Below are 57,671 nucleotides of genomic sequence, written 5' to 3'. Positions count from 1 at the left end.
TCACCACCGTGCGTTGCGGCAACGCGATCGGCAGCGCGAACCCCAGGTTGTAGTCGGTGTGCTCCCCGATCAGGTTGATCCGCCCGGGCGCGGAGTACCGCACGGTCACGCGAGCTCCCGCAGGCGCTGAGCCACGCTCTCGGGCGTCACATCGCTGATGAACGCCTCCATCGCCGACTCGGAGCCCGCGAGGTACTTGAGCTTGTTGGCGCCGCGCCGTACCGACATCAACTCGACGTGGAAGTAGCCGTCGGCCTGGGCGTCGGTATCGGCGTACTGGTGCAACGCCGAAATGTAGGGCAGCGGCGAGGAATACATCCGGTCGAATCGCCGCAGCACATCGAGGTAGACCCGGGCGAACCCGTCCAGTTCGTCCTCGTCCAGCTCGATGATGTTGCGCACGAACCTGTTCGGGTAGATGTGCACCTCGACCGGCCAGCGCGCGGCGAACGGCACGAACGCGGTAAACAGGTCGTCGCGCGCGACGATTCGGCTGCCGTCCGCGACCTCTCCGGCCAGTAGGTCGGCGAAGAGATTGGTGCCGTGGCGCATTCGATGCCGGCCGGCCCGATCCAGCATGGCGGCGGTTCGCGGCGTCAGATAGGGATAGCCGTAGATCTGACCGTGCGGGTGCGTCAACGTCACCCCGATCTCCTCGCCGCGGTTCTCGAAGCAGAACACCTGCTCGATGCCGGGGGTGGCCATCAGGTCGCCGGTGCGTTGTCGCCACGCGTCGATGACCAGCCGGGCGTGCGCGGGTTCGAGCCCGGCGAAGGAGCCGGTGTGGTTGCTGGAAAAGCAGATCACCTCGCAGCGGCCATGCCCCGGGGCGGACACGAAGCCGTCACCGGCGGGCGCGAGCGCCGGTCCGGTGCCGGATAGGCTCGGGAACCGGTTTTCGAAGACGACGACGTCGTAGTCCGGGGCGGGCACCTCGCTGGTCAGCCCGGTCGGACCGGGGCACAGCGGGCACTGGTCGGGGGGCGGCTTGTAGGTGCGGTCTTGGCGCAGCGCCGCGACGATCACCCATTGCCCCGTCGTCTGGTCGAACCGCAGCTCGGTGTGCTGCCCGTCGCGCGCCGGCAGCGGCCTACGGTCTTCGACCGGCGCCGGGCGGTGCCCGGGCAGCGCGAAGAACAGCAGGTCACGGCCGTCGGCCAGCTTCGCCCGCGTCGGCGCTGTCACGATGTCGAAGACTAGCTTGTGCCGAAGTTCGGGTAACCATGATGCGTTCAACATCAGAGAAGGGGGCGCGGCGATCACCGTTCTCTACGAACAAGCCGGCAACTGGTTGATCGGCTCCGATCCCGGTTTGCTTCGGCTGCGGATGGCGACGCGGACGACGGCCGCGCTCGGCTGTTCGCTGCTGGCCCTATACGTCCTGACCCGGGCGACGGGACAGCCGCTGACCGTCGCATTGCTGGGCGTTGTCATCACGATGGTCGCGTCGCGGTCCGTCAACGAGCCGGATCCGCACCAGCAGCGGATCACCATGGCGCTGCTGCCCCTGCCGGCCGCGGCCTCCATCACGGCCGCCGCGGTGCTCGCTTCCCACCCGGTGGTCAGCGACGCGGTGTTCGTGATCGTCGTGTTCACCGCCGCGTACATTCGCCGCTTCGGGGCGCGGGGCCGGGCGCTGGGCATGGTCGCGTTCATGTCGTACTTCTTCACGTTGTATCTGCGAGCGCGTATCTCCGAGCTGCCGTGGATGATCGGGGCGGTCGCCGTGGGCACGGTCTGCACGTTCGTGATGACCACTTACGTCATGCCCGATCGGCCGGAGCGCGTGCTGCGGGCGACCGTCCGGGCGCTGCGCGCCCGGATGGCGATCGTCGTCGACACCACGGCCGAAGCGGTGCGTACCGGCCGCCTCGACGAACGCCGCCGGCGTCGCATGCGGGCGCGCACCCTCCGGCTCAACGAGACCGCCCTGCTGGTGCAGAGCCAGATCGAGGACAAGGCCGACCCCGCCGCGCTGTGGCCGGGTGTCACCGCCGAACAGCTGGCCCCGTGGCTACTGGACGCCGAGCTGGCCATCGAATGGGTGGCCACGGCCGGGCGCGGTGCCGCGGCGCTGGCCGCGGAGAACCCGGACGCCATCCCCGTCCAGACTCGGGCCGCGCTCGTCGACACGCTCTCGCTGCTGGCGCGGGCCATCCGCCTACCCGAGCCCAACGGCCTTCGGCAAGCCGCCGCCCGAGCGCAACGCCTGCTCGACGAGCACTGCGCTCCCGCGGACGATGATGAGGGCAGCGCCGCCGTGCGCCGCCTCGCCCTGGCGGTTATCAACGCCGCGACAGCGACTTCCGACGTCCGGGCCATCGTCGACCGCGCCGCCACCGGGGGTGGCGGCGCCGTGGAAACCGGGGACAGCGAGCGGCCGCCGGCGTCCGACGGCGCGCCCCCGGACGCTCCCACCGAGGCGGGCGAAGAGGAACACACCACGGGCCTACGGCCGACCACCCGGCAGGCCATCCAGGTCGCCGTCGCCGCGTCGCTGGCGATCGTCGCCGGCGAACTGGTGTCGCCGGCGCGGTGGTATTGGGCGGTGATCGCCGCGTTCGTCATCTTCGCCGGCACCAACTCGTGGGGCGAAACGTTGACCAAAGGCTGGCAACGCCTGCTCGGCACCCTGCTCGGCGTGCCCTGCGGCGTGTTGGTAGCCACGCTGCTCGCCGGCGACAGGACGGCCGCGCTGGTCGGCATCTTCGTGTGCCTGTTCTGCGCCTTCTATTTCATGACGGTCACCTACAGCTTGATGACCTTCTGGATCACCACGATGCTGGCGTTGCTGTACGGCTTGCTCGGCCAATTCTCTTTCGGCGTACTGATGTTGCGGATCGAAGAGACCGCGCTCGGCGCTCTCATCGGAGTCGCGGTGGCCATCGTGGTGTTGCCGACGCACACCAGAGGCGCGATCCGCGACGAAGCGCGGACGTTTCTGGCCAGCCTGGCGGCTCTGATCGAGGTCTCGACCGCGACGATGTTCGGCGAGGACGAGAGCGTCAGCCCGTCCGAGCAGGCCCGCCAGCTGGACCGCGACCTGCAGCAGTTCCGGGTCACCGCCAAGCCACTGCTGGCGGGGGTCGCCGGCCTCGCGGGCCGGCGCAGCATTCGCCGGGCGCTGCGCATCTTCGCGGCCTGCGACCGGTACGGCCGCAGCCTGGCGCGCAGCAGCGAGCAGTACCAGGACCCGGTGGGTTCGCAGCCGCTTGCCGACACGTTCTCGGCGGCCGCGACGCAGACCCGGCGCAACATCGACGCGCTGGCCGCCGCGATCGGCAGTGGCAGCGCGCCGACCATCGTCTCGGCCGCCGACGACCTCGACGCCGCCGAATCTTTGGTGCGGCAGCACGACGGCGGCGCGGGATCGCCGGGCCAACCGGGGCCCGATACCCGGCGCTTCCTCACCGCGGTGCACGCGCTCCGTCAGATCGAGCGGGCCATCGTGACCGCGGCCACCAACCTCGGCGGGCGCGAAACCGTGAAGGCGCCCAGCCCAATTCGGGGCTGACGGCCGCTCAGAGGCCGGGCAGGCAGGCGGGGAAATAGCAGGGCTGGTTGGGCCCCTGGGCCTTTCGCACGAGGTCGAATAAGGCAAACGTGGTTTGCAGCAGCCGTAGTTCCACCCCGGGCCGCTGCGCCGGGGGGAGGTTTTGCACCTCGTTGGACACCGTCGTGGACTGCTGCTGCAGCTGCGTCAGCCGCTGCTGTCGTTGCGGCGGGGTGAGGTTGTCCCAGTTGTCGTGCAGGTCGTTCACCTGCCGCTGCAACTCTTCGACATCGGCTTCGGGATCGGACTGCACGCCCGGTGCCAACGCGTAGAAGTGGCTCGGGATGGGCGCCGCGGGAATCTCGGCCTGCGCGCACCCGGCGGCCGCCACCGCCCCTGCGGCGAGGCCGGCCGCGACGATCGCGATGATTTTCATGAAGGCTTCTCTTCTTCAGGGCTCGGCTTTATGGTGCTGGCAGTAAGACACGTCCGGTTTGCTACCGATCCCAATAGCGCATCGTCTCAGGAGAAATGCGATGGCCGCACCGAACCTCCCGCCGGGCTTCGATTTCACCGATCCCGATATCTATGCCCACCGGCTGCCGGTGCGGGAGTTCGCCGAACTGCGCGCGACGGAACCGATCTGGTGGAACGCGCAGTCGCCCGACGCCGGCGGCTTCGGCGACGGGGGCTACTGGGTGGTGACCAAGCACCGCGACATCCGCGATGTCTCGCTGCGCAGCGACGTCTTCTCGTCCGCGACCAAGTCGATCGTCCCGCGTTACCGGGGCGACTTGGCGGCCGGACAGATTGAGGCGGGCCGGGCGTCGATGATCATGATGGACGACCCCGAGCACAGCCGGTTGCGCAAGATCGTCTCGCGGGCCTTCACGCCCCGCGCGGTCGAGCGGCTGCGCGCCGGACTATCGGAGCGGGCGCGGCGCATCGTGACCGAAGCCGCGGCGGCCGGCTCGGGCGACTTCGTCCGTCAGGTTGCCTGCGAGTTGCCGCTGCAGGCCATTGCCGGGCTACTCGGGGTCCCGCAGGAGGACTACGACAAGCTGTTCGACTGGACCAACAACATGATCGGCAGCGACGACCCGGAGTTCGCTGGTAACGACGCGCTGACCTCGGCGGCCGAATTGATGTGGTATGCAATGCAATTGGCCGCACGCAAGCGCGAAAATCCCGGGGACGACATTGTCACCACGCTGATACGGGCCGATGCCGAGGGCCAGCACCTGTCCGAGGCGGAATTCGGCATGTTCGTGGTCACCCTTGCCGTCGCCGGAAACGAGACCACCCGCAACTCCATCACGCAGGGAATGATGGCCTTCGCCGACCACCCGGACCAGTGGGAGTTGTTCAAGGCGCAGCGGCCCAAGACCGCCGCCGACGAGATAATCCGATGGGCCACACCGATCACGGCCTTCCAGCGCACCGCGCGCCAGGACACCGAGCTCGGCGGCGTCCGGGTCGGCAAGGGCCAGCGCGTGGTGCTGTTTTACCGGTCGGCCAACTTCGACGAAGAGGTCTTCGATAACCCCTACGCCTTCAACGTCTTGCGCAGCCCAAACCCGCACGTCGGATTCGGCGGCACCGGAGCTCACTACTGCATCGGCGCCAACCTGGCCCGCATGACGATCGACCTGATGTTCAACGCGCTCGCCGATCACCTGCCCGGCCTGACTCCGCTGGCGGATCCCGAGCGGCTGCGGTCGTCGTTCATCAACGGCATCAAGCACTGGCAGGTCGATTACCGGGGCGCCCCTACCCCGGCCTCCCACTAGGCCGGCGTCTGCGTGGTTGCGGACGCTGCAACCGGGACGTCCCTGAGCGCCCGCAATCGAATACGCGCGCCGCGATGCGGTACCAGGACAACGAATTTCAGCTTCTGCCGTTCGCCGGCCGCGGTGGTGGTGCGCAACTCGGCCCGGCGCAGAATCTCGCGCAACACCACGCGCATCTCGACCATGGCGAAGCCGGCGCCCAGACAGCGGCGGTTGCCGCCACCGAAGGGGAACCACGTCGTCGGTGTCAGGGTGGCGCCCAGCATGCGATCCGGATCGAATCGGTCCGGGTCGGGGTACACCGTGGCGCTGGTATGCACCAGCCCGATTCCCGGCGCCACCATGACCCCGGGCGGCAGCCGGTAGCCGGCGACTTCGGCCGGTCGGGTGAGCACCCGCCCCACGTCGAACACCACCGGACGGATCCGCAACGTCTCCTTCACCAGCGCGTCGAGATACTCGTCGCCGGCCGGATCGCCCGCGGCGCCGGCCTCGGCAGCTCTCACTGCCTTGGCCAATACGGCCGGGTGGCGGGTCAACCGCTCGAGCGCCCAGGACAACCCGTTTGCGGTGGTGTCGTGCCCGGCCACCAGCAACGTCATCAGCTGGTCCCGCAGCTCGCGGTCGGACATCGTGCGCCCGCCGTCGTCGGCGCGGACCAGCATGGCGAGCACGTCGGTGCGCCCGGCCAGGTCGGGGTCGGCGCGGCGCTCGGCGATCTCCGCGTAGAGCAGGCAGTCGGCTTCGGCCATGCGCCGACGCAGTCCCCGCCACGGGAGGTAGCGCTGGAGCTCGGGCTTCGCCAATGCCAGCGTCGCCCACGGACCCACGGTGAGCAGCTGCGGCATGATTTCACGCAGCGCGGTGAGTCGAGCCGGGTCCGTTGCGCCGATGACCGTCCGCAGGATCACTTCAAGGGTGATCTCCGACATCTTGGGCGAGACCGGGAAGCTCTCCCCCACCGGCCACGCCGCAATGTTCGCCGCGGCGATCTCGGCCATCAGCCCTGCTTGGCGTGCGACGGCGTCGCGATGGAACGGCGGCAGCATCAGACGGCGGCGATCCCGGTGGACGTCCTCGTCAATGACAAGGAGGGAGGTATCGCCGAGCAACCCGCTCAGAATCGAATTCGCTTCGCCGGCGTGGAAGACGTGCGGGTCACCGGCGAACACCGTCTTGATGTCTGCCGGGTCGGCCAGATACACCAGCGTGCCCATGCCGGCGACGCGCAGCGTGAACACGCTCCCGTAACGACGGCGGCAGGCGGCGACGAAGTGCGAACCGCGGTGCAGCATCAACGCAGCCTGCACCGCCCGGGGCAGCCGGGGCCCCGGCGGAAGCGCGGTACGCGGGCCGGTGCGCATCACCGCAATTTTACGACCGGACTGCGCGGCGAAGCGACTTAGATCACAAGCGCGGCTGTGTGCTCTCCGCTTGCTGGCGATCGCCGGTCGCGATGAAGTCCTCGATCAGCTCCACCACCTGGGTCGGCGCCTCGACCTGCGCGAAGTGGCCGACGTCGGGCAGGATTTCGAGCCTGGCGTCGGTGCGGGCCTCGTGCGCGGCGTACGCGTGATCGACGGGAATGATGGCGTCCCGCTCCCCCCAGATCGCCATGACCGGCAAGTCCTCGCGCAGCCGCAGCCTGCTCAGGGCGCTGACCGCCTGGCCCCGGTAGTCGACCACCGATCGCAGCGTCCGCAGGAAGGACTGCCGCGTCTCACCATCGGACAGCGACGAGTAGGCGCTCCACATCTCTGCCCCACGGGGTGAGTGGATGCCGGCGCTTCTCAACCACGACCTGAGCTTGTTGCCCACGGTCAGGACGGGCTTCGGCGCAATGACCGGCAACACCAGCTCCGCGCCGGGCGCCGAGAGCAGCCGCAGCACCCACCCGACGTCGGGGCCCAGACCGCCGCTGCTGATCAGGATCAACCGCTTGGCGTAGTCGGGGTGTTGATAGACGAACTGCATCGCGACCCCGCCGCCGAGCGACTGACCGACCAGGGTGGCTTGGCTGACGCCGAGCTCGTCGAGCAGGTCACGGAGCCAGACCGCGAAGGCGCCCAGCGAATAGTCCGTGCGGGGCTTCGCCGACTCCCCGTGACCGAGCAGGTCGGGGGCGATGACCCGGAACTTCTTCGACAACGGCGGGATCACCGCCCGCCAGGTCTCCGAGCTGCCGGCCATGCCGTGGATGAGCAGGAGCACCTCACCGTCACCCTCGTCGCGGTATGCGACGCGATCGCCGTGCAGCTCCAAATACTTCAACTCGTTCATTGCCCGGGGATACCCGCTCTCGGCCCGATTAGGGCCCCGAGCGGACGAATCGTGACGGAAAACGCTTCCGGGCCCCACAGTGCCGGAGGCCTCAGCGATGATTTAGACCATGACCGAACCGGTTGCGGCCCGCGTGGCCGTCTACCTCGACTTCGACAACATCGTGATCTCCCGATACGACCAGGTCCACGGCCGTAACTCGTTCCAGCGTGACAAAGCCAAGGGGCTCGAGCAGTATTCCGAGCGGCTGGACCGGGCCACCGTCGATGTCGGCGCGATCCTCGACTTCGCGTCGTCGTTCGGGACGCTGGTGCTCACCCGCGCCTACGCGGACTGGTCGGCGGATATCAACGCCGGGTACCGCGGGCAGCTGGTGGCCCGCGCGATCGACCTGGTCCAGTTGTTCCCCGCCGCGGCCTACGGCAAGAACGGCGCCGATATCCGGCTGGCCGTGGACGCCGTCGAGGACATGTTCCGCCTGCCCGACCTCACCCACGTGGTGGTCGTGGCCGGCGACTCCGACTACATCCCGTTGGCCCAGCGCTGCAAGAGGCTCGGCCGCTACGTGGTGGGTATCGGGGTCGCCGGCGCCTCGAGCCGGGCGCTGGCGGCGGCCTGCGACGAGTTCGTCATTTACGACTCGCTGCCGGGGGTGCCGGCGCTCGAACCGCAGCCCGCGGGCGCCGAGTCCGAGGCGAAGCCGTCCAAGCAACGGGCCGGGCGCGCGAAGCCGCCGCAGGCCGACGAGCCGGAGCCACCCGATCCGCAGGCCGCCGCCACCGCGCTGCTGACGCGCGCGCTGCAGATCGGCCTGGAAAAGGACGACGTCGACTGGCTGCACAACTCGGCGGTGAAGGCACAGATGAAGCGGATGGACCCGTCGTTCAGCGAAAGATCTTTGGGATTCCGGTCTTTCAGCGATTTCCTGCGTTCTCGGTCGGACGTCGTCGAGTTGGACGAGACATCGACGACACGGATGGTGCGGCTTCGTGCCCCAGAGTGAAACCGACTCGAGGCCACGCTGGCTCACCCGCAACGTGCGGGTGCTCTCCGGGGTCTCGTTCCTGCAGGACACCGCCAGTGAGCTGTTGTATCCGCTGTTGCCGATCTACCTGACGGCGGTACTGGGTGCGCCGCCGTCGGTGGTGGGGGCCGTCGAGGGCGCGGCCGAGGGCGCCGCCTCGCTGACAAAACTCGCGTCGGGCCCGCTCGGCGACAGGTTCGCGCGGCGCCCGTTGATTGCCACCGGGTACGGGATGGCGGCGCTGGGCAAGGTGATCATCGCCATCGCCGCGGCGTGGCCGGGCGTGCTCGCGGGTCGCGTTGTCGACCGGCTCGGTAAGGGCGTGCGCGGCGCGCCGCGGGACGCGCTACTGGTCGACGATGTCGACGACGCTTTGCGCGGCCGGGTTTTCGGCTTCCACCGCGCAATGGACACCTTCGGTGCCGTCTTCGGTCCGCTGCTCGGGCTGGTGGGTTACGAGCTGCTCGACCACCGAATCGCACCGTTGCTGTATGTCGCCATCGTGCCCGCCGTCCTGTCCGTGGCGCTCGTCTTCGGTGTACGCGAGCGCGGCCGTCGCGCCCCGCGAACGCAGCGGCAATCGATGTGGGCCGGCGTGCGCTCATTGCCGCGGCCGTATTGGCGGGTGACCGCACTGCTCGTGTTGTTCAGCGTGGCGAATTTTCCCGACGCCCTGCTGTTGTTGCGGCTCAACGAGATTGGCTTCTCGGTGGTCGGGGTGATCCTGGCATACGTCGGCTACAACGCGGTGTACGCCCTGGCCAGCTATCCCGCCGGAGCGCTCGCCGACCGCATCGGCAGGCCGGCGTTGTTCGGCCTGGGTCTGGCGTTCTTCGCGGTCGGCTACATCGGGCTGGGGCTGACCACCGACATCGTGACGGCGTGGTTGCTGCTCGGCGCCTACGGACTGTTCACGGGGTGCACCGACGGCGTGGGCAAGGCCTGGATTTCGGGGCTCGTCGACCCGGGGCACCAGGCCAGCGCGCAGGGCGTGTTCCAGGGCCTGATCGGACTGGCCGTCCTGGCGGCGGGACTATGGGCCGGCCTCCTGTGGGGCGCGAACGGTCAACTGCCGCTGCTCATTTCGGGAGTCATCGGGGGGGTGTTCGCGGTCGTGCTGATTGGCGGCCAACTGGTCCGCGGGATGAGACCCGGTTAGGTCCCGAACCGCACGGCCACACATGCCCCCCAACTTGTATGGCCCGCTGGGCCGAGAAGCTGCAATATCGTTGACACTCAACCGGCGCGGCCATACATTGTGTGAAAGTTGTCGCGAGCGGACGGCTCGCGCGGCCTCGAGGAGACCGTCATGACCGTCGGTACCGCTCCCACAAGCGTTTTCGATGCCGATCTGCCGACGCTGGCCTACGACGCCGAAGAAACCCCCGCCGACGTCTATCCCCGCCTGCAGGCGGCGCAACGGCGGGCTCCCGTCGCCATGGGGCCGCACGGACCCGAAGTCCTCTCCTACCAACTCGTCCGCTCCGTTCTTCGCGACGCCCGATTCCACATCCCGCCGGGGATCAACCTGCTCGCCCAGGGCGTCACGTCGGGACCCTTGTGGGACAAGGTGGTCAACAGCCTGCTGTGCCTGGAAGGCGACGCGCACCACCGGCTGCGCAGCCTGACGTCCAAGGCGTTCACTCCCCGCGCGACCCTGCGGCTGCACGACACCATGGTCGCGGTGATGAACGAGCTGGTGGATGCGGTCATCGACGCGGGCCGCTGCGACGTCGTCACCGACCTCGCGCGCCCCTACCCCGTCCCGATCATCTGCGCATTGCTCGGCGCTCCGCGCGAGGACTGGCAGCAGTTCTCGGCGTGGGCGGACGACGTCTTCAAGGCCTTCAGCTTCAGCGTCGACCTGCGAGCCGTCGAGCCCGTCGTCATGAGCGCGTGGCACCAGCTGGACGCCTTCGTCGACGACATGGTCGCGCGGCGACGGCACAGCCTGACCGATGACCTGCTCTCCGACCTGATTCGCGCCGAGGACCCGACTTATTCGGGCGACCGGCTGAACACGGCCGAACTGCGGATGCTCGCGGGCGGTCTCCTGCTGGCGGGGACCGACACCACCCGCAACCAGGTGGCCGCCTCGGTGCACGTCCTCTGCGAGCACCCGGAGCAGTGGGCCCTGCTCAAGGATCACCCCGAACTGGCGATGCGCGCGGTCGAGGAGACCATGCGCCACTCGCCGATCGCGTGCGGGACCCTTCGCCTGGTGGTCGAGGACGCCGAGCTGGACGGCTACCTCTTTCCCGCCGGCACGATGGTCCTGGTGAACACCGCCGCGGCCAACCGCGACCCGGCGGTGTACGACGAGCCCGACCGGGTCGACATCACGCGCGAGGGGGCGCCGCCCATATTGACCTTCGGCGGCGGCGTGCACTACTGCCTGGGGGCCAATCTGGCCCGCCGGGAGATCGCCGAGGCGCTCAACGTCATCGCGGGCCGCCTGCTCAACCCCCGCACCGCGGGGCCGGTGCCATGGAAACCGATGGTGAGCCTCAGCGGGCCGAAAAGCCTGCCCATCGAGTTCGACCGGTAGCCGGTCCCTCGCCTGGTGTGACGAAGACGTTCTGACATAAGTCGCGGTGAGTCCCGGCCCGCCTTACGCTCGTTGGTTACACGAACTTAACGGGGGTTTTCCGATGCGGGCGTTCACTGGGCAAACTGTGCCCAAAGTTGGGCTTGCCCTCGTCGCGGCGGTCACCTGTTTGGCCGTCGCGTCCTGTTCGGAGACCGCGTCCCCGCCCGCGGCGACCCCGACCACCTCGACTTCTTCTTCGAAAACCGCCACCAGCGCCGCCCCCTCGCCGGCCGCGATAACCGGTCCGCTGGAGAAGGATTGGAAGAGCTACGGCGGTACGGCGTACTTCGGTTGCCCGGACAAACTTTCGACGGGCAAAACCGCGCTCGAGGACATCCGCCCGAAAATCTTCGATCCGAAAACCGGTCAATACATCGCGCCGGCCGTTCCGGCGGTCGCCGCGGGCGAGAACCTCACCGGCGCCATCTGCGCGCTGACGGGCACGGCGGACGACATGAGGGTCGTCTACATCGTCACGACCGCCAAACCCGCCCAGGCGCAACAACCCGCGGTCAGCAAGGCGACCGCGTACGCCTACGACTTCAAGGCGGGTCAACCGTTGGCGACAAAAGAGCTGCAGCCGCCCACCCCGGATCTCAAGTTCACCGCGGCGAAGGACTGGGGGCTCGCCTCGACGGCGACGGGAGTGGCGTGGACCAACGCCTTCACCGACGGGCATGGCGCCACGTCACCGCCCCGCACCGTGCTGCTCTCGGGCGCCGACCTGTCGACGCCGTGGAGCGACCCACAATCCGGGCGTGCGTGGCAGGACGTCCTCGCCTTTCAACGCAATACCGACCCGGCCAAGACGTCGGGCGCCGAGCTGCGCCGGCCCAGCGGAGAGGCGATCTATCAGGACAACGACATCCGCAGTGTGGACGCCGAATTGACGGATGGCCCAAACAAACTGGTGCAGATCACGCATTGGGACTCCTACAATCCCCCGGCGCTGTCGACGATGTTCTATGACCTGAACGCCAAGGCCGTCATCAAGGTCGGCGACTCCGACCGCATTCCCGGTGGCGGACTGTCCGCGACGCTGTCCGACGGGAAATTGTTTGTCGACGGCCATGATTCGGACAGTTCCGCATTCGGCTTCGGGGTGTGGAACCTACGCGGCCAGCAGTGGGATTACCTGAAGACGCGGGACGACGCGAAGAAGATGTCGATTGCCAAGGTGGCGTTCTTCGAAGACCACCTCTACATCACCAACACCGGCAACACGTTCGCCGTTCTCGCCCTGCCCGCCACCGATCCGATTGCGACCACGTGGTCCGTTCGGCCCTTCACGCGAATATCGGGCTGGACGCTGGTATGCCGCGGTGAGAATGCCGCGGCCCTCAACGGGGACTGCAAAGACATCGTGATGGTGCAAGACCAGGACGGCCACTTCCCGGGCCCCTGGTCCTGAACTCGTCAGGGACCCAAGTGGCGGCGCAGAAACTCCGTCTGCACCGAGCTGATCGCCTCGAAGAGCGCGTCCGTGTAGACGTCGAAGTGACCCACCGGATAGCGGTGCAGTTCAACGTTATTCATTCGCGACGCGATGCGCACCGCGAACCTGGGTGACGCTTGCAGGTCGTGGTCACCCACGCACATCAGGACGGGCATGCGCAGCTTCTCCGCGGTCCCTTTTCGGTAACGCGGCAACGCGAACAACATGCGGGGCGCCAGCGCATTGCGCCAGCCCACGGCTTCGCCGCCGAGCGCCTCGAACGCTGCCTTCGCCTCGGGTTCGGTGAACACCGCGGTCTGGCCGGGATCGGCGACCACCGGAACCAGATACGGTCCCCGGCCCCACTTCGCGCCAACCACATCGCGCACCGCTGCGACGGTGAATTGCAGCGTCCGCCACGTGACGTCCCAACTGAGACGCTCGCGCAGCCCGCGGCCGCGGTGCCAGCCGTCGATCAGCGGAACCTGCGTCACCACGGCGGCGATGTCGGGATCGGTGGCGGCGACCGCCAGGACATGGCCGCCGCTGAGCGACGTTCCCCACAAGGCAATTCGACGCGGATCGATGTCGTCACGGCCGCGTGCGTACCGCACCGCCGCCCGGTAGTCGTCCTGTTGTTCGGCGACGTTGATGACTTGCCGGGGCTCGCCGCCGCTGGCTCCGAAATGCCGATAGTCGAACGCCAGCACCGCCAGGCCCGCCGCGGTGAACTTCTCCGCGTACGCGGGCAGACCCAGTCGCTTGGTGGCGCTGCCGCCGTGTCCCATCACCACACATGCGAGCCTGCCGGCCGCCTTCGCGGGCCGGTAGAGATCGGCCGCGCAGCGCACCCCACCGGACTCGAAGAGCACTTCCTGGAGCATCGGCACACTGGTTCCACTCTGCATCGGTACAACCTGGTCCCAATCTGCCCCGCGGCGCGCCGCCCCACCAGAACCAAGAGGACCACCCTTCGGTGACCTTGGCCCCTACTGAACGGTCAAGCGGATGTCGATGCTCTCGGTATGCGTGGCAGGCAACCGCAGCTGTTGCTCGACCGACTGCACGACGAACGCGGCCGGCGGGTTGTGCTGGTCTCGCACTGCCTGCTGAACGAGAACACGCGTTACGCCGGCGGCGCCACCCGGCCCGGTGCCGTGTCGGAGGTGGTCGAGGAGCTGATGAAGGCGGGTTACGGGATTCATCAACTGCCGTGCCCGGAGCGGCTGGCCTGGGGCGGGGTATTGAAGCCCCACAGCCTGCACCTGTACCACTCCAAGGGCGGATGGCTGTATCCGCTGCGCGGCCCATTGCTGCGCGTATTCGTGCTGTGGACCCGCCTCGTCTATCGCCGCTTGGCGCGGCAGGTCGCCCGCGACGTTGCCGACTACCAGGGTTCCGGGATCACGGTGGCCGGGATCGTCGGGATCGGCGCGTCTCCGTCGTGCGGGGTGACCACGACCCTGGACATGCGCGCCTCGCTGGAGGTGGTGGCGGCCTGCCCGGCCGCCGCCTTGACCCGCGATGTGATGAACGAGCGGGCCGTTCTCGGGTGCCGCCGCAAGGGCAAGGGCTTGTTCGTCGCCGCGCTGGATCGACAGTTGCGCCGTCGGGGGTTAAGAGTTCCGGCGTTCGAATACGACCTCGCGGCGGAGCTTCGCGGTTCGCGGCAGGCACCGCTCGCCGTGGGCGCGGTGCGGACCCTGGGGAACGAGAGCGACATCGCAAGCCACTGACCTGCTTTCGATCTGAGAGTTGTGCACCTGCAACGACGAGGCACGGACGTTCGCGTTGACGCGATTACCCTACGGGGGTATGGTTGCGGCATGAACGCGGCGCCGCCTTGCTGCTGCGAACCGACTGAGTCCACCCGCGGTCGCGGCGCTAGTTGCATACCTGGCGACAGGCCGTAAGTGACCTATTCCCAGGTGATTACGAGACTCCTCGGCAGTATTGCAATCGCCCTCGGCGCCGGTGTTTGGCTAGCTCCACCCGCCAGCACCGATCCGAATGTGTTCGGTAGCCTGAGCTGTCGTTGCCAGCCGCCAGCGGGAACCAGTTCCGACGTGTCCGCTCAGATTGCCCGGGGACTCCACGACGGCCTCTTTAGGACCCGCGAATTCGGACAGAGATGAGTTGCGCCCGAACCCGTTCGGGCGATGACGCGCCGGGCCGTTAGAAGAGGTGCGGGGTGCTTCGGTGATGCCGGTGGTCGTAGTGCACGACCGCCGCGACCACGCCGGCCCCGAGACCTACGCAGGACAGCAACGCGGCGGCCGCCACCATCGCCCAGCCCGGATGGCCGGAGCCGGCCGCGAAGAGGGCCATCGGCAGGGCAGCGAATGCGAGCAGTGCGGACATCAGCCCGGTCCAGGCGGCGAATCTATTGAGCATCATGATTGAGCCTCCTTAGCCGTCAATCACGATCATCGTCCTCGTCGTGACTTTCCGGCAAGGTTGCCGATTACCCGGAAGTTCGCGGAGGCCAGTAGGTTGCCCTATTATCTGCGTATGCATGCAGGTAAGCGGGCAGCGTGGCGATGACTGCGGAGAGCGGCCATCACCACCACCATGGGCATGGGCACGACCACGCCCATGGACTCCGCGGCCTCGTGGCCCAGTTTTTCGTCCCGCATAGCCACGACGCCGCCGACAGCGTCGACACCGCCCTGGAATCCAGTGCCGTCGGCATCCGGGCGGTCAAGATCGGCCTCATCGGCCTGGCCGCGACCGCCGCCATGCAGGTGGTCATCGCCGTCGTGTCGGGGTCGATCGCCCTGGCCGCCGACACCATTCACAACTTCTCGGACGCTCTGACCGCGATCCCGCTCTGGATCGCATTTTCGCTGGGCCGTCGCGCGGCAACCCGCCGATATACCTACGGCTACGGGCGCGCCGAGGACATCGCGGGCTTGTTCGTCATCGGCATGATCGCCCTGTCGGCGATCATCGCCGGCTACGAGGCCGTCCTGCGGCTCATCCACCCCGTCGCCGTCGAGCACGTGAGCTGGGTCGCGGCGGCCGGCGTCGTGGGCTTCCTCGGTAACGAGGGCGTCGCGAGCTACCGGATCCGGGTCGGCCGCCGGATCGGCTCGGCCGCCCTGGTCGCCGACGGCCTACACGCGCGAACCGACGGATTCACCTCGCTGGCAGTGCTTTTCGGAGCGGTCGGTGTCGCTCTGGGCTACCCGGTTGCCGACCCGGTCGTCGGCATGATCATCACGGTGGCGATCGCGGCAGTGTTGTACCGGGCCGTGCGCGACATCTTCCGCCGGCTCATGGATGCGGTAGACCCCAGGCTCGTCGACACCGCCGAGGCATGCCTCGCCGCTCGGCCGGGTGTCCGCAGCGTGCGCAGCATCCGGATGCGCTGGATAGGTCACCAGCTGCACGCCGATGCGGAACTCGACATCGATCCCAACACCAGCCTCGAGGACGCCCACCGCATCGCTCATGACGCCGAACACGAGCTGACTCACGCGGTGCCGAAGCTCAACAGCGCCCTCGTGCACGCCTACCCGGCGCACCGCGACGAGTAGACGGCTCAGATCAAGCCGAGCGCCTGCGGAACCATGTACAGCCCGAAGCCCATGACGACGAGGCACAGAAACCAGGTGATGTATTTGTGCGGTCCGCGCATGCGCCACTGCTCGGGCAGTGCCTTGGCCTCCAGTGCCAGCAGCAATCCCAGCACGATCGGTAGCAGCAGGGCGTTCATCACTTCGACGTCGACGGCCAGGTTGACCAGGTCGACGCTGGCCAGAACGAGCACCGCGCCGACGATGTGGGCGAGCGCGTAGGTGATGTAGAACTTGGCCGTCTCGCGGTTGGGCCGCTCGTTGAGCGTGTGCCGCCACCCGAACACCTCCGCAAGCCCCCACGCCCCGGCGAGTGAGGCGACGATCGCGGCAACCAGCGCCGCGCCGAGCATGCCCAGCCCGAAGAGGACCGTCCCGCCGGTGCGGCCCAGGTACGGGGTGAGCGAATTGGCGACCTCGCCGACGGTGTTCAGCGACCCCCCGCCGTCGTGCGCCCCTACGGTCGAGGCCATGGTGACGACCACCGCGATCATGATCAGCTGGGTGAGCACCGCGCCGGTGGCCGTGTCGTAGCGGGCCTGCCGAATCGTGTTCTCCGACAGATGCTTATCCACCACCGCGCCCTGCTGGTAGAAGACCATCCACGGCATGATGACCGCGCCGACGTTGGCCGCGACCAGCAGCAGATACGACGAGTTGCCCAGGGGCATCGAGGACATGCCGTCCAGCAGCGCATCGAGCCGCGGCCGCGCCAGCACCATGGCGACCAGGAACGCCAGCTCGGCCGCGCCGACGATCAGGCCGATGCGTTCGACGCGCCGGTAGCTGCCGGTGAACGCCAACGCCAGCAGCGCGGCCGTCGCGACCGGGATGCTGACCGACCGCGAGATGCCGAATAGTTCCCCCACCCCGGCGACGCCGGCGAACTCCGTGAGCAACGCCCCGATCGCCGAGGCGAACAGCGTGAAGGCCGACAGCCACGCCCAGCCGCGGCCGAATCGCTCCCGGATCAGCGCACCATGCCCGCGCTTGGTGACGATGCCGAGCCGCACCGTCATCTCCTGGACGCAGTAGAGGATCGGCATCAATATCAGCTGCGGCAGCACCATCCGGTAGCCCCACTGGGCGCCGGACTGCGACGCGGTGATCAACGACCCCGCATCGGTGTCCGCCAACATCACCACCAGGCCGGGGCCCCAGACCGCAAGCAGACCCCACCGCAGCCATCGGCCGCGGGCTCGTAGCGACACCGACGGCTGACCGTCGAATTCTTCCGCCACTGGTGTGGTGGTATCGGTCACCCTTGCCCCATTCCTTCACTGCGTTGACGCGGCCCGACTGCCGATGATAACTAAGGCTCACCTAACCGCTGCAGTTTTGCTGCAGAGAGCCATTCAGATTTGAGATTTGCCCTCTCCGACTGCGGGGGATCAGGCGTCGATCACGAGGCGATCGCCCTTGGCCCGGGAGACGCAGACCAGCATGTCCCCGTCGCCCTCCACGGTGCGGCCGCGGCGATCGACCTGCCCCGCGAGCACCTTCACCTTGCAGGTGCCGCAGAAGCCTTGCTGGCACGAGTAGGCGGTGCTCGGGTCGTCGTCGAGCATGACGTCGAGCGCCGACCGGTTTGCGGGGACCGCGAGCACGCGCCGCGAGCGGGCGAGTTCCAGCTCGAACGGGACACCGTCGACGACGGGCGGCGGGCCGAAACGTTCGTAGTGCAGGGGCGCGTTCGCGTGCTGGTCGCGCTCCGTGCGCACCGCTTCGAGCATGGCGGTCGGGCCGCACACGTACACGGCCGTCGTCGGCCCGGTGCCGGCGAGTAAATCCCCGGCGGTCGGGATGCGGCCGCGCTCGTCGTCGGCCCACACGGTGACCCGGTCGGGCGCGATCGCCACGAGCTCGTCGAGCAGCGGCATGTACGCACGGCTGCGCCCGGCATACACCGCGCGCCAGTCGATTCCGCGCTGTTGGGCGAGCCGGATCATGGGGAGGATGGGTGTCACGCCGATGCCGCCGATCACGAACAACGCCTCGCGCTCATCGGTGACGAGATAGAACGCGTTGCGGGGGCCCTCGAACTCGAGCGTGTCGCCCACGTCGAATGCGTCGTGCATCTCGATCGAGCCGCCGCCGCCGTCGGCGATCCGGCGCACCGCGATGCGGTAGTCGGTGCGCCGACCGGGCGGACCGCACAGTGAGTACTGGCGGCGGCGGCCCGAAGCCAGCCGGACATCGATGTGCGCGCCGGGAGTCCAGGACGGCAGCAGTCCGCCTTGCGCGTCGGCGAGCGTCAACGCAACCACGTCGGGCGTGAGAACTTCGCGCTTGGTGACCACCGCGGTGTTGGTACGCGGCACCGGTATCACCCGCGACGGGTCCCACCGCGACGCGGATGCCAACCCGCCGAAGAGGGTGCCGACTCCCCACAACGCCGTGTAGAGCCGATCGCGCTTGCGGCGACCGTACAGGTCGGCCGGTCTGCTACGCCAAATAGTCTGTGCCACAGCGGTTATCCTAGGTCTGCCCAATGGCGTTCTGATCGACCCACTCGCTCGTGAGCCGCGCGATGACCTCGGGGTGGGAGGACACCACCCAGTGCCCGCCCGCGATCTCGACGACCCTGCCGAGGGGCGGTATCGAGCCGGTGAACCGCTGCAGGGGCGGCGAGACGAAGTAATCCCTGCGCGCCACCAGCACCTGCACGGGGACCTTGGTCTGTGGCAGCTGCTTTCCCGGCGCCAGGAACGGCCCAGGCATGTTGGCGCGGTACAGGTTGAGCCCGTTGACGTAGTCGCGGATGGACCGGGTGGGCGCAGCGCGCTGCCGGCCGGTGCCGCGTGGACGGCCGATCAGTTCGACCGCCGCGAAGACCGCCACGGTCGCCCGGGACCAGATCGCCAGCTCGGGCACCCCCGGACACAGAAAAAACCAGATGTACGTCGACGCCAGCGCCTGCTTGAGCACATCGAAGACGCCGCGGGGGGTGCGCGCGGACCGCAGGAACTTGCCCGCGTAGTTCAGGTGCGGGCCGGAAATCGACGTGAATGAGGCGACTTTGCGCATCACCGCATCATCGGTGACCGCCGACCACGCCTGGATGGAACCCCAGTCGTGGGCCACCAGGTGCACCCGCTCGACGCCGAGGCTGTCGATCACCGCGCCGATATCGGAAACCAGTTGGGGCAGGCGGTATCCCGAGCGCCTGGCCGGCCTGGACGATGCACCGACGCCGCGCACGTCGAAGGCCACGAAGTTGTAGCGCCCGCCGAGCTGTTCAGCGACTCCGTCCCACACGTGGTGGTTATCCGGGTAGCCGTGAATCGCCAGGATGGTCGGGCGCCCGCGGTCGATCTCCGAGTGGGCGTGGACCGCAAGGGACACGCCGTCGGAGGCGATTACGTTGCTGCACTGGGTCATTCGCGCTAACCCCGGAGCTCAGTGGGCCGCGCGGGCGGCTGGTGACCGGGCCAGGTAGTCCACCGCGCGCCCGACTCCGCCGAGTTTGGAGGGGTGGAAACTCGGCGTGTAATAGGCGCCGATGACCCGCAGGAACTGGAAGGGGCCGGGCACCAGGCCACGCCGTGCCGCGCTGAAGTAGTCGCGCCAGCGCGGTTTGGTGCCCGGCGGCAGGTACGGGTCGACCGAGTACATGAACCGCACGCCGCGAATGAACAACCACAGCAGCGCGGGTGTCACCAGTAGCTGGGTGCGCACCTGCCGCCAGTAGCCGGCGCGCAGGTGCTTCATCGTGTCGAACGCCACCGCCTTGTGCTCGACCTCCTCCGCTCCGTGCCAGCGCAGCAGGTCCAGCATCACCGGGTCGGTGCCGAGGGCGTCGTGTTGCGGGGTGTCGAGGATCCATTCGCCCAGGATGGCGGTGTAGTGCTCGAGGGCCGCCACCATCGACACCCGCTCGAGCAGCCAGCTCTGGCGCCGCCGCCGGCCCCATCCGGGCCGGTCCCCGATGAGTTGGGAGAACAGCCAGCGCATCTGGTCGGTGAACGGCGTGACGTCGACGCCGTTGGCCGCGAAATGGTCCAGCACCCCCGAATGCGCCTGGGAATGCATGGCCTCCTGGCTGATGAAACCCTGCACGTCCAGCCGCAGCTGGTCGTCTTTGATCATCGGCAACGTGTTCTTGAACGCGTCGACGATGAACTCCTCGCCCGCGGGCAGCAGCAGGTGCAGCACGTTGCAGAAGTGCGTGGTGAAGGGCTCGTTGGGCACGTAGTAGAACGGCAGCTTCGCCCAGTCGAAGTCGACGTCGCGCGCCTGCAGGACGATCCGCTCATGGTCGAGCGACGCGTCATGCGGACCCGTCGCCTGATCGTCGACGGTGAACATAGAAGACCCCCTTACGGCTAAGCGCTGCGTTGCGCCTCGGCCTCAGCCTCGGTGATCAGGCGCTCACTGCGCAAGAACCGGACGAGATTCTCGACCGTGTCCGCCAGCGCCGGCTCACGCAGGCGGACCGCGGCCAGCGCGCGCGCACTCTGGTATTGGCTGTTGCCGTAGCGCTTGTCCCGCATCGCCGCGATCTTGTCCGCCGAGCGGGTGAGGAAATCGACCAGCGGGTAGATGGGATCCCGCGGCGTGCAGCGCCGATTCATCTCGGCGACGAACGACGGGATGTCGTGGTAGTCGAAGCGGTAGCCGTAGCGCTCGGTAAGGACCCGGGTGATGTCGGTCATGTTGTAGTAATCGTCCGCGGTCATATTAAAAACGTTGCCGCACACCGAGCCGGCCTCGGCCGGAAGCTCCATGAGCGCGACGATGTGGTCGGCGATCAGGTCCGCCGGCAGCAGGCTGAGCTGGTTGAGCGCGTTGGCGGCGACGCCGTGCTCGATCATGAACGCCATGGTGCGCACCAGGATGTCGTCCTGGCTGCCGAAACCCGCACTGGTCGGTGAGATCAACGAAGGCCGGAAGATGCGCACGTCGAGCCCCTGCCGCTGGGCGGCGAAGGCCAGCTGCTCGGCGACCCACTTGGTCTGCGAGTAGCCGAAGTCCAGGGCGTTCATCTCCAGGTTCGCGTCGGACTCCCCGACCACCGGCTTGACGCTCCACCCGTAGATGAAGGTGCTGGAGACCAGGTGGAAGGTTTTGCGGTGCGCCGTCATGGCCAGCCGCAACAGCTCGTGCGTCCCGATCACGTTGGCGGGCCGCAGGGCGTCGTAGGTCCTGACGTAGTTGACCAGGGCGCCGTTGTGGACGATGGCGTCGATGCTCTCGGCCAGCCTCTGGAACCCAGGCTCACCGATGCCCAGCTGCGGCGCGGCGAGGTCACCGCAGACCACGCGCACCCGCTTGCGGACCTCGACCTCCAGGGCCGGCGTCCACAGCCGCGCCTTACGCAGCGACGCGACGATCCGGTCCAGGCCGTGTGCCTCGTCGGTCGCGCGAACCAGCGCGTGGACGGTGAACGACGTCCGGCCGAGCAGGCTGCTGACCAGGAACGGCCCCAGGAACCCGGTCGCGCCCGTCAGCAGGATGTCGCTGGGCGCGCCCGAGCGCGCCGGCGGCAGCGCCGGCAGCGGAAGCTGTGCGTCGGCACGCATCCGCGACATCTCGTAGGCCTCGTACTCGGCCGAAATCTGTTCCAGTGCCTGTCGCAGCGCGTCCAGCGGCTGCCCGGATCCCTCACCGAACTGCCGCATGAGGCGGAAGAACTCGGCCACCGTCAGTCGCTGCAGCAGGCGCGTGTTGACCTCCTCGGCCAGCTCCCCCGCGCCGTGCTCTTCCAGCAGGGCCTGCAGGTCGGCGCGCAGTTCGGCGAGCGCCAGCGAGTCGATGCCGAGGTCCGCGAAGGAGCAGTCCTCGTCACCGGTCAGGTCGTAGCTCTCGATCAGGTTGCGGAACCGGTCCAGCGGCCCGGGGTTCACCTCGGCCCGGTCATGGGGCTGGTGCGTGTAGGTCGACAGGACGGGCAGCTTGCCGTCCAGCCAGAGCTGGCGCGTCGACGAGCGCCTGATCTTGCCCGACGTGGTCTTCGGGATGCTGTGCGGCGGCACGAACGCAATGGTGTGCGGGTCGATGTGGCCGTGCCGCCGGACGGCCCGCGCCAGGGCCTTGCCGTCGGGGAGCGCGTGCTCTCCGCGGACCTCGGCCACCACGGTCAGCACTTCCTGCTCGTCGTGCTCCACCGAGAAGGCGGCGACGCAGCCGCCGCGGACCTCCGGGGCCGACCGCTCCACGATGCCCTCGATGTCGGAGGGGTAGCAGTTGACGCCGCGCACGATGATCAGGTCCTTGCTTCGGCCGCAGACGAACAGCTCGCCCTCGTAGAGGAAGCCGAGATCGCCGGTCCGCAGGTAGGTGTGCTCGGTGTCGCCGGGGATGCGGGCCGCGAAGGCCTCCGCGCTCAGCTCCGGGCGGTTCCAGTAGCCGCCGCCTTTGGACGGCCCGTCCAGCCAGACCTCGCCGACCCGGCCCTCGCCGAGGGCCTGCCCGGATTCCGGATCGACGATGCGGACGACGTTGCCGTCGATGGGCTTGCCGCAGCTCACCACCGGAGCCTGGTTGCTGTTCTCTGGCTGGGCCTTTTCGACGCGCGCGAGGTTGTTCTCCAGCGCGCGCTTGTTCAGCGCCAGCGTCTGGCGCCCGCGAAGCGAGACGATCAGGGTGTTCTCGGCCATGCCGTACGCACCCGTGAGCGCGTTGGGCTCCAGGCCGTAGGGGGCGAAACGCTGCCGGAATCGGGTAAAGGTGCTGGCGCGCAGCGGTTCCGCGCCGACGACGATGCTCTCCAGGCTGCTCAGGTCGATCCCGGCGAGCTCAGACGTGGGCAGCTTGTCCTCGCGCAGGCACAACTCGAGGGCGAAGTTGGGCACCGGCGTGTGGGTGGCGCGCACGTCACTGATGAGCCGCAGCCAGGCCGACGGCCGCTTCAGGAAGTCAAGTGGGGACATCGCGTGTGTCGTCCCGCCGACCAGCAGGATGAACAGGTACGCGGAGATCAGGCCCATGTCGTGGTGTTGCGGGAGCCAGCTGACCAGCACCTCGCCGCCCGTAAAGGCCGAGGCGTTGGCGATGACGTTGGCGTGGCTGACCACCACACCCTTGGGGTCGCTGGTGGAGCCGGACGTGTACTGCAGGAAGAGCACCGGTCCAGGCGTGTCGGGCACGGGCGTGCCGCCGAAGTCCTGCGTGCCGTCGGTTCCGTACCAGGGCAGTTCCGGGGGCCGCTGGGCGTCCGGCCAGGGTGACCCCTCGTCGAGGTGGTTGAGGAGCAGGCGGTAGTCGTACTCGAACTGCTTGGTCGACAGCACCGCCTTGGCCTGGCAGTCGCGGGCGATGAAGCTCAGTTTGGCCAGCCCCGACTCGAACGACATCGGCAGCGGGGGGCTGACCGGCACGGCGACCACCCCGAGGCGGGCGCACGCATAGAACGCCGCGACCATCTCCAGACCGGGCGGGTAGACCAGCAGCGCGCGATCTCCGGGGCGCAGCCCGGCCTCCGCCGACAGGTACGCGGCCAACTCACGCGTCCGCTCGGCGAAACTCTGATAGGTGTAGTGCTCCTGCTCGCGACCTTCGTCGTCGACGAACCGGAAGAGGGTCTTGTCCGGAGTCAGCGCTTCCCGCATGTGCAGGTGATCAATGAGCGTCTCCATCGCAGGAGCCACCCCCTTCCGGGTCACTATGGGCGATAAGAACTTTGGGATCAATCGATAAAGCCCAATGTAGCGCCGCTAATGGATGCCAGGCAAAGCGGGCGGAGGCTTTTTCAGCGCTGCACATTACTTTCACAGGAAAGGCTTATCTCGGATCGCGCATTGCGCGGAAGCCAGGTCCGCAACTACGGACTTCAGTATGTCAGTTGCCAGCCTAACCAGTGGGTTTGGTTACTCTAGCGCTCAGCATGCGCGCGAATACTGAGATACGGATTTGCGTTAGTCCTGAATTCTCGCCTTCGAATGTGTGCGCAATTCCGCCGACATTTCGTATCGCCATCGCAAAGGGGACATCCGCACCCAAAGGATTTGAAATCCTCGGCTTCCGGATGGCGCAGGCAAGTGATTTCCGCCACGGTCCGGGGTCAGCGGTGCGGATCTACTGAGATGCGGAGTCAGCCGGTCTGGGCGACGCGGATGAGCGGACCGGCGCGGGCCACCAGCCGAGTGATACCGACGAACCGTTCGCCGTCGATAATCGGGGAGAGCGGCTCCCCGTCGGCCTCGATGACCATTTCGCGGCCATTGACGTCGCGCACCCCGCGACCCCTGAGCGTGCCGTTGGTGAGCGCAGCGGGTAGCTGCACAACGATTCGCGAGGGCCGGACCTCGCCGGCCTGGAAGTGCAACGCGCCGGGCTTCTCGGCCTTCGGGAAGAGTCGGAACGGCCCGCCGATGCGCAGGTCGATGGCGCCCGCGTGCAGCACGCGGTGCATTCGCGTCGGAACCTCCTCGCCGTCGATGACGACCCGGGCGCGCGTCGGGGCGAACAGCACGGACGCGTAATTGGAGTTCTGCGAACGGCCGACTTTGGTACCGAGGTAGTCGCGGAACGAGCGACCGATCACCCGGACGACTTCCCCGCGACCATGGTCGGGCTTGCCGTAATACATGTCGTAGAACCGGTTCCCGACGCCCCCGGCGGCCAGCCCGAAGCACAGACGATGGAACGCGGCGCCGTCGGCGGTCTCACCGTCGAGCCGCAGGGTGTCAAGGCGCATCTCGGGCGGGGGCCGATCCGCCTCGGCGGCGGCCGCCAGCGATCGGATGATGGCATCGGGCCGGCCGCGGACGCGCGCCTTGCGGGCGACGGCGTTGACACTGCCGCCGTTGGTGGGGACGAAGGTCGGCCAGCGCTCGGGGTCGCTCTCGCAACGCTCGATCTCGTTGATCAACCAGTGCAGCGCGCCGTCGCCGCCGTCGCCGATGAGGTGAGTCACCCGGGGATGCAGCCGGTCCAGGGTCTTGCCGAGATCCTCAATCGAGGCGGTTTCGTGCACCTCGCCCCACGAGCCGACGATGCGGCGTAACTCGGCGACGCGGTCACCCCGCCCGCGACGATTCCTGCGCGCGAGCGGATTGACGATGACCCCTAGATACATCCGGGACGTCCAGGTGAGGTTCCGCTGGCCATCCCACGCACGATACCTGCGGCCGGACGGCGATCGAGATCACGTAGTTAGGGTGGGCTGCATGCCTGGTTGGACCGCAGCAGACCTGCCTTCGTTCGCCGGACGCACCGTCGTGATCACGGGGGCCAACGCCGGCCTGGGCGAGGTCACGGCGCGCGAATTGGCGCGGGCCGGGGCCCGCGTCATCCTGGCCGTGCGCAACACGGAGAAGGGCAAGTCCGCCGCCGAGCGGATGGCCGGCGACGTCGAGGTGCGCCAGCTCGACCTGCAGGACCTGGGCTCGGTGCGGCGCTTCGCAGACGAAATGGCCACGCTGGACGTGCTGGTCAACAACGCCGGCATCATGGCCACCAACTATGCGGTGACCGCCGACGGTTTCGAAGGCCAGATCGGCACCAACCACCTCGGCCACTTCGCGTTGACCAACCTGCTGCTGCCCAAGCTGACCGACCGGGTGGTGACGGTGTCCTCGCTGATGCACCACTTCGGTTACATCAGCCTCAAAGACCTGAACTGGAAGTCCCGCCCGTATTCGGCGTGGCTGGCGTACAGCCAGTCCAAGCTCGCCAATCTGCTGTTCACCAGCGAACTGCAGCGGCGTCTGGACACCGCCGGTTCTTCGCTGCGCGCGCTGGCCGCCCACCCCGGCTGGTCGCATACGAACCTGCAAGGCAACTCCGGCCGAAAGCTGGGCGACGCGGCGGTGTTGGCCGTCGACCGGATTGTGTCCACCGACGCCGACTTCGGCGCCCGCCAGACGCTGTACGCGGTGTCGCAGGACCTGCCGGGCGACACCTTCGTCGGCCCGCGTTTCGGTCTGTACGGCCGCACCCAGCCGACTTGGCGTAACTGGCCGGCCAAACGGGCCGGCACCGCGCTGGCGCTGTGGGACCTGTCCGAAGAGCTCACCGGTACCGCGTTCCCGCTCTGAACCGCGCTCGGCGGGCGGTTTGCGGGGGCCCGACTAGATTAGTGGCATGTCGAGGGCTGATATGGCGGCGATTCTCGCCCTGTGCGCCGCGCTGGCGTCCGCGATCGGCAACGTGGTGCGTCAGCGATCCGCCCAGGAGGTCACCGACAAACCCGTTGGCCACCTGGCGCTCTTCGGCATGTTGTTGCGCGACACGCGGTGGTGGATGGGCGGTCTCGGCGACATCGCCAGCTACATCTTGCTGGCTGCGGCCCTGGACAAGGGCTCGGTGCTGTTGGTGATGTCGTTGCAGGTGACAGCGCTGCTGTTCGCCCTGCCGATTTACGCGCGGATGAGCCGCCACCCCGTCACCCGCGCGGAGTGGGTGTGGGCGGTGCTACTGACCGCGGCGTTGGTGGTCGTGATCGCGGTCGGCGATCCGACCGGCGGCCAGCAGCGCGCGGCGCCACACGTGTGGCTGATCGTCGCCATCGCGATGGGTCCGCCGCTGCTCCTGGGGTTGCTGGGCGCCCGGATCTGGTCGGACCGTCCGGTGGCCGCGCTGTTGCTGGCCGCGGTCGCCGGTTCGTTGCTGGCGGTGTTCGCGGTGCTGATGAAGGGCGTGGTCGACATCCTCGAACACAACCCCGAGCAATTGTGGACCCGACCCGAGGCGTACGGCTGGGTGTTCTGCGGGGCGGCCGGGATGATCTTCCATCAATCGGCTTACCGCGCAGGGGCTTTGACGGCGTCGTTGCCGACGATCATCGCGGCGAAACCCATTGTCGGCGCGGTCCTTGGGATCACCGTGCTGGGCGAGACGTTGGACGCCCAGGGCTTCGATTGGGTCGTGCTGGCGGTGGCGGCGGTGTTGGTGATCGTCGCGACGGTGGGGCTGGCTCGCGGCGAGGCCGCGACGGTGTCGGCCGGCGCCGGCCGCGACGTCAGGACCCTAGACGAGCCGAGACCGCCGTCGCCGCAACGCTTGGGTGGGTGAACCCTCGAGTCTGTTTGCGCGATACTCGACTGCCCTCATCACGAAGTGCGACACTGGGTTATGGCCTAAATCGGTCATCGGGTCAGGAGAGGAAGAACTGATGAGGAGGGCAAAGGGGGCGTCCGTGGCGGCGCTGACAGCACTGGCAGCCCTCTGCATTGCACCAGCACAAGCGCGCGCCGACGACCCCTGTGCCGGCATCACCGATCCCACCGCCTACCAGGCTTGCATCAACAGACCTTCGCCCGATGGCCCCATGGAAGGCCCCCGAATGGGCAATTGTCAGGCCAGCCCCGACTACGGACAACTGGGCCAAATTTGTCGCGACGCCTGGGTTCGAAAGCCCGCGCCCCCCTGGTGAGTTGGCAACCCTCTAACGCGCAAGTGCACTGACGGCCAGCCGCGTTCAGCACTCAGGGCTTGTGTGCGACGGGTTTTCGACTAATTGCGGCCGCGGCCCGCACGGGCATCTACGTGCTGAAATTGGCGCCGCGAGCTGACCAGCCGAATCTCACGATTCCCGAAGTGAGTGGCCGCGCGGGCGCATAGGCTGTAAATCGGCGGATCGGGCCATGTACCAGACAGGAACGCCACCGAAAGGGACAACACGTGGGACGCGAAAATCGGTTCCGTGGCGGACGACAGGCCGCGCAGGCCTGTACGCGCGGCATCAGGATTATCGACTCCAAGCTTTGACGGGGGGTCGGGATGGACTTCTGGGCTCCTCCCGAGATCACATCGGCGCTAATTCATTCAGGGCCCGGGCCCGGATCGTGGCTCACCGCTGCCGAGGCCTGGCGCCAGCTGGCGATCGAGCTCGGACAAACCGCCGCCGGCTACGCCTCCATCGTGACAAGCATTCCCTGGCAGGGGCCGTCAGCGACGGCGATGACCGCATCCACGCTCCCCTATGTCGCCTGGCTACAGACCACCTCGCTACAGGCCGCTCATATGTCGATGGCGGCGACCACGATGGCCAGCTCCTTCGCCGCCACCCAGGCAGCCATGGTGCATCCCAGCGTGGTGACCGCCAACCGCGCGCTGCTGGCTCATCTGATCGCGACAAACGTGTTCGGCATCAACTTCCCCGCGATCGCCGCCACCGAGCTCCAGTACCTGCAGATGTGGGCGGATAACACGACCGCCATGCTGGGCTATCACGCCAGCAGCCTGCAGACCATGGCGATGCCGACGTTCAACGCCCCGTCCCCGATGACCACTCCGGCCGCCGCTACGGTTCAAACGGCCGCAGTGGGCAGGGCGGTTACGGCCGCACCGCTACTCGGCGCCCCGGCCGCAGCCGCACCCGACCCCACGCAATTCTTCGCCAACCCGTTTGTTCAGACCGTCAACGGTTATCTGCAAAACCTGGTCAGCAGCGGCGTCTTCAACCCGCAGGCCTTCATAGGTTTGGTCACGGGCGGCCACGATTTCTACCCCGGTCAGTTCCCGGATGTCCTGGCCCCCACGCCTCGCAACCTGGCCATTGCCTACAACCTCACCGGTCCCGAGGCCGTCGGAGGGGCTCCCAATTTCTTCGCCCCACCTGCCAGCACGGCCAGCGCGATCGAGAGTTCCGCCACGGCCTCTCTGGGTAAGGGCATGTACGTCGGCAACCTCGTGGTCCCGCCGTCGGCGGTTACCGCCCCGATCCAGCTGTCCGCCGCTCAGGGCCCATTGATGGCAACGACAGCCGAGGGCGCGCCGCTCACCCCGATGTTCATCCCGCCGATGCCACCGGGGGCACGCAAGGCCCAGCGGGATAAGCCCGACGAAAAGGGCTATGGACCGCCGATCTTCGGCAGCATCATGCGGCGACCTCCGTCAGGCGGATGAGACGCGGGCTTGCCCGTGCGCATTTGTCGTCCCTTCTCGCCCAACTACGTTGTGCTGCAAGCGTTTACCCTGGGTCATGAAGATCCGGAGACAGCGGCGCCGCTCGGGTGCCTGATTGACGATTGATCTGACTAGTTTGCTGGTCGGATTTTCGGCGGCTGCCTCATGCGCGCCAAGTCGCCGTCCATCCCGATCTACCCCATAATCAGTGGCCATCGGGCGGTGCGGAAAGGACTGACCAATGAAGACGGCACGAATCAGCGCGTCGGCGGCGCTAGTCCTGGCACTCCTCTGCACTCCGACGGCACAAGCACACGCCGATCCCTGTAGCAGCAGCACCACCGATCCCGCGGCCCATCAGGCATGCATCGACCAATTCCGGCCCGATAACGGCATGCGCAGACGCCTGCTGGGCGATTGCGAGGGCGCAAGCCCCATCGACGGACAGTTGGGCCAGGTTTGTGGGTAACGCTGTGCCCGCGGCACGGGTTTTAGCGTTCACACGTAGCCCTGCACCCGTTGGGGCGCCCAGCGCACGCAACCTGCACTGAGTCCGGCCGCGGCGGCACAACCTGGTCCCTCACGAACGTTGGTGGCAGGTACAGGATTCGAACCTGTGAAGCTTTCGCGACGGATTTACAGTCCGCTCCCATTGGCCGCTCGGGCAACCTGCCGCCAGACAGGTTACAACGAGGGGGTAGACAAAGCACAAACGGCCATCACGGGATGAAGGGACGGATCGAATGGCGGACTCATCGTTCGACATTGTCAGCAAAGTCGAGCGCCAAGAGGTCGACAACGCACTCAACCAGGCCGCCAAGGAGCTGGCCACCCGCTTCGACTTCCGCGGCACCGACACCACGATCGCGTGGAAGGGCGACGAGGCTATCGAGCTGACGTCGTCCACCGAGGAACGCGTCAAGGCGGCCGTCGACGTCTTCAAGGAGAAGCTGATCCGCCGCGACATCTCGATGAAGGCCTTCGACGCCGGCGAACCGCAGGCGTCGGGAAAGACCTACAAGGTCAGCGGCACCCTCAAGCAGGGCATCGACAGCGAGCACGCCAAAAAGATCACCAAGCTGATCCGCGACGACGGGCCCAAGGGCGTCAAGACCCAGATTCAGGGGGACGAGATCCGCGTCAGCAGCAAAAAGCGCGACGACCTGCAGGCCGTCATCTCGATGCTCAAGCAGGCCGACCTCGACGTCGCGCTGCAGTTCGTCAATTACCGGTAGCTGCCAGCGTTCGGTTCGTGCAGTAGAATGAACTGCACGAACCGAACGTTGGAGCGATCGCCATGACCACCGTCGCCGAACTGGCCACCGCGCACGAGCGCCTGCGCGAAAGCGCCCATGCGGTGGGCATCGCGCTGTCGTCGGTCGCCGTCTACACCGAGCCCGCCGTCGCGCGGGCGGTGCAGGCCGAGCAGAATCTGTATGCCCGCATCGAGGCCGAGTTCGGGATGCTGAGCAGCACCGACGCCGGTAAGCGGATGGGCTCACGGTCCAGCGCACCGCGCAACCTGGCCACCACCGCCCACCGCAACAAGACGCTGGTCGCCGTGCGGCGCGGCAACTACCTCGCCTATCCCGGGTTCCAGTTCGGCCCGGACGGCAAGCCGCTGGCGGTCATCGCCCGGCTGCGCGAGGTCGCGGAAGACAACGGCTGGTCGGAGGCCGGGCTGGTGCAGTGGCTGTGCTCGCCCACCACCTACCTGGACGGGGAGCGGCCCGTGGACCGCCTCGCCACCGATCCGGACCGCGTCGTCGCGGTTGCTGCGGAGGCCCTGGCCGTCTCGTGGTGAGGCGACCCCCGGACCCTTTCGACCCGGCCACCACCACCCTGCCGGCGGGACACCCGCTCTACCGCGTGCTGTCGGCGACACGCACCGCCACCGACTTCAACCCCGGCATCGGCGCGCGCACTCGCTTCGGTTTCTTCGGCGACCCGGTCGTGCCGATCATGTACGCGGCCGACACCGAGGACGCGGCCATCGCCGAGACGCTGCTGCACGACATCCCCGTCGAGGGCGGCCTGCTCCCCTACGACCAATACGCGGACAAAGTGCTCGTCCGGCTGGAAGTGACCCGGCCCGTGCGCCTGGGCGTCCTGCACGGCACCGGGCTGCGACGCCTCAAAGTCACCGCCGCCGAGCTCACGGCGAGCCCGGCGTCGAGCTACGACACCACGGTGTGGTGGGCCGAGGCCGCGCACCGCGCCGGGCTGGACGGGCTGGTGTGGATGTCGCGGCAATGCAACGACACCAAGGCCTACGTCTTCTTCGGTGACAGGTGCCGGAATGCCTTCGCGCAGGACCCGTCTCACGCGCGCATCTTCGCCAGCCCCGCCGACCAGATCTGGCTGATCGACCGGTGCGCGCCGCTGCACGTCGACGTGCTGATGGAGCCGTTGTGACGATCCCTGGCCCGGCCAACCGGTGGATGCCTAATGTAGTGACCAGTCCCACGATGTGAGCGAGGTTCACGATGACCGTGACTCCCCAGGAAGCCGGCCAGACACCGACCGAGGCCGACTACTCCGACGTCATCATCGTCGGCGCCGGCATCTCCGGCATCGACGCGGCCTACCGGATCGGCGAGAGCAATCCCCGGCTGACCTACACGATCCTGGAGCGGCGCGCGCAGATCGGCGGCACGTGGGACCTGTTTCGCTACCCCGGGGTTCGCTCGGACAGCAGCATCTTCACGCTGTCCTTCCCGTTCGAGCCGTGGACGCGAAAGGAAGGCGTGGCCGACGGCGTCCACATCCGCGAGTACCTGGCCGCCACCGCGCGCAAGTACGGCATCGATCGCCACATCCGCTTCAACAGCTACGTCCGCTCGGCCGATTGGGATTCGTCCACCGACACCTGGACGGTCACCGTCGAGCAGGACGGCGCGCGGAAGCTCTACCGCGGCCGATTCCTGTTCTTCGGCAGCGGCTACTACAACTACGACGAGGGCTACACCCCCGAGTTCCCCGGCATCGAAACCTTCGGTGGCGTCGTCGTGCATCCGCAGCACTGGCCGGAAGACCTGGACTACAGCGGCAAGAAGGTCGTGGTGATCGGCAGCGGGGCCACCGCGGTGACCCTGCTCCCCTCGCTGTCGGATCGGGCCGCGAAGGTGACCATGCTGCAGCGCTCGCCCACATATCTGATCTCGGCGTCGAAGTACGGCAAGGTCGCCGCCGTCGCGCGGAAAGTATTGCCGCGCAAGCCCGCCCACCTGATCGTCCGGATGTACAGCGCGCTGACCGAGGCGGTGTTCTTCGCGTTGTCCCGCAAGGCGCCCGGGCTGGTGCGATGGCTGCTGCGGCGCAAGGCGATCAGCAGCCTGCCCGCCGGCTATGACGTCGACACCCACTTCAAACCGCGCTACAACCCGTGGGACCAGCGGATGTGCCTGATCCCCGACGCGGACCTGTACAACGCCATCGCCGCCGGCCGCGCCGACGTGGTCACCGACCACATCGACCATTTCGACGCGACCGGTATCGCGCTGAAATCCGGCGGCCACCTCGACGCCGACATCATCGTCACCGCCACCGGCCTGCAGCTGCAGGCCCTGGGCGGGACCGCGATCAGCCTGGACGGCAACGAGATCAAGCCCAACGACCGCTTCGTCTACAAGGCCCACATGCTCGAGGACGTGCCGAACCTGTTCTGGTGCGTCGGCTATACCAACGCATCGTGGACGCTGCGCGCCGACATCACCGCCCGGGCCACGGCAAAGCTGTTGGCGCACATGACCTCTCACGGCTACACCCACGCCTACCCGCATCGGGGCAACGAGCCGATGACCGAGAAGCCGTCGTGGGACATCAACGCCGGCTACGTGCTGCGCTCGGTGCATGCGCTGCCGAAATCGGGAACCAAGCGGCCCTGGAACGTGCGGCAGAACTACCTCGCCGACGCCATCGACTATCGCTTCGACCGGATCGAGGAGGCGATGGTGTTCGGCCGGGCATCCGACCGGGCACCCCTGGCGGGATGAGGATGGTCGTGCGGATCCGAAGTTTGTGAACCGCTACTAAATGAGAGGTGTCGGCAATACGCTGATCGCCATGGCAGCTCAGATGCGCGAACCCAACGTCGTTGTCCTTGGTGGCGGTTCCTGGGGAACCACGGTGGCGTCCATCTGTGCGCGCCGCGGGCCGACGCTGCAATGGGTCCGCTCGGAGGAGACCGCAAGCGACATCAACGAGAAGCACCGCAACAGCCGCTATCTCGGCAATGACGTCGTGTTGAGCGACACCCTGCGGGCCACGACCGACTTCGCCGAGGCGGCGAACTCCGCAGACGTCGTGGTGATGGGCGTGCCCTCCCACGGCTTCCGGGGCGTGCTGGCCGAGCTGGCCAAGGAACTGCGGCCGTGGGTGCCGGTGGTGTCACTGGTCAAAGGGCTCGAGCAGGGCACCAACATGCGGATGTCGCAGATCATCGAGGAGGTCCTGCCCGGCCATCCCGCGGGCATCCTGGCGGGGCCGAACATCGCGCGCGAGGTCGGTGAGGGCTACGCCGCCGCGGCGGTGCTGGCCATGCCCGACCAGCATCTGGCGACCCGGCTGTCCGGGCTGTTCCGCACCCGGCGTTTCCGGGTGTACACCACCGACGACGTGATCGGCGTCGAGATGGCCGGGGCGCTGAAGAACGTCTACGCCATCTCGGTCGGCATGGGCTACTCGCTGGGCATCGGGGAAAACACCCGTGCGCTGGTGATCGCCCGCGCGCTGCGCGAGATGACCAAGCTCGGCGTGGCCCTGGGCGGCAATCCCGAGACGTTCCCCGGCCTGGCCGGGCTGGGCGACCTCATCGTGACCTGCACCAGCCAGCGCAGCCGCAACCGCCACGTCGGTGAACAACTGGGCGCCGGCAAGCCGATCGACGAGATCATCTCCTCGATGAACCAGGTCGCCGAGGGCGTCAAGGCCGCCAGCGTGATCATGGAGTTCGCCAACGAGTTCGGGCTGAACATGCCGATCGCCCGCGAAGTCGACGCGGTGATCAACCATGGGTCGACCGTCGAAGAGGCCTACCGGGGCCTCATCGCCGAGGTCCCGGGCCACGAAGTGCACGGTTCCGGCTTCTGAAATGTCCGTCAGATGGCGCGGAATTTAAATCTTTGCGTTCCATATGGGCTGGGCCCGTTCCCTTGACCGCGGGTTTGCCAGCAAAATACCGTCACTAACGCAGCCAGGGGTTCCCGGCCATGATCCTGCGCATCCGGCCGGGTTGTAACCGTTTGTGCGACAAGGTGTTACGCCGACGTAATACAACGCAATATGGGGCGGATATCGGAAGTTCCCCCGCTAACTCCTAACGAGGGACGAGACCGGTGCAAAACATCGAACAGCTCGGCAATCAACCTCCCGACCAGGCCAAGGACTCAAGCAAAGATCGCGTGCGATCGCTCATCCGCCACGACCTTCCTTCCTCACTCGTAGTTTTTCTGGTCGCACTTCCCTTGTCCTTGGGGATCGCGATCGCTTCCAACGCCCCGGTGCTCGCCGGCCTCATCGCCGCGATCGTCGGCGGCATCGTGGTCGGCGCGATCGGCGGGTCGCCGCTGCAAGTCAGCGGCCCCGCCGCCGGTTTGACCGTCGTCGTCGCCGACTTGGTATCCGACTTCGGTTGGGGCATAACGTGTTTGATCACTGTCGCGGCGGGTGCCGTGCAGGTGCTGCTGGGACTCAGCCGCGTCGCACGGGCCGCCCTGGCGATCTCGCCGGTGGTCGTGCACGCGATGCTGGCCGGCATCGGCATCACGATCGCGCTGCAGCAGGCGCACGTGTTGCTCGGCGGAAAGTCCAAGAGCACCGCCTGGCACAATCTCATCGGCCTGCCGGGCCAGATCATCGGCGCGCATCGGCCCGGGGTCATCCTGGGCGTAATGGTGATCGCCATCCTGGTGGCCTGGCGGTGGGTTCCGGCCAAGGTGCGCCGCGTTCCCGGGCCTTTGGTCGCCATCGTGGCGGTGACCGTCGTGTCGGTCGTCTTTCCGTTCCATGTGCGCCGGATCGACCTCGACGGGTCGCCGCTGGACGCGTTGCAACTGCCCGACATCCCGCACGGCAACTGGGGCGCGGTTGCGATCGGGGTGATCACCGTCGCGCTGATCGCCAGCGTCGAGAGCCTGCTGTCGGCGGTGTCGGTAGACCGCATGCACAACGGGCCGCGCACCGACTTCAACCGTGAGCTGGTCGGGCAGGGTGCCGCCAACATCGTGTCGGGGACCATCGGTGGGCTGCCGGTCACCGGTGTCATCGTGCGTAGCTCCACCAATGTCAACGCGGGCGCCAAATCGCGCGCCTCGGCCTTCACGCACGGCGTCTGGATCCTGTTGTTCACCGTCCCCTTCGCGGAGTTGGTCGAAGAGATCCCCACCGCCGCACTCGCCGGGCTGCTGATTGTGATCGGCGTTCAGTTGCTCAAGCCGGCCCACATCGAAACTGCAATGAAACACGGCGATCTCGCCGTGTACATCGTGACCGCGGTCAGCGTCGTCTTCCTCAATCTGCTGCACGGCGTGCTGATCGGGCTCGCGTTGGCCATCGCGCTGACCGGTTGGCGGGTGATCCGGGCCAGGGTCGATGCCAAGGCCGTCGACGACGAATGGCGGGTGCTGATCGAGGGTGCGGCCTGCACGTTCCTGGCGCTTCCGCGGCTGACCCGGGTGCTCGCGTCCATACCCGCCGGATCCGTTGCCACCGTTGAGGTTTCGGTGCACTACTTGGATCACGCCGCGCATCAGGCGATCAGCGACTGGCAGCACCAGCATGAGGCCAACGGCGGCACGGTCCGCATCCGGGGAAGGCTCGAGACGGGCCATTCCGCTCGCAGGGATGCAAGGGAGGCCATCGAACCCGAAAAGCCCGAGGCGGCTGCATGATTTCGGGCCGGCCGGCTTAGTCCCACCCGGAGAGCCCGAAGGTCCTGCTTGGCGTCCGCCCGCTCAGTTTCTGGACGATCCACTGGTTCATCGGCACCCCCTGCTCGATGGCTTCCAGCGCCAGGCGGGCATGCAGCTGCGGCGACGTTCTGACGAGGAATCTCCCGCTGTAGCGGCGTTCGGAAAGCGGCGTGGGGACTTGCTCTCCAGTGGCGCGCAGGCCCTCCACATGCTCCTTGACCGCCTCCTCGATGGCTGCCACGGCCTGCGGCGCGGTCGGCCCTTCGCGCCTCATGTAGGGCAATTCGATACACACGCCCAGGTACTCGTTGTAGTCGGGCAACCACTGGGCGCGGTAGGTGTAGCGGTTCACGCGGTTTTTGATAGCGCGGGCGATATCAAAAACGGCGACCCACGCATCCTCCGGGAGACCCCGGCTCCCCAAGCATGTGACTAACCCCGCGCCATCTCCTCCAGCCGCCGGATGCGGTCCTCGATCGGCGGGTGGGTCGAGAACAGCGACCCGATGCGCTCGCCCGCACGGAACGGGTTGGCGATCATCAAGTGCGCCTGGCTGGCCAGCTGCGGCTCCGGCGGCAGCGGGGCCACCTGAACACCACCCGAGATCTTGCGCAGGGCCGACGCCAAGGCAAGCGGGTCGCCCGTCAACACCGCGCCCGATTCGTCCGCCTGGTACTCGCGCGAGCGGGACACCGCCAGCCGCACCACGGTGGCCGCGATCGGCCCCAGCAACGAAACCAGCAGCATCGCAAAGGGATTACCGCCCTCCCGATTTCCGCCGCCGAAGAACATCGCCATGTAGGACAGGGCGGTGATCACCGACGCCATCGCGCCGGCGATGCACGAGATGAGGATGTCGCGGTTGTACACGTGGGACAGCTCGTGTCCGAGCACCGCGCGCAGCTCACGCTCATTGAGGATGTCCAGAATGCCGGTGGTGCAGCACACGGCGGCGTTGCGCGGGTTGCGTCCGGTCGCGAACGCGTTGGGCGCGTTGGTGTCGCTGATGTACAGCCGGGGCATCGGCTGGTGCGCGGCCGTGGCCAGCTCGCGCACGATCCGGTACATCACCGGCGCCTGCAGCTCGGAAACCGGTTGCGCGTGCATCGCCCGCAGCGCCAGCTTGTCGCTGTTGAAGTATGTGTAGGCGTTCATGCCGATGGCGAACAGCACCGCCAGCCACATCGCCGTCCGGCCGAACAGCGAGCCGACAAACACGATCAACGCGGACATGCCGACCAACAGGGCGAAGGTCTTCAGCCAGTTGGCATGCGGATGCCAGGTCATCGGTGTCCTCCTACGAGAGCCCGTTCATTGCTTGACTGTTGTCAATTGAACGCCCGAGGGGACCTCTGGGGTTCCTGGACGCGCTATCCGTGCCGGCTGATGGTGTACTCGACGAGCGTCTGCAGCGCCTGCCGGCCGGGAACGTCGGGCAAAAGGGCCAGTTCGTCGCGCGCCTGGGCCGCATATTCGGCCAGCGTGTTCTTGGCCTTCACCATGCCCGGCGACGCGCGCAACAGGGCGAGCGCCTCGGCCACCGCGTCGTCGTCCTCGATGGGCCCCGCCAGCAGTTCACGCAGCCGCGCCGCATCGGGCCCGGGTTCGCGCAGCGCGTAGACCATCGGCAGGGTGTGCACACCCTCGCGGACGTCGGTGCCGGGTAGCTTGCCGGATTCGTGCGAGTCGCTGTCGATGTCGATGATGTCGTCGGAGATCTGGAAGGCGGTGCCGACGATGCCGCCCAGCCGGCTGAGCCGCTCGACCTGTTCGGCGTCGGCGCCCGAGAACATGGCGCCGAACCGGCCCGCCGCGGCGATCAGGCAGGCGGTCTTCTCGTAGACCACCTTCAGATAGTGCTCGATCGGGTCGGCCCCTTCGGCCGGGCCCGTCAGGCCGCGCGTCTCGCGCATCTGTCCCGTCACCAGTTGGGCGAACGTCTCGGCGATCAGCCGCACGGCCTCCGGCCCCAGCCTCGAGACCAGCCGCGACGCCGTGGCGAACAGGTAGTCGCCGGCCAGGATTGCGACGTTGTTCCCCCACCGGACGTTCGCGGTGGGTGCGCCGCGGCGCACCTCCGCCTCGTCCATCACGTCGTCGTGATACAGCGTGGCCAGGTGCACCAGTTCGATGACGGCGCCGGCGATGGTCACGTCGTGCGCGTCGGGGTCAGGGCCGATCTGGGCGGACAGCACCGTGAACAATGGCCGGAATCGCTTGCCGCCGGCCTTGAATAGGTGCGTCAGCGACTCGGTCATCACGTCGTCGGCGCTGCGCAGTTCGGTGTCCATGAGCTGCTCGATCCGCCCGACGCCGTCGCGCACCGTCGCGGCGAACGCGGGGTCACCGAAGTCAACGCCCGCCACCACCGTCGCCGGAGTACTCACCCGACCAACATACTGGTGAGCGTGGAGACCCAAGCCGACCTGGTGGTCGTGGGCGCCGGACCCGCCGGTTCGGCTGCCGCCGCGTGGGCCGCACGCGCGGGCAACGACGTCCTGGTCATCGACTCCGCCAGCTTTCCCCGGGACAAGCCCTGCGGTGACGGGCTGACCCCGCGCGCGGTCGCCGAGTGCGAGCGACTGGGGCTGGCCGACTGGCTGGACACCCGCATCCGGCATCGCGGCCTGCGGATGAGCGGGTTCGGCGGCGAGGTGGAAGTCGACTGGCCGGGCCCGTCGTTTCCCTCGACCGGCAGTGCGGTGGCCCGTCTCGAGTTGGACGACCGGATCCGCAAAGTCGCAGAGGATTCCGGTGCGCGGATGATGCTGGGAACGAAAGCCGTTGCGGTGCATCATGACTCATCCAGGCGAGTGGTTTCGCTGACGTTGGCCGACGGCACGGAGGTGGGTTGCCGGCAGTTGATCGTGGCCGACGGGGCCCGGTCGTCGCTGGGCCGCAAGCTGGGTCGGCGCTGGCATCAGGAGACGGTTTACGGCGTCGCGGCCCGCGGATATCTGGCCACTCCGCGCGCCGACGATCCGTGGCTGACGTCGCATCTGGAGCTGCGCTCCCCCGACGGCGCAGTGTTGCCGGGTTACGGCTGGATCTTCCCGCTGGGCAACGGGGAGGTGAACATCGGCGTCGGGGCATTGTCGACGGTGAAACGGCCGGCCGATCTCGCGCTGCGACCGCTGATCAACTACTACACCGACCTGCGCCGCGACGAGTGGGGCTTCGCCGGGCCCCCGCGGGCCGTGTCGTCGGCGCTGCTGCCGATGGGCGGCGCGGTGTCCGGGGTGGCCGGGCCCAACTGGATGCTGATCGGCGACGCCGCGGCCTGCGTCAACCCCCTGAACGGCGAGGGCATCGACTATGGGCTGGAAACGGGGCGGCTGGCGGCCGAACTGCTGGACTGTCGCGATCTCTCGCACGTGTGGCCGTCGCTGCTGCAGCAGCACTACGGCCGGGGGTTCTCGGTCGCGCGCCGGCTGGCCTTGTTGCTGACCTTTCAGCGGTTCCTGCCCGCGACGGGACCCATTGCGATGCGCTCCCCGAAGCTGATGACCATCGCCGTGCGGGTGATGGCCAACCTGGTCACCGATGACGACGCCGACTGGGTGGCGCGGGCCTGGCGGGCCGGCGGGCGGCTGTCCCGGCTCATCGATCGCCGGGTGCCGTTCGCCTGAACCAATCGAATACCCCCGTTGACGTGCGTAAACTGGCCTTCCGGTGCGCTTGCCGCCGTCGGGGATTTTTCGGCGCGCCCCGGATCCGAGGTGTATAGTCCGGCTAATGAGGGGAACGAAGCTAGCTACCATCGGCGGCCTGGCCGCCGCCGCCATCGCGTTGGCCGCTCCGGCGCTGGCCTCCCCGCCGCCGCCCAACGACCAAGACGCGCCGTTCAAGAACACCGTCAACGGCTTCGGCATCTACCAGCCGCAAGACCAGCTCGCGTGGCTGGGCAAGATCACGTGCGAACGGATCGCCAGGGGCGTGGACGGCGACCCGTACAAGTCGGCCACTTTCATTCAGCGGAACCTGCCGCGGGGCACCACCCAGGGCCAGGCGTTCCAGTTCCTCGGCGCCGCGGTTGACCACTACTGCCCCGACCAGATCGGCTTCGTCCAGCGGGCCGGTACCCACTAGCTCGTTCTCAACGCAGGGGCTTGTATCCCGCGTGTAAGGCCACGATGCCACCGGTGAGGTTGCGCCACCGGACCGCCGCCCATCCGGCACGGGAAATGTCGTGCGCCAGGCTCGCCTGGTCCGGCCACGCCCTGATCGACTCCGCGAGGTAGACGTAGGCATCCGGGTTGCTTGAGACCGCGCGCGCCACCCGCGGCAGCGCCCGCATCAAATATTCCTTGTAGGCCGTGGCGAAGATCCCATTGGTGGGCGTGGAGAATTCGCACACCACCAATCGCCCACCCGGACGGGCGACGCGCGCCATCTCGCGCAGCGCGGCCCGAGGGTCCACGACATTTCGCAAACCGAAACTGATTGTGACAGCGTCGAATACGTCGTCACCGAACGGCAGCCGCATGGCGTCGGCGGCGATTTTGGGCACGTTGCGCGCGGCACCGGCCGCGAGCATGCCGACCGAGAAATCGGCCGCCACACACCACGCCCCCGATTTCTCGAGCTCGACCGTGGATACCGCGGTGCCCGCGGCCAGGTCCAACACCTTCTGTCCGGGCCCGATCGCCAGCGCCGAGCGGGTGGCCTTGCGCCAATACCGGTCCTGCCCCAGCGACAGCAGGGTGTTGGTCACGTCATAGCGGCGGGCGACGCCGTCGAACATCGACGCGACATCCCGGGGGTCCTTATCCAACGCCGCGCGATTCACGGTGAAGACGCTACCCGCCGGGAATTACGTGGCGACATCGGCGTTGTACCGCTGCGTGACTGAAAAAGTTTGGTTTATCACCGGTACATCGCGGGGTTTCGGACGGGCGTGGGCGAAAGCGGCGCTGGAGCGTGGGGATAAGGTCGCCGCGACGGCACGCAACACGGCATCGCTGGACGACTTGGCCGAGAAGTACGGCGACGCGCTGTTGCCGATCCGTTTGGACGTCACCGACCGGGACGCGGACTTCGCCGCGGTCAAGCAGGCGCACGACCACTTCGGGCGGCTGGACATCGTCGTCAACAACGCCGGCTACGGACAGTTCGGCTTCGTCGAGGAGCTCTCCGAGCAAGAGGCCCGCGATCAGATAGAGACGAACGTCTTTGGGGCACTGTGGATCACCCAGGCCGCGTTGCCGTACCTGCGCGAGCAGCGCAGCGGTCACATCATCCAGGTCTCCTCGATCGGGGGAATCACCGCGTTCCCGTTGGTCGGCATGTATCACGCGTCGAAGTGGGCGCTGGAAGGTTTCTCGCAGGCGCTTGCCCTGGAGGTCGCCCCGTTCGGCGTGCACGTCACGTTGATCGAGCCCGGCGGCTTCGACACCGACTGGGCCGGAGATTCGGCCAAGCACGCCGATCCACTGCCGGCGTACGACGACGTTCGCGCCGCCGTCCAGGCCGAGCGCAGCAGGCGCTGGGCCAGCCCGGGCAACCCGGAGGCATCCGCCTCCGCATTGCTGAAGGTAGTCGATGCCGAAAAGCCGCCGCTGCGAGTGTTTTTCGGCGCTTCGCCGCTGGCGACGGCCAAGGCCGACTATGAAAGCCGGCTGCGCACCTGGGAGGAATGGCAGCCCGTCGCCGAGTTGGCGCAGGGGTAGCCGGCGACGACCGGCTCAGGGACCAGCCGATGGCGGCGGTGGTGGTGGGCCGCTCGGTGCTGGCGAGCGGGGCTCGCCTCGATGACTAACGCGGGGCGCGGATCACGAAGGCATCGATGTTCTCGTCATAATCGACCGACTCGTCCACGAACAGCTCGCCCACCGGGTGGCCGTCCTCGGCGACGGCGATGAAGGTCGATTCCTCCGGGTTGTAGGTCACCGATCCTTGCACGAACATCGCTGCAACCTCGTGCCCGTCGGCTCCAAAAACGACGAGCTTCAAACCTCCGGCATCTTTGACGTATTGCGCCGCTTCGGCACGTGTCGTAATCATCGCTGCGCTTCCATTCCTGTTGCGGGTCAACTCTTTCGCCTCGCCACTTACCTGCAGTCAGGTTAGCGAATGGGCGTCGCGCCGACGAACCCGCGCAACCCTGGCGAAAAAGTGTAATCCCTGGACGTCGCCGGCGCTGCTACCTATGAGCGGGCCCACCCCGGGCTCGGTGGGCTTACGCGTGCTCCAGGACCGACCCTTACCAAATGGGTAGGAAACCCTTCCCTTGTGGAAGGGGAAACTGGCTTCCGCGGTAATTACCAAATCACCCACCAACCACGAGCATTTCAGTCATGACTTTCATGACCACGGTGCCGAAGAACCGCATCATCAGCGACACGGACCTCGCTCGCGCCGCGGCGAATGGCGATCGCGCGGCGTTGGCCGGCATTTACAACCGCTATGCAGCCCCACTGCACGCCTACTGCGTCGGCATGCTGCGTGACCGCCACGCGGCCTCCGACTGCGTGCAGGAGGTCTTCTGCATCGCGACGACGGAGTTGCCGAAGCTGCGTGACGTGGACAAGCTGAGGCCGTGGCTGTACGCCATCGCCCGTCGCCGCGCCCTGCGGGTGCTATCCGAACGTCGCCGGGAGGCCGCCTGTGACGAGCTGCCCGACGATGTGGCGACGGGTCCGGGGCCGTTTACGCTGACGGCCCAGAACGAACTCCGCCAGTTGATCGACCAGGCCGCCGGCGGATTGTCCGAGCGGGACCGGCACGTGCTGGATCTTGCCTACCGCCGCGGCGTGACCGGAACCGAGCTCGCGCAGGCGCTCGGCATCAGCTATGACTCCACCAAGAAGCTCCTGCAGCGGCTGCGCGACACCATCGAGCGCTCGCTGGGTGCGCTATTGGTGGCAAGGCGCGCCCCGCGGAACGGGTGCCCCCGGCTCGCCGCGGAGTTGTCGGGCTGGGACGAAGAGTTCACCGTGCTGATGCGGAAACGCATTGCCCGCCATATCGACTCGTGCCCCACCTGTGACGAATACCGTCGCAGTGCCCTCAATGCGGTCGCCATGCTCGGCGGCGGGGTGCTCGGCAAGGTCTCCTAATCACCCGGCCGCTCACCGTTGCGTACGACGGTCACGCAGCATGGAGCGGTTGACGGCACCGAGCCGGATGGCCGCATTGGCCAGCCGGACCCGGCGATCTCCGTCGGCGTTGATGCCGAACTTGTCGTACAGGTGTTGCAGGTGTTGCTTGACGGCCGCCTCCGTGACGAATAGCTCCTGGGCCATCCGGCGAACCGATGCGGGCTCGGGAAACGGGTCATCGGAGACAAAGGGGCGACACAAGACTTTGAGGACGTCGAGTTCGCGCTGGGTCATCCGAGGCGGCCGCAGGATGGACTTGCCGGTTTCGGTTTCCTGATCGCCCGGTGCATCGTCCGCACCCCTGGTCATCCAGAACACCAACCGTGAACTGCCGAGCCGCAATTCGTCGCCAGACCGCAGAATCCGCTCCGCGGTGATCTTTTCTCCGTTGACATAGGTGCCGTTGCGGCTACCGAGATCGCGCACCGACCACGCTTGACCGAAGTTCTCCAAGACGGCGTGCACGCGGGACACGGTCGGGTCGTGCTCCAACGACACCGCGTTGGTCAAGGACTTGCCGAGGGTCATTCGTTCACCGCTCAGCGCGATCAGCTCCCGCCCTGACGGTTTCCACACCTCCAGATGGGAAGACATACTGAGCCCTCCTATCAGGCCGATCTGCCCCTGCGAATCAGAGCCCTTGCCGCGCCGATCCGGCACCAAACTTGGATGTTAAGCCCAAGACACGGCCACGAGAAGCATTCAGCCGGACTGACGACAGCAAAATCGTCGTCGCGTGGGCCGGCGCCGGGTCGACCGTTGGCTCAACCGCCCTGCGCGTACCGCTTGGCGAACATCCGCCTGCGGGCAAACGGCGAGAGCACCGCCTCATAATGGCCGAGCAGCTCGTCACAGATGACCGGCCAGCTGCGGCCGAGCACGCTGCGCCGGGCGGCCAGCGCGTAGCGGTGGCGTTCGTCGATCAAATGGGTGACGGCCGCGGGCAACCTCGCCTCGAATTCGCCGACGCCCAGCAACAAGCCGGTGCGCCACGGCGTGACGAGGTCGCGTGGGCCGCCGGCGTCGGGGGCGATCACCGGCAACCCCGACGCCAGCGCTTCCTGCACGACTTGGCAAAACGTTTCGTGCTCGCCGGGATGCACGAAGACGTCCATGCTGGCGTACGCCGTCGCGAGTTCTTCGCCATACAGCGCACCCGTGAAAACGGCTGTCGGCATTGCCTTTTGCAGCTTGTTCCGGTCGACGCCGTCACCGACGATGACGAGCTGCACGTCGTCTCGGGCCGCCAGCGGGATCAGCCGCTCGACATGCTTCTCGGGCGCCAACCGGCCCACGAAGCCAACGATCGGCTTGGCTTGCGGCGACCATCGCCGCCTGAGCGTCTCGTCACGCGCCGAGGGGGCGAACCGCAGCACGTCGACTCCGCGTGCCCAGTGGTGGACCCGCGGGAAGCGATGCGCCACAAGTGATTCCATTGTCACACTGGACGGCGCCAAGGTTCTGTCGGCGAGGCTGTGCAGATGACGGAACCAGGCCCACGCGGCCCGTGCCGTCATGGGAATGCCATAGCTCGCCGCGAAACCCGGTACGTCCGTTTGATACACGGCGACCGTCGGGACCCCGAGCCACCGGGCCGCCTTCACGCCGCCGTAACCCAGCAGCGCCGGCGAGGCCAAATGCACGACGTGCGGATCGAATCCGCGTAACACGCTCACCATCCGGGGCATCGGCACACCCAGGGGCAGCGTGGTCACTTTGGGAAACATGCGCGAGGGCACCCGATGTACGCGGATCCCGTCGTGAATGCGATCCGCCGGGGTTTGACCGGGAGGGGTGTCCGGGGCGATGACTAGGGCTTCGTGACCGGTCAAGCGCAGGTGCTCGAGTATCCGGAGCACCGAGTTGCTGACACCATTGACTTCCGGCAGGAACGATTCGGCGACGATGGCAACGCGCACACCACTACGTTGTCAGCGCTGGCTGTCGCGAAGGTTGCCTGCGGGCATACGTCGCGCGAAATCTGCTGGTCGGGCGCTTTGAACCCCGCTAGGCGGGTGTGATTTCCGCCTCAGGGCGACGATCCAGCAGCTTGTCCAGCATCGCCAGGCCTACCAGGAGGACCGTCGCCGTCAGCCAGCACACCACCGCGATCGACCCCGCCGGGATGATGGCCAGCCCGGCGTTGCGGTGCTGCACGCGAACCAGATTCGGGTCGTTCTTGTTGTACTCGACGTAGATCCGCATGCCCGTGGCCAGATGCGACGGGTACAGCACGCCGAGCTCGGGTCGATACGTGACCCGCTCGGGTGTTACGAATTCGATGGTGGAGCGGCGCGGCCCGGCACTGAGCACCTCGGCCTGCGCCACCCCCATGTTGTGTCGGATCGCAAGGTCATCGCGCCACGCGCCCGCGACGAGCAGGACCGATTGCAAAGTGACCAAGCCGGCCACGATCAGCACCGCAATCCGCGCCCAGCGCAACGCAATCCTTGACGGGGTGCTCGGCGGCTTATCGCTGCGGCCGTGAATCAGTATGTGCAGCACCCGTTTCGGGTAGTTCACGAAACCCTCACAGGGCCGCCTTGATGGCCGCATGCAGCTGTCGCAGCGAGGATCGGTCGGCCTTGACCTCCAGCACCCGCATCCCGGTTGCCGGCTCGTCGAGGGCGGCGCTGAGCTGATCCACCTCGATCTGGCGGCTCTCAACGTGATAGGCGCGGCACAGAGCGCCCACGTCGACGTCGTGCGGCGTTCCGAAGATTCGCGACGACACGTCGGAGAACCGCGGATCGCCCTGCTCGAGCAGTTCGAAGATGCCGCCGCCGTTGTCGTTGGAGACCACGATGGTCAGCTTGCGCGGCGTCGGCTCGGTGGGGCCGATCAGCAGGCCGGAGCTGTCGTGGACGAACGTCAGGTCGCCGATCAGCGCGACGGTGCGTCCCTCGTACGCGAGGGCGGCCCCGATCGCGGTGGAAACGGTGCCGTCGATGCCGGCAACCCCGCGGTTGGAGCGAACCTGGATGCCGTGCGTGTCCAGGCCGACCAGCGCCGCGTCGCGGACCGGGTTGGACGCGCCGAGCACCAGCTGATCTCCCGGCCGCAGTGCGTCGGCCACCGCGGCGGCCACGTGCAGGCCGGTGGTGAGCGGGTGCGCCTCGAGTTGGCCGCGCACCGCTTCGATCGCGTGCCTGTTGAGCTCCGCGCAGCGCTTCAGCCATGCCGGATTCGGCGTCCCGCTGGTCACCGCCCGCGTGCCGGTCGCCTGCGAGTTGCCCGAGACGTCGGGCCAGCGCGGCCCGGTGGTCAGCGCGTAGACCGGCACCTTCGGGTCGGCCAGCAGCGCCGAGACCGGCCGGTGCAACGTCGGGCGGCCGAGCATGATCACCTGCCTGGGACGCAGCAGCGGCAGGGCCAGCGGGTGCAGGGGGTTGGCCGGGGCGGGCGCCGTCGGCTCGGCGACGGTCGGCAACTCCGCGAGGTTGGGGTGCGCGCCCGCGCCGTGTCCGGCGATGACGACGGTGTCGGGCGACAGGTCGATGTCCAGTGGCTGGTCGAACGTGACCGGCGGCGTGTACGTCCACGGCCGTCCGCCGGGCCGTCCCTGCGGGACCGCGGCGCCGTGTGGCTCGGGACCCGGCACCAGGGGTTCGCGCAGCGGGATGTCGAACTGCACCGGGCCGGCGTTGGCCGTGCGAGATCCCGTGGCGGCAGTCAGGACCCGGCAGGTGGCCGATCGCCAGGTGGCGTTGAGGGCGTCCAGCCGTTCGGGCGCGTCCTCGGCCAGACCCAGGCTGATGGCCGCGCGGACCTGGGTGCCGAAGTAGCCCAGCTGTTCCATGGTCTGGTTGGCCCCGGTGCCCAGCATTTCGTAGGGCCGGTTGGCCGACAGCACGATCAGGGGCACCCGCGCGTAGTTGGCCTCGACCACGGCCGGCCCGAGGTTGGCCACCGCGGTGCCCGACGTCATCGCGACGCACACCGGGGCGCCGGCGGCGATCGCCAGCCCGATGGCCAGGTAGCCGGCGGTGCGCTCGTCGATGCGGACGTGCAGCCGGATCCTGCCGGACCGGTCCGCGTCCTGCAGCGCGAACGCCAGCGGCGCGTTGCGCGACCCGGGGCACAGCACCACGTCGCGGACGCCGCCGCGGATCAGCTCGTCAACGACGACGCGAGCCTGTGTCGTCGAGGGGTTCACTCCTACAGCCTGTCACAACCCCAAAGAACTAGTTGCTGGCGAAGAACTTGAGCGCCGCCTCGTTGACGGCGTCCGGGCGCTCGAAGAAGCCGAGGTGGCCAGCGTCGGGGATCTGCACGTAACGGCCGTTGGGCAGCGCATCGGCGACCTCGCGCCCCAGGTAGGGCGGGGTCAACACGTCGTCGGAGAAGCCGATCACCAGTACCGGCGTCGCGATGCTGCGGTACGCCGGCAGCCGGTTGGTGTGCGGGGCGATGTCGAGCTGGCAACGCGTTCCCGGGGTGGCCTTGACGGGCCACATGCTGAACATGGCGATCCAGTCCGCGACCGCGACGTCGTCGTTGAGCGTCTTGTGCGAAAAGTTTTCCAGCAGGCGGATTTTCGCCTCGTACGAGCTCGGCACCTGGACACCGGCGTCGGCCAGCTCGGCCTCGGCGTCGCGGAAGAACTCGCGGGTTTTGTCCATGCGGCCCCGGGTGCCCATCAACACCGCGGAGCTGACGAGCTCGGGCCGCGCGAGCATGAGTTCCTGGGCGATGAACGCACCCATCGACATCCCGACGATGCGGGCAGGGGCGGCGTTCAGTCCCTCGATCAGCGCGGCCGTGTCGGCCACCATGGTCTGCGTCGTGAAACCCTGCGCGTTCTCCGTGGCGCCGATGCCCCGATTGTCGAAGGTGATGACGCGGTAGCCGGCCGCCAGGAACGCGGGGACCTGATACGGCTGCCAGGTCCGGCCGGCCCCGCCGTGGCCGCTGATGAACACCACCGGCTCACCGGAGCCGCGGTCGTCGTAAGCCAGGTTGATCACTCGGACGACGGTACAAGGAGTGCGTGGCAGGCCTTGACCCGGTCGATCCACCATTGCCGCCGCTCCGCGGGCGCCGCGAGGGCCCGCAGCCGCGCCGGGTCGGGGGTGACCGGCGCGACCGCCAGGGTGCCGTCGACGGGGGAGGCGACGTCGGCGACGTCCTCGACGAACAGCCCGCCGGTGCCGAGCCCGCACGCGTGGCGCAGTACCGGCAGGGCCGCCGCGGCGGCCAGGCCATGGCTGATGCCGACCGCCGAGTCGATCGCGCTGGAGACCACGACCGGGATGTCGATCTGCGCGGCGATCGCGAGCATGGCCGAAATGCCGCCCAGCGGCGCCACTTTGAGCACCGCGATGTCGGCGGCGCGGGCGCGGACGACGGCGAGCGGGTCGTCGGCCTTGCGGATGCTTTCGTCGGCGGCGATCGGCACGTCGATCCGCGCGCGCAGTGCCGCGAGCTCGTCGACGGTCGCGCACGGTTGTTCGAGGTATTCCAGCGGGCCGTCGGCGGTCAGGGCGGTGGCCGCCCGCACCGCCTGCTCGACGGTCCAGCCGCCATTGGCGTCCACCCGCACGGTCGGCACGAGTTCGCGCACGGCGTTGACCCGCTCGACGTCGTCGGCCAGCGTCTGGCCGGGCTCGGCGACCTTCACCTTGGCGGTGCGGACGCCCGGGAACCGGGCCAGCACTTCGCCCACCCGGGCGGCGTCGACGGCCGGGACGGTGGCGTTGATCGGGATGCGGTCCCGCCGTCGTGGCGGCGGCGGGCGGTAGGCGGCCTCGATGCCGGCGGCCAGCCAGTGCGCGGCCTCGGGCGGCTCGTACTCCAGGAAGGCCCCGAATTCGCCCCAACCCGCGGGGCCCTCGATCAGCGCGACCTCCCGGGTCGTGATGCCGCGAAACCGCACCCGCATCGGCAACGCGACCACGTGCAGGCGGTCCAGCAGGTCTTGCAGGCGGGACGGGCGCGTGGGCGTCACCGGCCGTAGACCTGGCGGCCCGCCAGGAACGTCGCACGCACCTGAAGGTCGGCGATTTCCTCGGGCGGAACGGTCCGGGGATCGGCCGACAGCACCACCAGGTCGGCGTACTTGCCCACCTCCAGCGAGCCGACCACGTCGTCGGCGAACAACTGCCACGCCGCGTCGATGGTCTGCGCGCGGATCGCCTGATCGACCGTCAACCGCTCCTCGGGCGCCAGCACCCGGCCGCTGGGCGCCGTCCGGGTAACCGCGACGCTGATGTTGCGCAACGGCTCCTCGGGCGTGACCGGGGGGTCGTTGTGCAACGAGATGCGCATGCCGGTGGCGACCGCGGAACCGGCTGGCATCCAACGGGATCCGCGCTCCGGGCCGAACAGGCCGTCGACGATGATGTCGCCCCAGTAGTGGATCTGGTCGACGAAGATGCTGCAGGTGACCCCGAGGTCGGCGGCGCGCTGCAGCTGCTCGGGCCGGATGGCGCCGACGTGCTCCAGCCGCAGCCGGTGGTCGCGGCGCGGGTGGCGGTTGAGCGCCTCTTCGTAGACGTCGAGGATGGTGTCCACCCCGGCGTCGCCCTGCACGTGGCAGGCCATCGGCCAGCCCAGCGGGAAGTAGGCGCCGACGATCTCGCTCAGCTGTTCTTTCGTGTAGTTGGCGTGCCCGCAGGAACCGGGCGGCACCCCGATGGTGCGGGTGGCGTCGGTGTCCAGGTAGGGGAAGGACAGGGCGATGTTGCCGACCCACGGGGAGCCGTCGACCCAGATCTTGATGCCGACCTGGCGCAGCATGTCGTCGCCCTGGCCGGGAGTGGCGTCGGTGTGCATCTGCGGGTTGGAGATCTCGTAGGTGCGCAACCGGACCGTCAGCTCGTCGCGCAGCCGCTCGACCACCGGCCCGAACGCCGGGTCGAAGGCCATCTCCGAGCAGGTGGTCAGGCCGGCGCGGTTGAGCCGCGCGCACTCGGCGAGCAGCATCGCCGGATAGTCGCCCGGCGCGATGGCACCGGTCAGCAGCGGGAACACCGCGCCGGTCTCCTCGGCGGTGCCGTCCAGCTCGCCGTTCGCGTCGCGGCCGAACCGGGCGCCCTTGGGATCGGGGGTGTCGCGGGTCAGGCCGGCGCGGCGGGCCGCGTGCGAATTGAAATAGGCCTTGTGCCCGGAGTTGTGAATGATGATCAACGGCCCGTCCGGCGCGATCTCGTCCAGCCAGGACAGCGTCGGCTGAGGCAACCCGGACTGCAGCAGCGGATCCCAGCCGTTCAGGTAGGCGCCGGCCGCTCCCCTGGCGGCGACCTCACCGCGGACGGCGGCGACGACGTCGTCGGCTTTTCGTATGGTGACGGGCCGGATGTCGACGATGCGGTCCGACAGCGCCAGGGCCTCCATCAGCGGATGACCGTGCGCCTCAATGAATCCCGGCATGACGCAGCCGTCACCGATGTCGAGCGTTTTGGTGTCGGGGCCGATGTAGGCGTTAATTTCCGACCGGCTGCCGACGGCGACGATGCGGCCGTCGGCGACGGCGAGCGCCTCGGCGGTGGGCCGTTTTTCGTCGACGGTCAGTACGGTTCCGGTGACGACGAGATCTGCAGCGGCCATGTGCAGGGATGCTAGTGCTCCGGGGTGTCAGAGGCGTTCGAAACAGGACTGCAGCTTGAGTGCCTTCCACGGCCGGCGCCCGCCGACGATCATCAGGCCCCTGCGAGCAGCGGTCAGCGGACCGATGCGCTGGTAGAGCATGTCGCACAATGTCGAAGCGGGCATCCTGAGCACGGCGTCGGGGCGATCCGCGGGCCGGCGCTCGCGCATTTCCGCGGCACCGTCGTGAATACGGATCACATAAGGGCGCGCACCGGGGAGCTTGAAGGCGACACAGACATCGGTGCCGGCGGGCAACCCCGCGCGCACGTATCCCGGCCCCTCGCCAAGCTGCATGAGACCGCGTGCGATGAGCAGCATGTCGCGTTCCTCAACCTCCCACGGCGTCCTGGTCGCCCGCGCGACGTCCCGCCCGTGGAGGATCAACTCACCGAGCCAGTTCGTCTGCAGCGTGATGCCGTCCGCGAAGGCGCCGCAATGGGCCTCGTACACAAGGTCGTTCGAGCAAGTATCGAAGAACGCGTCCATGACGGGGGCGAGATCGCTGATCTGGTCGGCGATTTCGCCGACCGGCGCCAACAACTCGTCGAGCTCGGCGCGGTTGATTTCGTCCAATTCGCGCGGGTAGGCGGCGCGGCGGAAGTCCCGTCCTTCAGCAAACGCCTGGTAGCGGTGCGCGACTGATAGCACGTGAGCGACGACCTGCTGAACAGTCCAGTCCAAGCCGGGAACGGGGGCATGCGGGTCGGCGGTGCGGATCAACCGGTCGAAGCGGTCCCGCGCCCGCCCGATGCGATCCCTCAGTTCGTCCCGGGTGGTGTCGACAAGCGCGACGTGGTCGGTGTCGTTCATCCTGCACCTCCAATACTCCAGTTTGGAGTTAAGTTACTCCAGGATTGAGTATTGTCAAGGGATGGCCTCGAAACCCACCACGACATCTTTCGCGCTTCTCGGTCTGCTCGGCATCAGATCGTGGACGGCGTACGAGATCGTCGCCCAGATCAAACGCGGCGTGCACTTCTTTTGGCCGCGGTCGGAGGCTCACCTGTACGCGGAGCTCAAGCGGCTCGTCGAGCGCGGTCACGCCAGCGCCGAGACAGTCGAGGGCCGTCGCCGTCAACGCACTCGGTACACCATCACCCCGGAAGGCCGTGCGGCACTTGAGGACTGGTTCGGCACCCAGCCGGCCGTGCCGGTGGTCGAAGCGGAGGGATTCCTCCGGCTGTTTCTCGGAGACCAGGCAACAAAGCACGACCTGCGCGAGTCACTCGAAGCCACCGCCCGCGAGGCGCGCGAGATGCATGCCAAGGGCAAGGCGCTCATCGAAGAGCTCCTGCACACGGGTGGACCCTTTCCGGAGCGGCTTCACCTCGTGGAACCCGAGGCGACGTTCATCGCCGAGTTCTACCGAAATGTCATCGCATGGTGCGAACAGACAATCGCGGAAATCGAGGAGTGGCCCGACACCCGCGACGTCGGCCTCACGGCAAGGGGACGACAACGGTGGCAGCGCATACTTGCCCAGCCCGACCCCTAGGCGTCTCTTTCGAGGGGGTGGCTGACTAAAACTGCAACACGTTCTAGTCTTGGCCACATGAGTGACGAGCTGCTGCGCCATCCCATTCATTCCGGACACCTGACCGTCGGTGCGCTCAAGCGCAACAAGGACAAGCCGGTGCTGCATCTCGGCGACACCACGCTGACCGGCGGTCAGCTCGCCGAGCGCATCAGCCAATACATCCAGGCGTTCGAGGCGCTCGGTGCGGGCACCGGCGCGACCGTCGGGCTGCTGTCGCTGAACCGGCCCGAGGTGCTGATGATCATCGGCGCCGGCCAGACGCAGGGCTACCGGCGGGTGGCCCTGCACCCGCTGGGCTCCCTTGACGACCACGCCTACGTCCTGGGCGACGCCGGCGTGACGTCGCTGATCATCGACCCGAACCCGATGTTCGTCGAGCGGGCGCTCGGCCTGCTGGAGAAGGTGCCCGGCCTCAAGCAGATCCTGACCATCGGGCCGGTCCCCGAGGCGCTCGGCGATTCCGCGGTGGACCTGGTGGCCGAGGCGGCGAAGTATCCGCCGAAGCCGTTGGTGGCGGCCGACCTTCCGCCCGACCACATCGGCGGCATGGCCTACACCGGCGGCACCACCGGCAAGCCCAAGGGTGTGCTGGGAACCGCGCAGTCGATCACCACCATGACCACGATTCAGCTCGCCGAATGGGAGTGGCCGGAGAACCCGCGCTTCTTGATGTGCACCCCGTTGTCGCATGCGGGGGCGGCGTTTTTCGTGCCGACGATCATCAAGGGTGGCGAGCTGGTCGTGCTGACCAAGTTCGATCCGGCCGAGGTGCTGCGGGTCATCGAGGAGCAGAAGATCACCGCGACCATGCTCGTGCCGTCGATGATTTACGCGCTGATGGACCACCCGGATTCGCACACCCGGGACCTGTCCTCGCTGGAAACCGTCTATTACGGCGCCTCGGCGATGAACCCGGTGCGGTTGGCCGAGGCCATCCGCCGCTTCGGACCGATCTTCGCCCAGTACTACGGGCAGTCCGAGGCCCCGATGGTGATCTCGTATCTGGCCAAGAAGGACCACGACGAGAAGCGGCTCACCTCCTGCGGGCGGCCCACCCTGTTCGCCCGCACGGCGCTGCTGGGCGCCGACGGCAAGCCGGTGCCGCAGGGTGAGGTCGGCGAGATCTGCGTGTCCGGGCCGCTTTTGAGCGGCGGGTACTGGAACTTGCCGGAGGAGACCGCCAAGACGTTCAAGGACGGCTGGCTGCACACCGGTGACATGGCCCGCGAGGACGAGGACGGCTTCTGGTTCATCGTCGACCGGGTCAAGGACATGATCGTCACCGGCGGGTTCAACGTGTTCCCGCGTGAGGTCGAGGACGTCGTCGCCGAGCACCCGGCCGTCGCGCAGGTGTGCGTGATTGGCACGCCCGACGAGAAGTGGGGCGAGGCCGTCACCGCGGTGATCGTGCTGCGGCCCGACCACCCCTCCGACGAGGAGTCGGTGGCGCGGGTGACCGTCGAGATCCAGTCCGCGGTCAAGGAGCGCAAGGGTTCGGTGCAATCGCCCAAGCAGGTGATCGTCGTCGAGTCGGTGCCGGTGACAGCGCTGGGCAAGCCCGACAAGAAGGCCGTGCGCGCCCAGTTCTGGGAGGGCGCCGACCGCGCCGTCGGCTGAGTTTGTGTCGCCGAGTGTGGAGTTAGCTTCACGTTCGAGGTCGAGCGTGAAACCAGCTCGACGTCAGCGGGCGGCGATGCCCGCGACGAGCAGGTCGAGCATGCGGCCCGTCTGCTCGGGCGAACCGCTGGCCAGGAAGATGCCAATCAGGCTGGACACCACATCGTCGGCCTGCACGTCGGCGCGCAGGCTGCCGTCCTCGGCGCCGGCCCGCAACAGCAGGTCGACCGCGCCGACGATGCTGTCCCGAGTCTGGTTGGCCTGCATTGCGCCGGAGGCGAAGATCGCCTGCAACGACTCCGCCATCCCACGCTTGGCGGCCACGAATGACGCGTAGCGGTCCATCCAGCGGCGCAACGCCGTCTCGGGCGGCTGGCGCTTGAGCAGCCGTTCGGCCGCCGCGGCCACTTCGGCGAGCTCGGCGCGATAGACCGCCTCGACGAGCGCCTCCCGATTCGGGAAATGGCGGTACAGCGTGCCGATCCCGACGCCGGCCTCGCGCGCGATGGCCTCCAGCGACACCGGTCGCCCGTCGGCGGTGGCAAACGCCGCCGTCGCCGCCTCGAGCAGGCGCTCACGATTCCGGCGCGCGTCCGATCGGATCTCGGCCAAGCGGAGGCTCCTCCGTTTCTGCTACGCTCAAATAAGCGGAGGACCCTCCGCATCTTCTCCAGTGTGGCACGAGGGAGCACTCATGACGGACACACCACGGCCCGGCGGTCACGGCAGCATCGGCGGGTCGACCGTCGCGCGCATCGGCTACGGCGCAATGCAGTTGTTCGAGGCCCCATCCGTCGAGGACGCGGCCGCGGTGCTGCGCCGCGCGGTCGAGCTCGGGGTCAACCACGTCGACACGGCGTCGTTCTACGGCCCGGGCGAGGTTAACCGACGGATCCGGGCGGCGCTGTTCCCCTACGCCGACGACCTCGTCATCGTCAGCAAGGTCGGCGCGCGCTTCACCGGCGAACAGCCCATGCCGCTGGCGGCGGCGCAAAAGCCCGCCGAGCTGCGCGCCGCAGTCGAGGACGACCTGCGTCAGCTCGGCCTGGACTGCGTCCCGGTGGTCAACCTGCGGCGCATGGACCTCGGCCCCGGCGTGGCCGCCGAGGGCGATCAGCAGGTGGACGTCGACGACCAGCTCGCCGAGATGATCGCGCTGCGCGACGAGGGCAAGATCGGCGCGATCGGCATCAGCGCCGTGCCGGTGGACGTGGTGCGGCGCGCGCTGCCGGCGGGCATCGTCTGCGTACAGAACGCTTACAGCGCGCTGGACCGCTCGCAGGAGGACACGTTGCAGCTCTGCGCCGCAGCGGGTGTCGCGTGGGTGCCCTACTTCCCGCTGGGATCGTCGTTTCCCGGTTTCCCGAAGGTCGCCGACCATCCGGTGGTGGCCGAGATCGCCGGCCGGCTCGGGGTCACCGGCGCCCAGGTGGGCCTGTCCTGGCTGCTGTCCCACGCGCCGAACGCGCTGCTGATCCCGGGCACCCGATCCGTCGGGCACCTCGAGGAAAACCTCGGCGCGGGCGACGTCACCCTGGATCCCGAGGCGCTGGAACGGCTGGACGCCATCGGCGCAAGTGCGCTGCGTCGAGCGTGAAGTTAGTTTCACGTTCGCGTCCGAGTGTGAAACTAACTTCACATTCGGCGCCTAAATGGCCGCGAGGTAACGTCGCTGCCTATGGGAAGCGGCAAACCGATCAAACCGCCGTGGTGGCTGAAGCCGGCCAACAAGGTCTTCATCCAGATGTCGCGGCTGGGAATGAGTTTCGGCGGCGAGAGCCCCGTCGTGCTGACGGCGCCCGGCCGCAGGTCCGGCGCGCCACGCTCGACCCCGGTGACCCCCATGACCGTCGACGGCCGGCAGTACGTCGTAGCCGGGTTCCCCGGCGCCGACTGGGTGGCCAACGTGCGGGCCGCCGGCGAGGCCACAATCGCGCGTGGTCGTCACGCCCAGCGGGTACGGATGGCCGAGCTGTCCGCCGACGACGCGCGCCCGATCCTGCGACTCTTCCCAACCGAGGTGCCGACGGGCGTCGGCTTCATGAAGCGGGCCGGGCTCGTCACTGAGGGGCGCCCCGACGAATTCGAAGCCCTGGCCGGCCGCTGCGCCGTGTTCCGCCTGGACCCGTTATAGGAGTTCGAAAGCCTTGACTGACAATCCCTTTGACGCCCAGGCCTGGCGGCCCGTGGCCGGTTTTGACGACCTGACCGACATCACCTACCACCGCCACGCCACCGACGCGACCGTGCGGGTGGCGTTCAACCGGCCGGAGGTGCGCAACGCGTTTCGCCCACACACCGTCGACGAGCTCTACCGGGTGCTCGACCACGCGCGGATGTCCCCCGACGTCGGCGTGGTGCTGCTGACCGGCAACGGTCCGTCGCCCAAGGACGGCGGCTGGGCGTTCTGCTCCGGCGGCGATCAGCGCATCCGGGGGCGCAGCGGGTACCAGTACGCGAGCGGCGACACCGCCGAGACCGTCGACCCGGCCCGCGCCGGCCGGCTGCACATCCTGGAGGTGCAGCGGCTGATCCGGTTCATGCCCAAGGTGGTCATCTGTCTGGTCAACGGCTGGGCGGCCGGCGGCGGGCACAGCCTGCACGTGGTCTGCGACCTCACCCTGGCCAGCCGCGAGCACGCCCGGTTCAAGCAGACCGACGCCGACGTCGGCAGCTTCGACGGCGGCTACGGCAGCGCGTACCTGGCGCGCCAGGTGGGCCAGAAGTTCGCCCGCGAGATCTTCTTCCTCGGCCGCGCGTACACCGCCGAGCAGATGCACCACATGGGCGCGGTCAACGCGGTCATCGACCACGCCGACCTGGAGAAGGCGGGCATCGAGTGGGCCGCCGAGATCAACGCCAAATCGCCTCAGGCGCAACGGATGCTGAAGTTCGCCTTCAACCTGCTCGATGACGGGCTGGTCGGCCAGCAGCTGTTCGCGGGCGAGGCCACGCGGCTGGCCTACATGACCGATGAGGCCGTCGAGGGCCGCGACGCCTTCCTGGAGAAGCGGCCGCCGGACTGGAGCCGGTTCCCCCGCTACTTCTAGCGAGTCACGCTGGCGTGACGCTCGTGGGATTCAAGGGCGCCCCTAGACTCCCCTCGTGAGCAAGAGTCCCCTGCGCCGGATCGCCGATCAGCTGGTCCTGGCCACCATGCGCCCGCCGATGGCCCCGCAGGTGCTCATCAACCGGCCCGCCATCAAGCCGGTCGACCTCAACGGCAAGCGCATCCTGCTCACCGGCGCGTCGTCGGGCATCGGCGAGGCCGCGGCCGAACTGCTCGCCCGTGAGGGCGCGACGGTGGCCGTCGTCGCCCGCCGGCAGGAACTGCTCGACGCGCTCGCGGAACGGATCACGACGGCGGGCGGCACCGCGTTGTCCCTGCCGTGCGACGTCTCCGACATGGACGCCGTCGACGCGTTGGTCGCCGACGTCGAGAAGCAACTCGGCGGGGTGGACATCCTGATCAACAACGCCGGCCGGTCGATCCGCCGGCCGCTGGCCGAGTCACTGGAGCGCTGGCACGACGTCGAGCGGACGATCACGCTCAACTACTACGCGCCGCTGCGGCTGATCCGCGGCCTGGCGCCCGGCATGCTCGAGCGCGGCGATGGCCACATCATCAACGTCTCCACGTGGGGTGTGCTGTCGGAGGCGTCGCCGCTGTTCGCGGTCTACAACGCATCGAAGGCGGCGCTCTCGGCGGTCAGCCGCGTAGTGGAAACCGAGTGGGGCCACCGGGGCGTGCATTCGACGACGCTGTTCTACCCGCTGGTGGCCACGCCGATGATCGCGCCGACGAAGGCCTACGAGGGCATGCCGGCGCTCACGTCGGAAGAGGCCGCCGAATGGATGCTGACCGCCGCCCGCACCCGGCCGGTTCGGATCGCGCCGCGGATGGCGATCGCCGCGAAGGCGATCGACACGTTCG

Annotated in this window: 54 protein-coding genes and 1 tRNA gene (1 of these 55 running past the window's edge); 27 read left to right on the top strand and 28 right to left on the bottom strand. The window is 68.0% G+C overall.

Translation table 11 applies throughout. The annotated features are described in order from the left end of the window. Together A5697_RS22300 and galT are read right to left on the bottom strand one after the other, a co-directional pair. The coding region annotated (locus A5697_RS22300) for a galactokinase family protein (RefSeq protein ID WP_068012069.1) crosses the window boundary (this coding region is incomplete at its 3' end): on the bottom strand, positions 1-109 show 109 of its 763 nt. Its footprint begins 654 nt before the window's first position. Continuing rightward, the gene (gene galT / locus A5697_RS22295) at positions 106-1,239 is read right to left on the bottom strand and encodes a galactose-1-phosphate uridylyltransferase (RefSeq protein ID WP_068012068.1); all 1,134 of its coding nucleotides are present in this window, start codon (positions 1,237-1,239) and stop codon (positions 106-108) included. The genes galT and A5697_RS22300, both read right to left, overlap by 4 nt. 52 nt (positions 1,240-1,291) lie before the next feature. Here galT and A5697_RS22290 point away from each other — a divergent pair, with 52 nt between their 5' ends. Then, the gene (locus A5697_RS22290; protein ID WP_068012067.1) at positions 1,292-3,514 is read left to right on the top strand and encodes an FUSC family protein; all 2,223 of its coding nucleotides are present in this window, start codon (positions 1,292-1,294) and stop codon (positions 3,512-3,514) included. A 7-nt stretch (positions 3,515-3,521) separates the two neighbouring features. Here the strand turns inward: A5697_RS22290 and A5697_RS22285 are convergent, their stop codons facing one another. Continuing rightward, on the bottom strand, positions 3,522-3,929 hold the full coding sequence (locus A5697_RS22285; RefSeq protein ID WP_067948438.1) for a hypothetical protein: 408 nt from the start codon (positions 3,927-3,929) through the stop codon (positions 3,522-3,524). A gap of 100 nt (positions 3,930-4,029) precedes the next feature. Here A5697_RS22285 and A5697_RS22280 point away from each other — a divergent pair, with 100 nt between their 5' ends. Next, a complete protein-coding gene (locus tag A5697_RS22280) occupies positions 4,030-5,283 on the top strand; it encodes a cytochrome P450 (RefSeq protein WP_068012066.1) in 1,254 nt (417 codons plus the stop codon). Here the strand turns inward: A5697_RS22280 and A5697_RS22275 are convergent. After that, positions 5,280-6,647, bottom strand: coding sequence for a cytochrome P450 (locus A5697_RS22275; RefSeq protein WP_156673409.1), 1,368 nt, complete (start codon positions 6,645-6,647; stop codon positions 5,280-5,282). The genes A5697_RS22280 and A5697_RS22275 overlap by 4 nt on opposite strands. A 43-nt stretch (positions 6,648-6,690) precedes the next feature. After that, a complete protein-coding gene (locus A5697_RS22270; RefSeq protein WP_068012064.1) occupies positions 6,691-7,563 on the bottom strand; it encodes an alpha/beta fold hydrolase in 873 nt (290 codons plus the stop codon). A 109-nt stretch (positions 7,564-7,672) separates the two neighbouring features. Here A5697_RS22270 and A5697_RS22265 point away from each other — a divergent pair, with 109 nt between their 5' ends. From A5697_RS22265 to A5697_RS22250, 4 genes are all read left to right on the top strand, one after another. Next, a complete protein-coding gene (locus A5697_RS22265) occupies positions 7,673-8,566 on the top strand; it encodes an NYN domain-containing protein (protein ID WP_068012063.1) in 894 nt (297 codons plus the stop codon). Continuing rightward, entirely contained in the window at positions 8,553-9,746 is a 1,194-nt protein-coding gene (locus A5697_RS22260; RefSeq protein WP_068012062.1) for an MFS transporter, read from the top strand. The genes A5697_RS22265 and A5697_RS22260 overlap by 14 nt, the downstream gene beginning before the upstream one ends. Before the next feature lie 150 nt (positions 9,747-9,896). Continuing rightward, positions 9,897-11,135, top strand: coding sequence for a cytochrome P450 (locus tag A5697_RS22255; RefSeq protein ID WP_068012072.1), 1,239 nt, complete (start codon positions 9,897-9,899; stop codon positions 11,133-11,135). Positions 11,136-11,238: 103 nt separating this feature from the next. After that, entirely contained in the window at positions 11,239-12,588 is a 1,350-nt protein-coding gene (locus tag A5697_RS22250) for a hypothetical protein (protein ID WP_068012061.1), read from the top strand. 5 nt (positions 12,589-12,593) lie between these two features. On the opposite strand, the gene A5697_RS22245 is transcribed toward A5697_RS22250, so the two are convergent. Next, a complete protein-coding gene (locus A5697_RS22245; RefSeq protein ID WP_068012060.1) occupies positions 12,594-13,520 on the bottom strand; it encodes an alpha/beta hydrolase in 927 nt (308 codons plus the stop codon). A gap of 117 nt (positions 13,521-13,637) precedes the next feature. Here A5697_RS22245 and A5697_RS22240 point away from each other — a divergent pair, with 117 nt between their 5' ends. Next, positions 13,638-14,348, top strand: coding sequence for a 2-thiouracil desulfurase family protein (locus A5697_RS22240; RefSeq protein WP_068012059.1), 711 nt, complete (start codon positions 13,638-13,640; stop codon positions 14,346-14,348). Between the two features lie 439 nt (positions 14,349-14,787). Here A5697_RS22240 and A5697_RS22235 read toward each other — a convergent pair whose 3' ends face one another. Further along, positions 14,788-15,009: a hypothetical protein gene (locus A5697_RS22235; RefSeq protein ID WP_067946652.1), complete on the bottom strand. Its 222-nt coding sequence runs from the start codon at positions 15,007-15,009 to the stop codon at positions 14,788-14,790. Positions 15,010-15,152: 143 nt separating this feature from the next. Between A5697_RS22235 and A5697_RS22230 the strand changes: the two genes are divergently transcribed. After that, positions 15,153-16,151 carry a cation diffusion facilitator family transporter gene (locus tag A5697_RS22230; RefSeq protein WP_068012071.1) on the top strand — a complete coding sequence of 333 codons (999 nt, stop codon included), beginning with the start codon at positions 15,153-15,155 and terminating at the stop codon, positions 16,149-16,151. Positions 16,152-16,156: 5 nt separating this feature from the next. On the opposite strand, the gene A5697_RS22225 is transcribed toward A5697_RS22230, so the two are convergent. From A5697_RS22225 to A5697_RS22200, 6 genes are all read right to left on the bottom strand, one after another. Further along, positions 16,157-17,452, bottom strand: coding sequence for an NRAMP family divalent metal transporter (locus tag A5697_RS22225; protein ID WP_068012058.1), 1,296 nt, complete (start codon positions 17,450-17,452; stop codon positions 16,157-16,159). Between the two features lie 129 nt (positions 17,453-17,581). Next, positions 17,582-18,658 carry a PDR/VanB family oxidoreductase gene (locus tag A5697_RS22220; protein WP_068012057.1) on the bottom strand — a complete coding sequence of 359 codons (1,077 nt, stop codon included), beginning with the start codon at positions 18,656-18,658 and terminating at the stop codon, positions 17,582-17,584. A 10-nt stretch (positions 18,659-18,668) separates the two neighbouring features. After that, positions 18,669-19,571, bottom strand: a complete 903-nt coding sequence (locus A5697_RS22215; RefSeq protein ID WP_068012056.1) for an alpha/beta fold hydrolase — start codon at positions 19,569-19,571, stop codon at positions 18,669-18,671. Between the two features lie 18 nt (positions 19,572-19,589). After that, complete coding sequence (locus tag A5697_RS22210; protein ID WP_067946644.1) at positions 19,590-20,498, bottom strand: metal-dependent hydrolase; 909 nt, start codon at positions 20,496-20,498, stop codon at positions 19,590-19,592. Positions 20,499-20,515: 17 nt separating this feature from the next. Then, positions 20,516-23,767: a thioester reductase domain-containing protein gene (locus tag A5697_RS22205; protein ID WP_068012055.1), complete on the bottom strand. Its 3,252-nt coding sequence runs from the start codon at positions 23,765-23,767 to the stop codon at positions 20,516-20,518. A gap of 455 nt (positions 23,768-24,222) precedes the next feature. Next, positions 24,223-25,209 (bottom strand): diacylglycerol kinase family protein, encoded by a 987-nt coding sequence (locus tag A5697_RS22200; protein WP_068012054.1) that lies wholly within the window; start codon positions 25,207-25,209, stop codon positions 24,223-24,225. 91 nt (positions 25,210-25,300) lie between these two features. Between A5697_RS22200 and A5697_RS22195 the strand changes: the two genes are divergently transcribed. From A5697_RS22195 to A5697_RS22185, 3 genes are all read left to right on the top strand, one after another. Then, positions 25,301-26,170, top strand: coding sequence for an oxidoreductase (locus tag A5697_RS22195; protein WP_067946638.1), 870 nt, complete (start codon positions 25,301-25,303; stop codon positions 26,168-26,170). A gap of 46 nt (positions 26,171-26,216) precedes the next feature. Beyond that, positions 26,217-27,146, top strand: coding sequence for a DMT family transporter (locus A5697_RS22190; protein ID WP_068012053.1), 930 nt, complete (start codon positions 26,217-26,219; stop codon positions 27,144-27,146). A 708-nt stretch (positions 27,147-27,854) separates the two neighbouring features. After that, entirely contained in the window at positions 27,855-28,982 is a 1,128-nt protein-coding gene (locus tag A5697_RS22185; protein ID WP_067950557.1) for a PPE family protein, read from the top strand. Positions 28,983-29,572: 590 nt separating this feature from the next. Here A5697_RS22185 and A5697_RS22180 read toward each other — a convergent pair. Continuing rightward, positions 29,573-29,656: transfer RNA gene (locus A5697_RS22180), tRNA-Tyr, on the bottom strand. Between the two features lie 69 nt (positions 29,657-29,725). On the opposite strand from A5697_RS22180, the gene A5697_RS22175 reads away from it, so the two are divergent. The 6 genes from A5697_RS22175 to A5697_RS22150 all read left to right on the top strand — a co-directional run bounded on the left by A5697_RS22175 (position 29,726) and on the right by A5697_RS22150 (position 35,872). Next, positions 29,726-30,217 (top strand): YajQ family cyclic di-GMP-binding protein, encoded by a 492-nt coding sequence (locus A5697_RS22175; protein ID WP_066956577.1) that lies wholly within the window; start codon positions 29,726-29,728, stop codon positions 30,215-30,217. A gap of 62 nt (positions 30,218-30,279) precedes the next feature. Further along, positions 30,280-30,786, top strand: a complete 507-nt coding sequence (locus tag A5697_RS27880; protein ID WP_067950555.1) for an antitoxin Xre/MbcA/ParS toxin-binding domain-containing protein — start codon at positions 30,280-30,282, stop codon at positions 30,784-30,786. Beyond that, a complete protein-coding gene (locus tag A5697_RS22165; RefSeq protein WP_197501083.1) occupies positions 30,783-31,397 on the top strand; it encodes an RES family NAD+ phosphorylase in 615 nt (204 codons plus the stop codon). The genes A5697_RS27880 and A5697_RS22165 overlap by 4 nt, the downstream gene beginning before the upstream one ends. A 71-nt stretch (positions 31,398-31,468) precedes the next feature. After that, entirely contained in the window at positions 31,469-32,977 is a 1,509-nt protein-coding gene (locus A5697_RS22160; RefSeq protein WP_068012051.1) for an NAD(P)/FAD-dependent oxidoreductase, read from the top strand. Positions 32,978-33,047: 70 nt separating this feature from the next. Then, positions 33,048-34,073, top strand: coding sequence for an NAD(P)H-dependent glycerol-3-phosphate dehydrogenase (locus A5697_RS22155; protein WP_156673408.1), 1,026 nt, complete (start codon positions 33,048-33,050; stop codon positions 34,071-34,073). Between the two features lie 254 nt (positions 34,074-34,327). Continuing rightward, the gene (locus A5697_RS22150; protein WP_369806144.1) at positions 34,328-35,872 is read left to right on the top strand and encodes a SulP family inorganic anion transporter; all 1,545 of its coding nucleotides are present in this window, start codon (positions 34,328-34,330) and stop codon (positions 35,870-35,872) included. A 16-nt stretch (positions 35,873-35,888) separates the two neighbouring features. On the opposite strand, the gene A5697_RS22145 is transcribed toward A5697_RS22150, so the two are convergent. The 3 genes from A5697_RS22145 to grcC1 all read right to left on the bottom strand — a co-directional run bounded on the left by A5697_RS22145 (position 35,889) and on the right by grcC1 (position 38,280). Next, positions 35,889-36,245: a type II toxin-antitoxin system HicB family antitoxin gene (locus tag A5697_RS22145; RefSeq protein ID WP_068012049.1), complete on the bottom strand. Its 357-nt coding sequence runs from the start codon at positions 36,243-36,245 to the stop codon at positions 35,889-35,891. An 80-nt stretch (positions 36,246-36,325) separates the two neighbouring features. Continuing rightward, complete coding sequence (gene htpX, locus A5697_RS22140) at positions 36,326-37,180, bottom strand: zinc metalloprotease HtpX (RefSeq protein ID WP_067950542.1); 855 nt, start codon at positions 37,178-37,180, stop codon at positions 36,326-36,328. Positions 37,181-37,263: 83 nt separating this feature from the next. Beyond that, entirely contained in the window at positions 37,264-38,280 is a 1,017-nt protein-coding gene (gene grcC1, locus A5697_RS22135; protein ID WP_068012048.1) for a nonaprenyl/(2E,6E)-farnesyl/geranylgeranyl diphosphat synthase, read from the bottom strand. A gap of 15 nt (positions 38,281-38,295) precedes the next feature. Between grcC1 and menJ the strand changes: the two genes are divergently transcribed. Then, complete coding sequence (menJ, locus tag A5697_RS22130) at positions 38,296-39,522, top strand: menaquinone reductase (protein WP_067950538.1); 1,227 nt, start codon at positions 38,296-38,298, stop codon at positions 39,520-39,522. A gap of 106 nt (positions 39,523-39,628) precedes the next feature. Then, the gene (locus A5697_RS22125) at positions 39,629-39,982 is read left to right on the top strand and encodes a DUF732 domain-containing protein (RefSeq protein ID WP_068012047.1); all 354 of its coding nucleotides are present in this window, start codon (positions 39,629-39,631) and stop codon (positions 39,980-39,982) included. Between the two features lie 7 nt (positions 39,983-39,989). Here the strand turns inward: A5697_RS22125 and A5697_RS22120 are convergent, their stop codons facing one another. Next, positions 39,990-40,682: a demethylmenaquinone methyltransferase gene (locus A5697_RS22120; protein WP_067950534.1), complete on the bottom strand. Its 693-nt coding sequence runs from the start codon at positions 40,680-40,682 to the stop codon at positions 39,990-39,992. 55 nt (positions 40,683-40,737) lie between these two features. Between A5697_RS22120 and A5697_RS22115 the strand changes: the two genes are divergently transcribed. Next, a complete protein-coding gene (locus A5697_RS22115; RefSeq protein ID WP_067950559.1) occupies positions 40,738-41,562 on the top strand; it encodes an SDR family oxidoreductase in 825 nt (274 codons plus the stop codon). An 85-nt stretch (positions 41,563-41,647) separates the two neighbouring features. On the opposite strand, the gene A5697_RS22110 is transcribed toward A5697_RS22115, so the two are convergent. Continuing rightward, a complete protein-coding gene (locus A5697_RS22110; RefSeq protein ID WP_231972142.1) occupies positions 41,648-41,926 on the bottom strand; it encodes a hypothetical protein in 279 nt (92 codons plus the stop codon). A gap of 263 nt (positions 41,927-42,189) precedes the next feature. Between A5697_RS22110 and A5697_RS22105 the strand changes: the two genes are divergently transcribed. After that, positions 42,190-42,951 (top strand): RNA polymerase sigma factor, encoded by a 762-nt coding sequence (locus A5697_RS22105; RefSeq protein WP_067950530.1) that lies wholly within the window; start codon positions 42,190-42,192, stop codon positions 42,949-42,951. A gap of 12 nt (positions 42,952-42,963) precedes the next feature. Here the strand turns inward: A5697_RS22105 and A5697_RS22100 are convergent, their stop codons facing one another. The 8 genes from A5697_RS22100 to A5697_RS22065 all read right to left on the bottom strand — a co-directional run bounded on the left by A5697_RS22100 (position 42,964) and on the right by A5697_RS22065 (position 51,393). Then, the gene (locus tag A5697_RS22100; protein ID WP_067950528.1) at positions 42,964-43,587 is read right to left on the bottom strand and encodes an FHA domain-containing protein; all 624 of its coding nucleotides are present in this window, start codon (positions 43,585-43,587) and stop codon (positions 42,964-42,966) included. A 170-nt stretch (positions 43,588-43,757) separates the two neighbouring features. Further along, positions 43,758-44,912, bottom strand: a complete 1,155-nt coding sequence (locus tag A5697_RS22095; RefSeq protein WP_067950526.1) for a glycosyltransferase family 1 protein — start codon at positions 44,910-44,912, stop codon at positions 43,758-43,760. 88 nt (positions 44,913-45,000) lie between these two features. Further along, entirely contained in the window at positions 45,001-45,516 is a 516-nt protein-coding gene (locus A5697_RS22090) for a DUF3592 domain-containing protein (RefSeq protein WP_156673406.1), read from the bottom strand. A 7-nt stretch (positions 45,517-45,523) separates the two neighbouring features. After that, positions 45,524-47,149 (bottom strand): 2-succinyl-5-enolpyruvyl-6-hydroxy-3-cyclohexene-1-carboxylic-acid synthase, encoded by a 1,626-nt coding sequence (gene menD / locus A5697_RS22085; protein WP_068012045.1) that lies wholly within the window; start codon positions 47,147-47,149, stop codon positions 45,524-45,526. 28 nt (positions 47,150-47,177) lie between these two features. Further along, positions 47,178-47,960, bottom strand: a complete 783-nt coding sequence (locus A5697_RS22080) for an alpha/beta fold hydrolase (RefSeq protein WP_067950520.1) — start codon at positions 47,958-47,960, stop codon at positions 47,178-47,180. Further along, a complete protein-coding gene (locus A5697_RS22075) occupies positions 47,957-48,916 on the bottom strand; it encodes an o-succinylbenzoate synthase (protein WP_068012070.1) in 960 nt (319 codons plus the stop codon). The genes A5697_RS22080 and A5697_RS22075 overlap by 4 nt, the downstream gene beginning before the upstream one ends. A 20-nt stretch (positions 48,917-48,936) precedes the next feature. Continuing rightward, positions 48,937-50,541 carry an amidohydrolase gene (locus A5697_RS22070; RefSeq protein ID WP_068012044.1) on the bottom strand — a complete coding sequence of 535 codons (1,605 nt, stop codon included), beginning with the start codon at positions 50,539-50,541 and terminating at the stop codon, positions 48,937-48,939. A 27-nt stretch (positions 50,542-50,568) separates the two neighbouring features. Beyond that, positions 50,569-51,393 carry a maleylpyruvate isomerase N-terminal domain-containing protein gene (locus tag A5697_RS22065; RefSeq protein ID WP_068012043.1) on the bottom strand — a complete coding sequence of 275 codons (825 nt, stop codon included), beginning with the start codon at positions 51,391-51,393 and terminating at the stop codon, positions 50,569-50,571. A gap of 61 nt (positions 51,394-51,454) precedes the next feature. Between A5697_RS22065 and A5697_RS22060 the strand changes: the two genes are divergently transcribed. Then, on the top strand, positions 51,455-52,078 hold the full coding sequence (locus tag A5697_RS22060) for a PadR family transcriptional regulator (protein WP_067749189.1): 624 nt from the start codon (positions 51,455-51,457) through the stop codon (positions 52,076-52,078). Positions 52,079-52,135: 57 nt separating this feature from the next. Next, positions 52,136-53,737: a fatty-acid--CoA ligase FadD8 gene (gene fadD8, locus A5697_RS22055; RefSeq protein WP_068012042.1), complete on the top strand. Its 1,602-nt coding sequence runs from the start codon at positions 52,136-52,138 to the stop codon at positions 53,735-53,737. 63 nt (positions 53,738-53,800) lie between these two features. On the opposite strand, the gene A5697_RS22050 is transcribed toward fadD8, so the two are convergent. Then, on the bottom strand, positions 53,801-54,349 hold the full coding sequence (locus A5697_RS22050) for a TetR/AcrR family transcriptional regulator (RefSeq protein WP_068012041.1): 549 nt from the start codon (positions 54,347-54,349) through the stop codon (positions 53,801-53,803). An 82-nt stretch (positions 54,350-54,431) separates the two neighbouring features. Here A5697_RS22050 and A5697_RS22045 point away from each other — a divergent pair, with 82 nt between their 5' ends. The 4 genes from A5697_RS22045 to A5697_RS22030 all read left to right on the top strand — a co-directional run. Further along, positions 54,432-55,334, top strand: coding sequence for an aldo/keto reductase (locus A5697_RS22045; RefSeq protein WP_068012040.1), 903 nt, complete (start codon positions 54,432-54,434; stop codon positions 55,332-55,334). Between the two features lie 81 nt (positions 55,335-55,415). Further along, positions 55,416-55,871 (top strand): nitroreductase family deazaflavin-dependent oxidoreductase, encoded by a 456-nt coding sequence (locus tag A5697_RS22040; protein WP_067950510.1) that lies wholly within the window; start codon positions 55,416-55,418, stop codon positions 55,869-55,871. A gap of 13 nt (positions 55,872-55,884) precedes the next feature. After that, positions 55,885-56,787, top strand: coding sequence for a 1,4-dihydroxy-2-naphthoyl-CoA synthase (locus A5697_RS22035; protein WP_067950508.1), 903 nt, complete (start codon positions 55,885-55,887; stop codon positions 56,785-56,787). A 55-nt stretch (positions 56,788-56,842) separates the two neighbouring features. Next, a partial coding sequence (locus A5697_RS22030; protein ID WP_068012039.1) for an SDR family oxidoreductase occupies positions 56,843-57,671 on the top strand: 829 nt, incomplete at its 3' end.

This window comes from Mycobacterium sp. E3251 (assembly GCF_001666835.1).
GTDB lineage: Bacteria > Actinomycetota > Actinomycetes > Mycobacteriales > Mycobacteriaceae > Mycobacterium.
The sequence above is the reverse complement of the archived record's forward strand: the minus strand, read 5'-3'. Positions and strand labels throughout refer to the sequence as shown.

Coding starts and splice junctions, on each gene's coding strand:
- A5697_RS22210 (WP_067946644.1), bottom strand. CDS start 20,498: ATGTTCACCGTCGACGATCAGGCGACGGGTCCGCATGACGCGTCGCTC.
- A5697_RS22195 (WP_067946638.1), top strand. CDS start 25,301: ATGCCTGGTTGGACCGCAGCAGACCTGCCTTCGTTCGCCGGACGCACC.
- A5697_RS22250 (WP_068012061.1), top strand. CDS start 11,239: ATGCGGGCGTTCACTGGGCAAACTGTGCCCAAAGTTGGGCTTGCCCTC.
- A5697_RS22190 (WP_068012053.1), top strand. CDS start 26,217: ATGTCGAGGGCTGATATGGCGGCGATTCTCGCCCTGTGCGCCGCGCTG.
- A5697_RS22125 (WP_068012047.1), top strand. CDS start 39,629: ATGAGGGGAACGAAGCTAGCTACCATCGGCGGCCTGGCCGCCGCCGCC.
- A5697_RS22065 (WP_068012043.1), bottom strand. CDS start 51,393: ATGAACGACACCGACCACGTCGCGCTTGTCGACACCACCCGGGACGAA.
- A5697_RS22275 (WP_156673409.1), bottom strand. CDS start 6,647: ATGCGCACCGGCCCGCGTACCGCGCTTCCGCCGGGGCCCCGGCTGCCC.
- A5697_RS22285 (WP_067948438.1), bottom strand. CDS start 3,929: ATGAAAATCATCGCGATCGTCGCGGCCGGCCTCGCCGCAGGGGCGGTG.
- A5697_RS22240 (WP_068012059.1), top strand. CDS start 13,638: ATGCGTGGCAGGCAACCGCAGCTGTTGCTCGACCGACTGCACGACGAA.
- A5697_RS27880 (WP_067950555.1), top strand. CDS start 30,280: ATGACCACCGTCGCCGAACTGGCCACCGCGCACGAGCGCCTGCGCGAA.
- A5697_RS22160 (WP_068012051.1), top strand. CDS start 31,469: ATGACCGTGACTCCCCAGGAAGCCGGCCAGACACCGACCGAGGCCGAC.
- A5697_RS22070 (WP_068012044.1), bottom strand. CDS start 50,541: ATGGCCGCTGCAGATCTCGTCGTCACCGGAACCGTACTGACCGTCGAC.
- A5697_RS22200 (WP_068012054.1), bottom strand. CDS start 25,209: ATGTATCTAGGGGTCATCGTCAATCCGCTCGCGCGCAGGAATCGTCGC.
- A5697_RS22205 (WP_068012055.1), bottom strand. CDS start 23,767: ATGGAGACGCTCATTGATCACCTGCACATGCGGGAAGCGCTGACTCCG.
- A5697_RS22265 (WP_068012063.1), top strand. CDS start 7,673: ATGACCGAACCGGTTGCGGCCCGCGTGGCCGTCTACCTCGACTTCGAC.
- fadD8 (WP_068012042.1), top strand. CDS start 52,136: ATGAGTGACGAGCTGCTGCGCCATCCCATTCATTCCGGACACCTGACC.
- A5697_RS22060 (WP_067749189.1), top strand. CDS start 51,455: ATGGCCTCGAAACCCACCACGACATCTTTCGCGCTTCTCGGTCTGCTC.
- A5697_RS22215 (WP_068012056.1), bottom strand. CDS start 19,571: ATGACCCAGTGCAGCAACGTAATCGCCTCCGACGGCGTGTCCCTTGCG.
- A5697_RS22155 (WP_156673408.1), top strand. CDS start 33,048: ATGGCAGCTCAGATGCGCGAACCCAACGTCGTTGTCCTTGGTGGCGGT.
- A5697_RS22230 (WP_068012071.1), top strand. CDS start 15,153: ATGACTGCGGAGAGCGGCCATCACCACCACCATGGGCATGGGCACGAC.
- A5697_RS22045 (WP_068012040.1), top strand. CDS start 54,432: ATGACGGACACACCACGGCCCGGCGGTCACGGCAGCATCGGCGGGTCG.
- A5697_RS22235 (WP_067946652.1), bottom strand. CDS start 15,009: ATGATGCTCAATAGATTCGCCGCCTGGACCGGGCTGATGTCCGCACTG.
- A5697_RS22040 (WP_067950510.1), top strand. CDS start 55,416: ATGGGAAGCGGCAAACCGATCAAACCGCCGTGGTGGCTGAAGCCGGCC.
- A5697_RS22255 (WP_068012072.1), top strand. CDS start 9,897: ATGACCGTCGGTACCGCTCCCACAAGCGTTTTCGATGCCGATCTGCCG.
- A5697_RS22245 (WP_068012060.1), bottom strand. CDS start 13,520: ATGCAGAGTGGAACCAGTGTGCCGATGCTCCAGGAAGTGCTCTTCGAG.
- A5697_RS22100 (WP_067950528.1), bottom strand. CDS start 43,587: ATGTCTTCCCATCTGGAGGTGTGGAAACCGTCAGGGCGGGAGCTGATC.
- A5697_RS22185 (WP_067950557.1), top strand. CDS start 27,855: ATGGACTTCTGGGCTCCTCCCGAGATCACATCGGCGCTAATTCATTCA.
- A5697_RS22105 (WP_067950530.1), top strand. CDS start 42,190: ATGACTTTCATGACCACGGTGCCGAAGAACCGCATCATCAGCGACACG.
- A5697_RS22280 (WP_068012066.1), top strand. CDS start 4,030: ATGGCCGCACCGAACCTCCCGCCGGGCTTCGATTTCACCGATCCCGAT.
- A5697_RS22270 (WP_068012064.1), bottom strand. CDS start 7,563: ATGAACGAGTTGAAGTATTTGGAGCTGCACGGCGATCGCGTCGCATAC.
- htpX (WP_067950542.1), bottom strand. CDS start 37,180: ATGACCTGGCATCCGCATGCCAACTGGCTGAAGACCTTCGCCCTGTTG.
- A5697_RS22175 (WP_066956577.1), top strand. CDS start 29,726: ATGGCGGACTCATCGTTCGACATTGTCAGCAAAGTCGAGCGCCAAGAG.
- galT (WP_068012068.1), bottom strand. CDS start 1,239: ATGTTGAACGCATCATGGTTACCCGAACTTCGGCACAAGCTAGTCTTC.